Below are 49,783 nucleotides of genomic sequence, written 5' to 3' on the forward strand. Positions count from 1 at the left end.
ATTCTGACCGAGGGCCGTCCGCTGCCCGCACGGCGCCCTGGCGATACTCCTGGGCCGTGTCGACCGCAGCGACCACGGCTTCGCTCCCGCCCTCCGGACTCGATTCCGCCCGGGGCTGCTCCCGACGGGGCGTTCCCGGGCGAGGCCGGTGTCATTCCTGACCTGCCCCGCCCGCACTGACGGCGGGACCGAGGATGCGGCACCGCCCACCGGAGAAGTGGGCCCCGGCGTGCGACCGGGGCCCACTGCCCGCCTGCGGGGTTCCCCCGCGTTCCACGGCCCGACGCGGGAAGCTGTCGGCGCCGTGGGCCGGAGCAGGTGCTACTTGGGCGGCAGGCTCGACGCGAAGGAGCAGCCCCGGTCGACCCAGTCCGCCAGGACTTCGTCTTCCGACAGGGCAGACGCCTCCACGACGACCCAACCGCGCATCGGGCGCCCGGTGAAGTCGAAGAGCCGCGCCCCGGGGCGCGCAAGGGCGGCTGTGGTGGACTCGGGACCCACTCTGACGATCAGTTCGTCGCCGATCACTCCGACGGCCAGGTTGCCCTGGAAGAGGAACGACAACCCGCCGAACATCCGCTTCTCGGTGACTCCCGGTTCCGTTCCCAGCCTGTCCCGGATCCTCTCCGCCAGTCCTTCGTCGAATGCCACGGGTCCTCCTCACCCTCCCCTGGGTCGCCGCACCTGGTGCTCCAGGCGCCCGCGGCAGGTCTCAGTCCTGCACGTCGCGTGCTCGATGATCTGCTGCACGGATCTCATGGTTCCGGCCTCCCGGCTCGGCCGCGCGGCAGACGACTGCTTCCTCCAGCGTCCGTCGGCGACGGGCAGCGCGCATGTCGCCCTGCGATGCGCCAGTGGCCGGCCGGCCGGTTTCGCCGCCTCCGGCCCAGCACGCCCACGGGGTCGTGCCGACCCGGCCGGGCTTCGACGGCAGCCCCGGGGCCGCAGCCGCGCGGGGACGACGCCGGGGCCTTCGGCCCGCGGCAGGCCCTGGTACCGGGCCGGACCAGGTGCGAGACTGGCCGGGAAGGACGGAGGCTGCCATGGGGTTCTATTCCGAGCAGGTCGTCCCGCGGATCATCAACGTGGTGTGCGGAGTCAAGGAAGCCCAGCATCTGCGGCGCCGGGTCTGCGAGGGCTTGGAGGGCGATGTCCTGGAGATCGGCTTCGGCTCCGGTCTGAACGTCCCCTTCTATCCGGAGGCCGTCACGCGCGTGGAGGCGATCGATCCCTCCGACGTGGGTTGGAAGCTGGCCGGCAAGCGCCTCGCGGCGACCCGCGTCCACGTGGAGCGCGCAGGCCTGGACGGCCAGGCGCTGCCGTTCGCGGACGACAGTTTCGACGCCGCCCTGTCGACCTGGGCCCTGTGCACCATCCCGGACGCCGACGCCGCCCTGCGTGAGGTGCGCCGCGTCCTCAAACCCGGAGGGACGCTCCACTTCCTCGAACACGGCCTGGCCCCCGCGGACGACGAGAGCGTGCGCCGCTGGCAGCACCGCCTCGACCCGCTGGAACAGCGACTCATGGACGGCTGCCACCTCACCCGGCCCGTGGTCGACATGCTGACCGCAGCGGGCTTCGTCATCACCGACCTCGACGTCTTCTACGAGAAGGGCGCACCGAAACCGATGGGTGCCGACTCGCTCGGGATCGCGGTGTCCCCCGGCTGACAGATGCCCGGAACGGGCCGAACTCCCGAGGGAGGGATCCATCCGGTGCCGCCGGACCGGCTCTCGGTCGAACCGACCGGATCCCCTCCGGATCCGTTCGGCCGACGCGATCCGCCCCGGTCCCCCGCACGCGGCTGCCCGGCCCGGCGGGCTGCCGGAGGGCCGCCCCGAGCCGGGACGGAGCCCCAATTCCGCGTCGCCGCTGCGGAAGTAGGCGGCGCCCGAGCTGCGCGCCGAGCGACGCCGACACCGACGCCGACGCCGACGCACAGTGGAGCCGGCCGCGCCCCGCGTCAGGGCCACGTGCGTGCCGGTGAGGACGACCGGCCCGGGCACGGGCCGGGCCCCCTGTCAGCCCTCGGTGCGGGCACGGTGACGCTCGACCAGCGCGGGCCGCGCCGCCTCGGCGACGAGGCGCTCGCCGCACGGGACCGGTGAGAGGAGCACGGGCGGCCGCGCCTGTACCTGCTCACCTGGGCGGACGACGTCCGGCGAACCGCCGTGTCAGCGGTCGGTTCCGGATCCCCGCCCGTGGTCACCTGATGGGGAGCCACCGGGCCGTCGACCTCACAGTGGGGAGCGCTCGGGGCCGCCTCAGCTCTGCGCGACGGGGCGGGCGTCCGAACAGGTGAGAGACCGCCGACACGGAACGCAGGACTGTTGTGCCGGGCCAGGCTGCGCGTCAGGCTCGCCGTTGGCAGGGAGACCGCGACGGCCGACGCGAGGCCTAAAGCCAGTGGCGGGCGCGCGTGCCGGGCCCGCGCGAGAGGAGCGAGGATGTCCACCGACAGGAACCCGACCACGAGGCTCGCCGACGGCGCCGAGATCCCGCTGCTCGGGCTCGGTGTCTGGCAGGTGCCCGACGGGCCCGAATGCGTCAACGCCGTCAGGTGGGCACTCGAGCTCGGATACACGCACATCGACACCGCGCAGGCCTACAGGAACGAGCGGAGCGTCGGCACGGCCCTGAAGGACAGCGGCGTCGACCGGGACAAGGTCTTCGTCACCACCAAGTTCCTGCCGAGCGGTGATGATCCGGTGGCCGCGATCGAGCAGAGCCTGCGCCGACTCGGCCTCGATTTCGTCGACCTGTACATCATCCACTGGCCGCAAGGCGGGCCCACCTGGGCATGGCCCGGCATGGAACGGGCACGGGAACGCGGCTACGCCCGCTCGATCGGCGTGTCGAACTTCAGCGCGGCGGAACTGGAGAGCCTGGCGCAGACCGCGCAGGTGATGCCGGTGGTGAACCAGGTGCACTTCAACCCCACCGCCTACCGCCGGGGCCTTCTTGAAGCCTGCCGGCAACGGGACGTGGCCCTCGAGGCGTACAGTCCGCTCGGCACCGGCAGGCTGCTGTCGGATCCGACCGTCGGCGCTGTCGCCGCGCGGCTCGCCTGCTCGCCCGCCCAGGTCCTGCTGCGCTGGTGCGTTCAGCGGGGCGTCCCGGTGGTCGCCAAGTCGACGCACCGCGACCGGATCGACGCCAACCGGCAGATCTTCGACTTCGAGCTCTCCGACGAGGATCTCGCGCGCCTGGATGCACTCGACCGCACCGGCGGTACGACGGCGGCGAACGAACATCCCTGGTGGTAGGCCGGTGCCAGGGCCTGTCTTGTGGATCAGCGACGCCTTCGTCCGCCGCGTCCTGTCGTCGGGCAGGACCTCCGACCGGTTGTCGGCCGGCGCCTTCATCGTCTGTTCGGCGACGTCCTCGGGGCTGAGCTGGAGGGCGCGGCGCTTCGAGCGGGGCGTCGGATCAGTGGAACATGTCGGGCATGAAGGCGAGTGGGACGTACCGAAGCGGAGCGCCGTACGACGAGCCCGACGCGCACCTGGTCGGCTCCGACAAGGTGATGGCGCGCCTGGTCCATGAGCTCGGCCCGATCAGTCCGCCCGTCGTGGCGGTGCCGGACGACCTGCTCGGGGCTCTGACGGCGGCGGTCGTGCGGCAGCAGGTGTCCGCCGCCGCGGCCGGCGCCATCTTCGACCGGCTGCTGCGCTACTTCGGCGGCCGGATGCCGGCGGCCGGCGAACTGCTGCACGCGGGCGAGGACTTGCGCACGACGGTGGGCCTGTCCCACGCGAAGGAGCGCACGCTGCGCGCGCTCGCGGGCCGCGTCCACGACGGGGTGCTGGACCTGGACCGGCTGCCGCGCCTGCCGGACGAGGAGGTCCTGCAGGCGCTGACGTCGGTGCCCGGGATCGGGCCCTGGACCGCTGGCGTGTTCATGATGTTCCGCCTCCACCGGTCGGACGTCATGCTCTCGGGCGACCTCGGCATCCGCAAGGGCGTCGAAGTCGCCTACCGCCTCGGCCGGCTGCCGTCCGCGAAGGCCGTGGACGAGATCGCGGCAGCTTGGCGTCCCTACCGCTCCCGCAGCTGCCTGTACCTGTGGGCGGTGCCGGTCGCGGCCCCGGAACGGCGGGACCCGCGGCCGGACCGGGAACGCGGCCCCGCGCGCAGCGAGTGAAGGGCGAGGAAGCAACAGTGCCGGTCCGGGACCTGCTCGAGGGGCGCAGGCACAGAACTTGGTTCCGCGCCGAAGGTGGGGGCGCGAGGCACCGGCCGCCGAAGCCCGGACCGGGCTGCAGCCCACGCGGCGCGCGCGGCTCACGCGTACAGGGGATGTCGCGGCCGGGCGCCGCGGGTGAGGATGGCCATGTCCGGGTGACCGATCGGATGGAGCATGATGGCAACGGACCACCAGCCATGAAGATCGCCGTGCTGGACGACTACCTGAGGGTCGCCCGGGGTCTGGCGGACTGGGACTCCCTCGGCGCCCAGGTCGACGTCTTCACCGAGCCGCTCCCGGACGAGGAGGCGGTCGTCACCGCGCTGTCCGGGTACGACGTGGTCGTGGCGATGCGCGAGCGGACCCCGTTCCCGGCATCGGTGCTGAGCCGGCTGCCGAAGTTGGCCCTGCTGGTCACCACCGGCCCGGGCAACGCGGCGATCGACCTCGACGCCGCCCGGCGCCTGGACATCACCGTCACCAGCACGCGGTACTTCCCGCAGCCCACCGTCGAGCTGACCTGGGCGCTGATCCTCGCCGCCGCCCGGCTGATCCCGCAGAGCGCCGAATCGGTCCGCCAGGGCGGCTGGCAGGTGGGGCTGGGCACGAGCCTGAACCGCACGACCCTCGGCATTCTGGGGCTCGGCAGCATCGGCACCCGGGTCGCCAAGGTCGGCCATGCCTTCGGCATGGAGGTCGTCGCCTGGAGCCAGAACCTGCGGCCCGAGGATGCCCAGGCCAAGGGGGTGCGGTACGTGTCGTGTGAGGAGCTGTTCGCCGGATCGGACGTCCTCAGCATCCACCTGCGGCTCAGCGAGCGGACCCGCGGGATCGTCGGCGCCGGCGAGCTGCGCCTGATGAAGGCGTCGTCGATCCTGGTCAACACCTCACGGGGGCCGCTGATCGACGAGGCCGCGCTGCTTCGCGCCCTGAACGAGAACTGGATCGCGGCCGCGGCGCTGGACGTCTTCGACCGCGAACCGCTGCCCGCGGAGCATCCCCTGCGCTCGGCGCCCAACACCGTCCTGACCCCGCACATCGGATATGTGGCCCGGGATCTGTTCGAGGTGTTCTACCGGGACGCGGTCGAGGACATCGCGGCCTGGTCCGCCGGCAGCCCGCTGCGGACTCTGACGCCGCCTGGTCCCCGGACTCAGGGACCAGGCCGCCAGCCGCCTGCCAGCGGCTGACGGGTGTCCAGCCGGCGGCCGCCTGCTAGCCGTCGGCGCGGAAGACGGGCCAGCCCACTTCGGTGACCAGCGCGCTCTCGTCGGTCACGTCGAGGGGGCTGCGCAGGTAGAACTCGCGCAGTGGGCCGTCGACGCCGATCTCGTGGCGCGCGACGTGCGTGCCCAGGTCGCCGTAGGTGAGATCGATGGTCTGCAGGGTCCCGCGGTGGACCGCGACCGCGAGTTCCCCACCGGGCACCACGACGGTGTCGATGCGGCCGACCGGCCGCACGTCGCCGTCGACCGGGACGAACACGAGCGCCTCGCCGCGCTCCTCTTCGAGCAGCGCGTTCGCGAAGAGACCGCCCATCGGGCCGGTGGTGTGCAGCGCGCGGGCCGTGGTGAAGCCGTGCAGCTCGCCCAGCGCGCCCTGCCACCAGCCGGCGAGGTCCTGTCGGTCGACGACCTCGCGGATCCCGATCGCCGCCTGTCGGCGGAGGGTGCGGTATTCGATGGTCGACCCGTGCGCGGGCCGGGCCAGCAGGGCGCGCAGTGATTCGACGGCGCTCTGTGCCTGCGCCAGCCGGTCCTCCAGACGGGCGAGGTGCGCGGCGATCAGCTCGTTGCGGGTGCTCGTATCTGCGGTAGCCAGCACCGCCTTCACCTCCGGCACTGGCATGTCGAGGTTCCGCAGACGCACGATCACCTGCGCGGTGGGCACCTGGTCCGGTGAGTAGTACCGGTAGCCGCTGCCCGGGTCGACAGCAGCCGGTGCGAGCAGACCGACGTCGTGGTAGTGCCGCAGGGTCTTGATGCTCAGATGGGTCGCACGGGAGAACTCGCCGACCGTCATGCCGGTGTGCATGGCACCAGTGTCAACCCTCCCCCTGCCGGAGGGTCCAACCGGGATCCGCGCTTGAGCCTCCGGCGGGGGGAGGGCCCAGGGTCGGCAGTGGGCGCCGCACGGCGCCGATGCCTCACGAGGAGAGTCGCCATGGACACGAACGCCCTGACCGCAGCACTGCCCCGGGCCGTCGCCACCTACGTCGAGGCGGTCAACGCCTTCGACGTCGACGCCGTCATGGCCACCTTCGCCGCCGACGCCGTGGTCAACGACGCCAGCCGCGAATTCGCCGACCCCGGCTCGATCCGTGCCTGGCTGGACCGCGAGATCGTCGGTGACAAGGTCACCATGGACGTGACAGAGCTCTCCCGGCACGGCGACCTGACGATCGTGCGGGCGCGCTACGACGGCGAGTACGACAAGACCAACCTGCCCGACGAACTGGTGCTCACCAACTACCTCACGATCGCCGACGGCAAGATCACCTCGCTCGTCATCGTGCACAACCAACCCTCCCCCTACTGAGAGCGGAACATCGCGCGAGCGGGCACGAAGCAGGCCCGACTCACGATGGGCCGGTCAAGGCGCCGGCCGACCTCAGGGACTGGGCGAACTCACTCGGGACCTGACAGTGTGCCCCCGCGGCCCTGGCCGGGTCTGCTGGTAGGCGTGGCCCACTCGCAGGAGGGTGGGCTCATCGAGGGGCCGGCCGAGCAGTTGGAGGCCGATGGGCATGCCCGCCGCGTCGTGGCCGACCGGAACGGTCAGGGCGGGCACTCCGGTGATGTTGGCGGGGGCGCAGAGGCGCACGTAGGCGTCGGAGACGCTCTCGGTCGTGCCGTCGGGCCAGGTGACCGTCTGCTCGTCGGCCCGGACCGCGGGCATCGGGACGGTGGGGGCGGCGATCACGTCGACCCGCTCCAGCATCCGTGCCCACTCGGCGCGCATGAGCGTGCGGGCGCGTTGAGCGCGCAGGTAGTCACCGGCGCTCATCAACTCGCTTGCCTCCAACAGGATGCGGACGTCCTCCTGGTACCGCTCGGGGACGGTGCGCAGGCTGCCTTCGTGGTAGGAGCCGGCCTCCGGCACCATCAGGCCCCACTGGGTGGCCTGGATGTAGCGGGTCATCGGGATGTCGACCTCGACGAGCTGTGCGCCCAGGGCTTCCAACTGTGCGACGGCGCTCCGGACGGCGGCCTCCACCTGCGGGTGGACGTGGTCGAAGTAGTAGGTGCGCGGCAGGCCGACGCGTAGCCCCGTCAGGTCGGTGGCGGGACCGGGCCGGTAGTCCGCGGCGGGCGCGGACAGGGACGCGGGGTCGCGCGGGTCGTGTCCCGCCAGCGCGGTCAGCACCAGGGCCGCGTCCTCGACGGTGCGGGTGATGGGGCCGACGTGGTCGAGCGACCACGACAGGGAGGTGACGCCGTGGCGCGGGACGAGACCGTAGGTCGGCTTGAGGCCGACGACCCCGTTGAGTGCGGCGGGCACCCGGATGGACCCGCCGGTGTCGGTGCCGAGGGCGAAGGTCGCGGTGCCTGACGCGACGGCGACCGCGGAGCCCCCGCTGGAGCCGCCGGCGACGCGCCCCGGATCCCAGGCGTTGCGGGTCTGCGGGGTGGTCAGGCCGAAGGCGAACTCGTGGGTGTGGGTCTTGCCGAGCAGGATCGCACCGGCTGCGCCCAGGCGCGCGGCGACCGCGCTGTCCGCTGTCGCACGATGGCCGGCGCGGACGCGGGAGCTGGCCGTGGTGGGCATCCCGCTGACGTCGATCAGGTCCTTGAGCGCCATCGGGATGCCGTGCAGCGGTCCCCGGTAACAGCCTTGCGCGACCTCGTGTTCGGCCTCGGCCGCCGCCCGGCGGGCCTGCTCCGCGGCGACCGTGACGTAGGCGCCGAGGTGCGGCTCCGCCTCCTCGACGCGGCCGAGGACGGAGTCGACCAGTTCCACCGGGGACAGTCGCCGGGCACGTATCGCGTCGGCGGCCTCCGCAAGGGACAGTTCATGCGGCTGCATCGTGCTCCTCCTGTCCGGCCCGGTACGCGGCGGCGGGCGGGACGTCCGCGAGGTCCAGCTCGCGCAGGACCGCGACGACGCGGTGGATGTGGTCGGCGACCGCGGCGACCGCGGCGTGGCGCTCGGCCGGCAGCACGAGTCCGGCGCGCGCCGCCCAGCGGGCGGCCTCCGCTGGGGTGAGTTCGACGGCGGACACAGGTGTTCTCCCTGTCGGTGTCGTTCGGATCGGCGCGGCAACCACCGACCAAAGAAAGGCTAAGGATTTGCTTTGGTTGGCGCCGGAGGCCGCGATGGCTCGCAAGCCCTGCGAGAGCGGCGGAACCGAGCCCGTCGCGCGGTCAAGGCTCGGCGGCCGGCCCGTCGCGCGCTCAGGCCGCGGTGGCCGGGATGTCGACGCCGGGCTCGGCGAGGAGCCGGTAGCGGCCGTTCGTCCGGCGGACGGTGCCGGCCGTGGGCCGCGGAAAGTGGGTGCCCATGAGCAGCGCGTCGGTGTCCGCCAGGCCCTCGAGCAGCCGGGCGCGGGTGCGGACGGCCTCGGCGGAGTCGATGTCGACGCAGCTGTGCACGTGGGGGTGGGACAGCTGCACGGGGTGGTGGATGCTGTCGCCGGTGATCAGCGCGCGGCGGTCGCTGCCGCGCAGTTCGACGGCGACCTGTCCCGGGGTGTGGCCCGGCGCGGGGACCAGGAGGACGCCCGGCGCGACCTCGTGCCCGTGCTCGGGCACGTCCACGAGGTCGTACTGCCCTGCGTCGCGGACGGGGTGGACGGAGTCGCGGAACATCTGGGCGCGCGCCTCGTCCAGGTCGGCGGCGGCCCAGTGGTCCCACTCCGTGCGACTGGTGAGGTACCGGGCGCGCGGGAAGGCGGGAACCCAGTCCTCTCCGGCGAGCCGGGTGTTCCAGCCGACGTGGTCGGTGTGCAGGTGCGTGGTGATCACCAGGTCCACGGACTCGGGCGGGAAGCCGGCCGCCGCCAGGCGCTGCGGGAAGTCGGTGTCGAGCCCGTTCCAGGCCGGGTTGGCGCGGGGCTTGGCGTTGCCGATGCCGGTGTCGACGACGATCCGCAGCCCGCCCGCCTCCACCGCGAAGCTGTGGCTCGCCAGGCGGGGGACGTCGGCGTCGGCGAAGTCGGGCCGCAGCCACGGTGCCTCGTCCAGTACCTCCTTGGTGGCGTGCGGCAGCAGCCAGGGTCCCGTCTGCCGCGGCAGTTCGATCTCGTCGACGCGGTGGACGGCGATGTCACCGAGGCTCCATCGGGCGCTTGCGTGGAAAGCGGCCTCGGGTGTCGCAGTGCTCATCGGTGGGTCCTTTCGGATGGGCGGGCCGGCACGGAAGGGCAGCTCTCGCATCTAAAAGCAAATTCTTTGCCTTAGGAGGAGACACTAGGCCCGCGACCACCAAAACGCAAACGCTTAGCTTTTAGGCGAAGGGAGTGGAGCTCCGTCCGAGCGCCGTCGCCACCAGGCGGTCGGTGTAGGCGGCCGTCAGGTCCGAGGGGCGGAACAGGATGCGGTACATCAGCGGGGCCACGACGGCGTCCAGCAGGGACTCCACATCGGGGACGGCCTCCCCGCGCCCGGCCGCGCGCACGCCGATGGCCTTCAACTGCTCGGCGGCGTAGTCGGAGCAGCGAACCGCGTTGCCGTGTTCGGGGTCGCCCAGCAGGGCGTCACGGATGTAGGTGCGGCCCGCCGTCGAGGACATCTCCTCCGCGAACTGCACCGCCCAGGCCTCGAGGTCCGCCCGCAGGCTGCCGTGGTCGGTCGGCGCGCCGTCGGGGCGCAGCCGCTCGACGGCCACGTCGGACAGCAGTTCCCGCAGGTCCCCCCAGCGCCGGTAGACGGTCGACGGCGTCACTCCCGCGCGCGCGGCGATCAGCGGCACGGTGAGCGCGTCCCGCCCCACCTCCGCCTCCAGATCGCGGACGGCCTGGTGCACGGACTGCTGGACGCGGGCGCTGCGCCCGCCGGGGCGTGTGGTCGCTCGGGCACTCATGCGCACAGCTTAATGCGAAGAAAATGCGTCTGGGCCGGACCGTGCGGTGTGGCCGTCCGCCGTTGCCCCGGACGGCCACATCAGGTGGTTCACGTGCTGCTGGACCTCGTCAGGGCCCGGGCCGTGTCAGGGCCCGGACCGACGCGTCAGGGCAGTGTCCAGTTCTGGGCTCCGGTGCCGTTGCAGGTGTAGAGCTGGAGCCCGGTCCCGGGTGAGGTGGAGGATCCGGGGTCGTCGAGGCATTTGCCGGACTCGGGGTTGACCAGCGAGTTGCTCGTGCCCGCTTTCCACTGCTGTGCGCCTGTGCCGTTGCAGGTGTACCACTGGATCACGGTGCCGTTGGCGGTGCCGCTGGACTTGGCGTCGAGGCATCCGCCGACCACCCGCAGGGTGCCGTCCGACTCGACCGTCCACTGCTGGGCGGCGGTGCCGTTGCAACCCCAGATCTGGATCCGGTTGCCGTTGGACGCGGCGCCGTTGTTGTCGTCGGCGCACAGGTTCGACGCCACGCCCGAGACGATCGCCCCGGTCGGCGCGGCAGTCGCGCCGGTGAATCCGATCGCGAAGACGTGCAGGGCGCCGCTGGAGGTGTCGGAGGGCAGGCGGACGTCGGTGACCGTCTTGCCGGAGGCCAGGTCCACGGGCGCGGTGGCGAAGACGTAGGTCTTCGCCGGGTCGGTGGAGGCGCCGGCGTGGTTGCGGTAGGTGGTGGTCACGGCGGTGGTGTTGCCGGCAAGTGGCGTGGCCGAGCCGCCGTTCAGGGTCCAGTCGGAGAGGGAGACAGCCACGGACTGGCTGGTGCCGTCGGTGTAGTCGACGGTGGCGGTGCCGCTGGAGGGGCCGTTGTTGGCGGACCCGAGGAAGGAGATCGCGCCCGAGCCCGAGGCCGGGACGGTCTGGCCGTTGGCGGTGTAGTTGTCGGGCTGCCCGGCCGCGGGGGCGGGCCAGGTGAAGGTGGTTCCGGCGGCGCTGACCGTGGAGCCCGGGTTGACTCCCGCGGAGGACAGGGCGGTGGCGGAGTAGCTGTAGCCGCTTCCGTCGAAGTCGGCCGAGGAGGAGGCGGAGTCCGCCGATACGCCCGTGTTGCCGTAGCCGGGCGAGCCCGGGTAGGAGGGCGGTGCGGCGGATGCGGCGGCGGCCCAGGCGGTGTTCGCGGAGGTGCCCAGGGTGAAGGTCAGCGTGCCGCCGCTGGTGATGCTGCCGGTGGGTGCGGCCGCGCTGTTCCACGCGGAGCCGTTCCAGGTGGCCGACTGGACGTAGGGGGCGTTGTCGGCGGCGCCCTGGCCGTTGAGCGTCAGGGTGTTGCCGCTGGGAAGGGTGACGACGGCCTGGGTGAACAGGGGGCTGCCGAGCGCCAGGTCGGACGTGCCGGGCGTCTCCGGGTACATGCCCAGGGCCGACCACACGTACCAGGAGCTCATCTCGCCGAGGTCGTCGTTGCCGGCCAGGCCCGAGGGGGCGTCGGTCCAGATCTGGTCCTGGACCTGCCGCACGACCTGCTGGGTGAGGTAGGGCCGGCCGATGTAGTCGTACTCCCAGGGGATGTCCAGGCTGGGCTCGTTGCCGAGGTCGGTGTAGCCGTTCGCGCCGGTCAGCGAGGACAGGTCGGTGGTGAGGTAGTTCGCCATCGCCGTGTCGCCGCCCATCGCGGTCGCGAGCCCGTGCAGGTTGAACGGCACCATCGGCGTGTACTGCCAGGCGTCGCCTTCGACGAAGTTGCTGCCGGAGGTCGCGGAGAATCCCCCGGTCCACGAGCCGGACTTGTCGCGTGGCTGGATGAATCCCGTACCGGTGTGGAACAGGTTGCGCCAGTCCTGCGCCCTGTTCGCGAAGGCGGTCTGGTCGGTGGTGTCGCCGAGCGCGCCGGCCAGGGCGGAGACGGCGAAGTCCGCGCTGTCGTACTCGAGCGTGGTGGACGCGGGGCCGTAGAAGTTGCAGCAGCCGTAGCTTCCGTCACTGGGCAGGTAGCCGAGCTGCTCCAGGTAGGTGAGGCCGGGGCGGTTGTTGTTGGCGTTGGTCGCCTCCGCGACCATGTCCGTCAGCGCGGTCGCGCTGTCGAAGGCGGTCGCCCCGAAGGCGTGGTAGTCGGCGAGGATGGCGTCGGCTGGGTCGCCGACCATCACGTACGTCTCGCCGTTGTCCTCGGACCACTTGGGGAACCGGCCGGTCTGGGCGTAGTCGTCGACCATCGACTGGGCGGTGTCCGAGGCGGCCTGCGGGTCGATCAGGGCCTCGAGTTGGGCTTGCGAGCGGTAGACGTCCCAGCCCGAGTAGTTGGCGTAGGCGGCGCTGTGGCCGGAGTCGACGACGTGGGTCTTGGCGTCGAAGCCGTCGTACTGGCCGTTGGTGTCGCTGATGACGTTGGGGTGGAGCAGCGAGTGGTAGAGCGCGGTGTAGAAGACCGTCTGCTGGGCGGCCGTGCCGCCCGCGACGGCGACCCGGCCGAGCAGGGCGTTCCATGCCTGCTGGGCGCTGCTCTCGGTGCCGCTGAAGTTCCATCCGGGGTTCTCGGCCGTGCGGTTGGCGACGGCGTTCGCGGTGGAGACGTAGGAGACGCCGACCTTGGCCTGGACGACCTGGGTACCGGTGGTGTTGAACGTGATGTAGCCGTCGTTGGCGGCCGTCTGCGGGGTGGCGGCGCTGGATCTTCTTGGCGCGGCGCCGTGGAGGGTCGGTCTGTTCCGCTGTTCGGGCTGGCTCTGGCCTGGGCGGGCGCCTGCCGACGGGGGCGGCGTGGCCTTGACCGCCTGCGTGCCGTTGGAGGTGAACGGCTGATCGAAGACCATGTCGAAGTAGACCGTGTAGCTGTTGCCGCCGCCGCAGAAGTTGCCGCTGGTGACCTGCCCGCTCACCTCCTGGTTGTTCACGACCGTGAACTGGGTGTTGGAGTCGCCGTTCTGACTGCCGGCCAGTTTGAAGACCAGATTGGCCTGTGTGGTGGCCGGAAAGGTGAAGCGGGCCATGCCGCTGCGGGTCGTGGCGGTGAGCTCGGTCTTCACGCCGTTGCTCAGCGACACCGAGTAGGAGCCGGGAGAGGCGGACTCGTTGGCGTGGGAGAACGCGTCCGTGGCACTGGTGGAGACGGTGCCGACGGTGGGCAGGACGGGGATGTCGCCGGCCGCGCCGCAGCCGGGGCCCGCGATATGGGTGAGGCTGAACCCGGTGATCGAGGAGTCCTTGTACTCGTAGCCGCCGCCGTCGGGCCGTGACGGAGTGTCAGGACTCCACTGCACCATGCCGAACGGCGTGTCGGCTCCGGGAAAGTCGTCGGCGGAGTTCGATGTGCCGATGAACGGGTTGACGAGCGAGGCCGGCGCGGTGACCAGCGCCGCACGGGAGTGCTGCGCCGGCCGCGCCTGCGCCGACGCGGGGGCGGCGGTCGCCAGCAGCAACCCGGCCGCCAGCAGGGCTAAGGCGCCCCGGTGCCTTCCGCTTGGGTTTCCCATCTCGGAGTCCCTTCTGGTGCGTCAACTCATGACAGGGCCAGGGGTCTGACAACTGACAACGTTGTCATCAACAACGAAACTGTGGACGGAGCGTCACTCCACCCGCACAAACTGTCAAGACAGTCCGCACAACACTGCTCACCGAGCTCGCAGGCGACCTCTTCCAGGGGGCGGCCTGACACAGCTTCTGAGGGCCTGGGAGGTCGCACTGATAACGTTGTCGTGTCGGGTTCGGCCGCTTCCGCAGGTGAACTCCGGCCCGCCTACCGGCACGAGGGACGCCACGCACTGGCCCGGAGCGCACCGACGGCTTCGACATCCGTGGCGAGGGCGGTGCCCGGCTCTCCTGCGCGGCCCCGAGGCCCCAGGACGGCGGGTGACGGGCCGAGGCCGGCGCCTTCCCCGGAGGGCGGCACCGGCCTCGGCTTCTTTCAGCTGATCGCCGCCCACTGGTGCACGCTGCCCTGGTGGACCGCGGCGTAGACGCGGTCGCGCAGCAGGTTGGCGTCCTGGTCGGTGAGGGTGCGGTCCACGTGTCGCAGGACCACCTTGAGGAGGACGTTCTTCTGGTCCGGGCGGGCGCCGAGCCGCTTCAGCGCCTGCGGCGGGAGTTCCGCGCAGGGCGTCTGGGAGAGGATCTCGACCGCCTCCACGCAGTCGGCGTCCGCTCCCAGCGCGTCACGGACCCGGTCGCCGAGGTCTTCGGCCAGGTCGTCGCAGTCGACCGCGACGGAAAGGTCCCGCCGGATCATCGGCATGGCGGACACGGCCCGGTAGGAGGCGAGGTCGGTCATCTGGGCGGCCACGGACGGTTCGGCGGAGCGCAGCATGGGGATGTCCGGGATGCCCTTGAGCAGCATCAGCATCCGGTCGAGCCCCATGCCGAGCGCGAGGCCGCTCCACGAGGCGTCCAGACCGGCCCGCTCCAACACCTGCGGGTGCGCCAGGCCGCATTCCGCGACCTCCACCCACTCGCCGTCGCGATCCACGTCCACCTGACGGCCGGAGAGGGTGTAGGGGTGGACGCGGTCCTCGTGACGGTGCTCCGCGCCGGGGAGGATCCCCGCGACGAGGGAGGTGACCATGTCGTCCAGGTCGTGGGTGGTCATGGGGGTCGGGCGGCGGGTGACGCGCCACAGGTCCACCTGGTGGGGAGTCCCGGTGTGCAGCCGGTCGATGCTGTCGCGGCGGTAGACCACTCCGGGGCAGACCAGGAGCACGTCGTCGGCCGGGTCTGCGGCAAGGGCGCGCAGCGCGGCCGGGATCAGCGCGCTGGAGTGGCTGCGCAACATGGTCCGGTCGTCGACGTAGCGCGTGTAGCGGGTGTCGCGGGTGATGTCGTCGGTGCGGTAGCCGAGGTTGTCGTAGTTGTCCTCGACGGTGACGGTGCGCTCGCCGCGGTACCAGCGGACCTCGCAACCCCAGCGGTTCGCCAGCGCGTCGACGGCACGGCCCAGCACGAGCTGGAGCGCGTGCGGGCCGGCGGCCGGGTCGGTGAGGTCGCGGATGGACAGGTCGTGGATGAGCTGTCCGGCGGAAAGGTGAGCAGGCATGTCGGCCTCCTGGCCAAGAGCAGTGACGGGGTTTCACAACCCCCCAGCCCCTGGGCCTGGCCGCTCTACGGGGTCAGCCGCCTCAGCTCTGAAGACGTGGCGAAGTCCGACCCCTGCGGCGCCCTTCGGGGGCCGGGGGGCCGGTAAATCGGCGAGAGATCGCTACGACGGCCACAGCAGGACTATAGCCGGGCCGAGGCTCCGGCCTCACCTGAGGCCGCCGCACGGCAGCGCACCCCAAGTTCCCGTCGCGGGCCTTAGGGTGGCGGCATGGACGAGTACGCGGTCCCGATCCTCCCGAGCCGGGACCTGGACGAGACGCTGGAGTTCTACGGCCGTCTGGGCTTCGAGTCCCGTGGCCGCTGGGACGGGCCGGACGGCTACCTGATCGTCGTCCGCGGCACGGTGGAACTCCACTTCCGCCACGACCCCGGGGTGGACCCCTTGGCGACCGCGGGCAGCTGCTACCTCCAGGTCCGGGACGCGGACGCGCTGCATCAGGCCTGGGCAGGCATCGGCGTCCCCACCGAGCCGGCCACCGGCAGCAGGCTGATGCCGGTGACCGACACCGACTACCGCATGCGGGAGTTCGCCCTGGTCGACCGCAGCGGCAACCTGCTGCGGATCGGCAGCCCGCAGGGTTCCTAGCCCCTTGCGTCGGTCAGGGACCACCCCAGACACTCCTCCGTGCCGGCGCGTCCAGGCATCCGTCCCCGCATCGAGGCCTACGGCCGTCCCGGCGGCTGCGCCCCGCGCCGGCTGTTCAGGCCCGCGCGAACGCCGCGCGGGGGTAGCCGAGTTCGCGGAGGCACAGGCTGCCGGCGGTCCCGTGGGCCTTGCCCCGGGCTGTCCCACAACGCCGTCGACGCGGGATCAGCCTGCGTTCAGCGGCTCTGCGGCTCGGCGTCGCCGGGCCTGAAGCGGGCCCGCGAAGGACTTGCGCAGGGACGAGGGGGCGACAGCGGGGAGCAGCGACGCCAGCAGCTTTCCCTTCAGGGTGCTCGGTGTCCGGGTCAACTGGACGTCGACGCGGGTGCCGTCAGCCTGCGGGGTCATCCGGAACACCCAACCACCCCCAGGCCCGAACAGCTTGGAGTCGAGGGTGGTGATGACGACCTCGTCTCCCCCGGGTTCCCAGTCGTAGCGCGCCCGCTCCCACGCCGCGCTCGTTCCCTCGGTGACCTCGGCCCAGTTCTCCCCCAGGCCGTGGACCTCGAAGTGCTCCCTGTCGATGCTGGGCCAGGCCTTCGCCCGGGTCGGGCTGAAGTCGGTGAGCGCCTCCAGCACGCCGGAGGGGCTCAGCGAGGAGACGAGATGGAACTTGACGACGGTCACAGATGGCTCCATGGATGTGGGCGGGGGCACCGCTCGTCGGCGCGTAACCACTCTGGCAGGTTACTCATCACGGTGCAAGGCTGGCTGACGGGACCGGATCCGCCACCACACGCGGGTGCCACCCGTGGGCATGCTTGCCTCGCACGGCCGCTGACGCCGCGAACCCAGGAGGAGATCATGTCCGCATCCACCCCTGCGCCCGCCGGCGCGGCGCCGAGCCACCGCGCCATCGAGAACCTGATCGCCCGTTACGCCGAGCTCGTGGACGACGGCGATTTCACCGCGCTGGGCAACCTCCTCGGCGATGCCACCTTCACCGGCAGCGGCGAACCCGTGAGGGGCGGCGAGGCGATCACGAAGATGTTCCAGCACACGGTCATCGTCTACGCCGACGGCACCCCGCGAACGCAGCATGTCGTCACCAACGTCGCCGTGGAGGTCGACGAGCACAACGGCCGGGCGCTCGCCCGTTCCTACGTCACCGTGCTGCAGTCGTTGCCCGACCTGCCGTTGCAGCCCATTGCGGGCGGCCGCTACCACGACCGTTTCGAGCGGCGTGCCGGCCGGTGGCGCTTCGTGGAACGCAGAGTCGTGATCAACCTCGTCGGCGACGTCAGCCGCCACCTCCGCCGACGGTAGCCACCCCTGGATCCGCCGACCCTCCCCGCTCTGGGTGTTCTGTTCCCACGACACGTCCCCCGCGCACATGTCCCCTGACATGTGCGCGGGGGCAACCGTCATCTGACGGATGCTGATCGCCTCAGGCTGGCCAGTCAGGCCGGTTACTCATGGCCGCCCCCGAGCAGCAGGTGCGGCCAAGTCCTGCGGCCCCCCGGCTTCCAACCATGCACTCTGATCCCGCAGATGCACCCGGCAGGCGCACCAGGTGCACCAGGCGCCCTTGACGCGCCAGGGCAGGAGCGCCAGGATGAGTAACCGGTTAAACCGGTGATGGCGTGACGGCGTGACGCCTCATCGGATCCCTATGCACGAGGAGACACGCAATGACAGTCAGCTACACCGGCGTGGTCACGGTGACGGGAGAGGGCCGCAACGGCGGACAGGTCGCCGCCAGCGACGGCCACCTGACGACCGCCCTCGCCATCCCGGAGGAGCTGGGCGGCGCAGGCGGCGCCACCAACCCGGAGCAACTGTTCGCCGCCGGCTGGGGCGCCTGCTTCCTCGGGGCCGTCCGTCGCGCCGCGGCCGAGCGCAACGTCCGGCTGACCAGTACCGCCATCACCGTCGAGGCGACCCTGACCCACGGCGACGACGGCGAGTTCGGACTCAGCGCCGTCCTCAACCTCGAACTCGGCGGGGTCGACCAGGAGACCGCGGTCGTGCTCGGCAACGCCGCGCACCAGATCTGCCCCTACTCCAAGGCCACCCGCGGCAACATCCCGGTCACCGTCAACGCCTCCGCCGTGACCGGCTAACGCGGCTGCTGCGTCTCCGCCCGTCTCCGCCCGGGCCGCCCATCAAGCTCCCACGGCTCCGGGGCGGGCCGACCCCGCCCGCGAGCCGCGCTCACGCCTCGGCGGAGCTGTGGTGACGCGCCCGGTAACTGGCGGCCTTGACCCGGTTGCCGCAGGTCTTCATGGCGCACCACTCGCGCCGGTGTCCCCGTGAGCGGTCGAGGTACGCCTGAGTGCACTCCGGACGGGCGCACTCACGCAGCAAAGCCGCGTCGTCGCCGCCGAGGATCTCGACGGTCTCCCGAGCGAGCGCGGCGAGCCCCTGGGCCACGGTGCCGGTCCTGGTCGTACCGTCGGCGTGCAGACGCAGCGTCACCGGCAGGCCCGCGGCGTGCCTGTTGACTTCGGCGATGGCCCGTTCCGGCATCGGTCGCCCGTCGAGGCGCGCGGCGACCAGGGAGTAGATCGATTCCCGCAGCTCCGTGGCGACGGCGAGGTCGGTCGCATCGGCGCCGGGCGCGGCGTCGAAGATCCCCGCCTCAACGAACCAGGCATCGAGTTGTGCGGGAACGGCCAGCTTCTCGATCGGCGCGGCGTTGCGCCGCGCCCGCAGGGTGCCGACGAAGTCGAGGGGCAGGGTTCCGCACGGAAAGGCATGGATCACGTCACCATTTTGACCAGTGACAGACCAATGCGCAATGCCAGGGCCCGTCACCCCCTTCGGCGACGGTCGTCACTCCCCCGTCGGCCGACGAGTCACACATCACCTGGAAAGGCATCACATGATCGACAGGCGTCGCTTCAACAAGGCGCTGGGGCTCGTCGCAGGAGCAACTGCCGTCTCGCTCGCGGGCATGGAGGGCGTCGCCGGCGCCGCGCCCGTGCCGCGCCGCTCCGGCCAGGCCCCGGTCGTGCCCGCCATCGCTCCGGGCACCCACACGTCCTTCCCCTCCCTCAAGCAGATCGACGCGGGTCTGCTGAACGTCGGGTACGCGGAGCTGGGGCCCGCGCACGGACCGGTGGTCCTGTGCCTGCACGGCTGGCCGTACGACATCCACAGCTACGTCGACGTCGCCCCGCTCCTGGCCGGTCTCGGCTACCGCGTCGTCGTCCCCTACCTGCGCGGCCACGGCACCACGCGCTTCCTCTCGCCCCGGACCTTCCGCAACGGGCAGCAGTCCGCCGTCGCGCTGGACATCATCGCCCTGATGGACGCCCTCAGGATCGACCAGGCCGTGGTGGCCGGCTTCGACTGGGGGTCGCGGACCGCCGACATCCTCGCGGCTCTCTGGCCCGAGCGGGTCAAGGCCCTGGTCTCGGTCAGCGGCTACCTCGTGACGGACCGCAAGGCGCAGCTGGAACCGATCGCGCCGGCCGGCGAGCACACCTGGTGGTACCAGTACTACTTCGCCACGGAGCGCGGGGAGAAGGCCATGGAGGACAAGGGCCTGCGCCATGACCTGACCCGCCTCGTGTGGCAACTGGTCTCCCCCACCTGGGACTTCGACGACGCCACGTTCGAACGCACCGAAGCCGCCTTCGACAACCCCGACTACGCCGCCGTGGTGATCCACAACTACCGCTGGCGGCTCAGCGTCGCCGAGGGCGAGCGCCGCTACGACCGGTACGAGGACCTGCTGGTCAAGGCCCCGACCATCGGCGTCCCCACCATCACTCTGGATGCCGCGCTGGACCCGTTCACCCCTGCGGGCGACGGCGCCTCCTACCGCTCCAAGTTCACCGGGGCGTACCAGCACCGGACGCTCCCCGGCATCGGCCACAACGTGCCCCAGGAGGCGCCCACCGCCTTCGCCCAGGCCGTGGTGGACGTGGACCACTTCTGACCGCGCCCGCGGACGGTGACCGTGCCCCGTACGAGTTCCGGCTCCGAGCCGGCCGCGTACGGGGCCGGCGTGTGATGCCGGGCCCAGAACAGGACGTGGCCGCTGTCGCCCTCGGGCACGAACTCCTCGTGGACCACGTCGAAGCCGACCCGCACAAGCCATGCGCGGTTCGTGGCGGCGTCGGCGTGACTCCACCACATCGCGGCCCCGCCACCGAGCCAGTTCTCGTCGGTGCCGGTCCAGGCCCGGTGCCCGGTGGTGCTCAAGAACCAGCCTCCCGGCCGCAGCCAGGAGGCGATCAGCTCCAGCAGGGCCGGCTGTTCCTCCACCGGAACATGAATCAGGACGTACAGACAGACGACGGCGTCGAAGCTGCCTGGAGGAAGCTCCAACGTCGTGGCGTCGGCCCGGATGAAGTCGGCGCCCGGCACCAGCTCCCGGGCCCGGCGGATCTGGACCTCACTGATGTCGACGCCCGTCACGCGCTGCCCCGCCGCGACCAGGGCACGGGCCACCGGGACCCCGGTGCCGCACCCGATGTCCAGGACGGCGCCTGCCTCAGGTACCCGACCGAGCAACTCCCACATCCACGGTCCGTACTTGGTCTCGCTGCCGAACGCCCGCTCATAGTGCTCCGACAGCACGTCGTACCCGCGCCGGACCACGTCCTTTGGATCTCCACCGTCCACGCGCGCACGTTACGACGCAGTCTCTGGGGAGCGCGACCGCTTTGGACGCCGTGGCAGAAACGGGCAACGTCGGTCAGTAGAGCGGACTGTGTGCCGGCCGGCCGGATGACGACTGCTGCACCGACGCTATGAGTGCCAGGCCGAGCGCTTCCTCGACGTCGTCGCCATCTCAGCAGCCGTCATCTGCCATCGCCCCGGCCAGGCCGCGCCCGCCGGTCTTCGTCAGGGCCAGGAGCGCTGGGCGGCCTTGCTGCCTGGCCACTCATACCGGGGATATGAACCACGCGATGGACCGATGAGATTCCCAGGCAAACGGCAGTGGAGTGGTGGGCAGGCGCGGACCCGTCACTGTCACCGCCGTCCGTCATGCTCTGCCCATGAACGAGAACACCTTCTGGCAGCTCATCGAGGACTGCACACCGTCTACGCCAGATCCGGACGCCGATCAACTGGCCACGACGGTTCCTCGCAGTGGCTCGTCGGCCTTCCAGCCTCCACGCTCCGCTCGCGGTACGCCGTACAGGCCGCGACGGACCTGGAGGAGAACCGCCGCCGCCCGCAGGAACTCCCCCGGGAGACGGGTTAGTGCAGCAGGAGGAGGCACTCCAAGGAGGATCGGTCGGTGACGTACACCGTCGTGGAACGAGTCGGGCCGCTCACACGTTTGACTGGAGGACACAGTTCCTAGGACGGGGAGGACCCTGTGGAGCCTCGCGAAGACCATCTCGACCCCGCGGTCGAGGCCGGACGGGCCCGCTTCCGCAAGCTGCCCGAGCGCGTTGCGGCGGAGGACATGTTCATCTCGGTGCCGGCGTCGACACCGGACCCGGGTTGGGACGAGTTCAGCCACGACGAATGGCTGGCCCGGAACACCTGGTGCGGAAGCCTGATCTGACGCCACAGCCGGTTTCCGGTACCGCCGGCCGCTGGTACGCGCGCACCGCCCGGAGCTGCCGCCCTGCGCGATGCGCGATGCGCTGGCGGAGCTTCCGGGCGGGCGGGCCGCTGGGCTACTGCGGCTGGGGCAGCTCGTCCAGGAACCCCTGCGCCTTGAGGAACGCCACCGTGCGGGTGGGGTCCCCGTAGGCCGTCCAGTACTGGGTCCCAAGGCCCGGCTGGCCGAACCAGGGCCGGATCGGGCCGGACTGCACGGTGAACTGCTTGGCGACGCGGTACAGGTGGTAGTTGACCACGGGGCCGGTCGCGCTGTACTCGTCGAGGTTCGTCGGCGGCAGCGCCCGCTCGGCGTAGGGCGTGCCCTCCGGGGCGAGGAAGGAGCCCCGGCCGCTTCCGAAGAGGTCGACCAGCTGGCCCGTGCGCAGGCTGACGGCGTGCTCGAGGGGGCGGCCCGCCTTCAGCACGAAGCCGTTGTTGTCCGGGTACCACCAGCCCGACTGGTTGGTCGCCTGGCTCGTCTGCCAGTAGCAGCCCAGGATCCAGTAGCGCGAGGTCGAGTCCTGGGCGCGGTATCCCCGCAGCATCCTGCCGATCACCCCGGTCCGGGGCAGGAACGCCGGGCCGAGCCGCCAGTCGCCGTGGTAGTAGTCCTCCAGGGCGGGCGGGGCCGTGGTCGTGGCCGCGGTCCGGTGGGCGGCCGGGCAGCTGTCCGCGCCCTGACCGCTCGGGGCCGGGTCGGCGTGCGCGACGACCGGTGTGGCGGTGGCCAGCAGGAGCGCGGCCAGCACGCTCCCCAGCAGGCGACGTGTCGAACGCATCCGGGTTCCTTCCGCTGTCGGGACCGCGTGGCCCTGACGCGGGCCGGCGGCGGGAGGACGGCACCGGCCTGCGCCGAGAACGGGCCGCCGGTCGCACATCGTGCAGATCACTCATGCTCAGCATGTGCGGATGTGACGGCCCCACAGACGCCTTCGCAGCGGACTCGCCGACGAGAATCCCCCGGCCGGCCGATCACCGCGCTCCTCGCCGCCCCCAACGCCTCACCGCGACGGCCGTCCGGCCCATGCGGCTTCGCGGGCGCGGACCCGCAGGAGGCGTGTCGCCCGGGAGCCCCGGTGGAGACGCGCGGGCTGCCGGGGACCCGCCGAGGCCCCCCCGAGCGCGACCGCCCTGGCAGGCCGGGCTCTCAGGGGGTCACGATGGCGAAGCCGGGGTCGGGGGCGCCGAGGCAGGCAAGCAGCTCCGCGAGCTTGCCCGCGTCGCCCGAGATCCGCGCCCGCCCCGAGAGCTCGGCAGCGGACAGCGCGCCGAGCAGCAGGGCCCTGAGGTCGGCCTCGGAGAGGGTGATCTCGACGTCCGCCGACCCGGCGTTCCTCCTGTCCCCGAACGCGTGGCTGAGGACGCCGTTGCGCAGCCGCTGGGTGATCCGCTGACCGCTGTCGAGGATCCAGCCGATCGAGATGTCCTTGTCCCAGCTGCGCGGACCGTCGACGCGGATCGCGGCGGAGTCCAGGATCTGGTCGAGGGTCAGCGCGGCCAGCAGGTCGGGTGAGGCGGCCTCGGTGGGGCTCCCGATGCCGCCGTGGCGCAGCTCGTACGCGCCGGTGAGGTAGAAGTTGCGCCAGGTCCCGTTCTCGCTGCCGTAGCCCAACTGCTCCAGGGCGTCGGCCTGAAGCGCGCGGGCCTCGGCGTTGTCCGGTTCGGCGAAGACCACGTGGTTGACGACCTGCACGACCCAGCGGTAGTCCCCCTCCTGCAGCGAGGCGCGGGCCTGCCGCAGGACCTGGTCCGCGCCGCCCATGAAGGCCACGTACCTCTTCGCTGCCTCGACGGGCGGGTGCTCCCACAGGTGCGCGGGGTTGCCGTCGAACCAGCCGAGGTAGCGCTGGTAGACGGCTTTGGCGTTGTGGCTGGCCGAGCCGTAGTAGCCGTGGGTGTGCCAGGCGCGTTCCAGCGCGGGCGGCAGCTGCATCTGCTCGGCGATCTCCGGGCCGGTCAGGCCCTGGTTCAGCATCCGCAGCGTCTGGTCGTGCAGGTAGGCGTAGAGGTCGTGCTGCTCGGTCAGGTACCGGACGATGCGCTCGCGGCCCCAGGTCGGCCAGTGGTGCGAGGCGAAGGCGACGTCGGTGGTGTCGAGGAACAGGTCGACGGCCTCGGCAAGGTAGCGGGCCCACACGCGCGGGTCGCGGACCTGGGCGCCGCGCAGGGTGAGCAGGTTGTGCAGGTTGTGGGTGGCGTTCTCGGCCAGGCAGAGGGCGGCGTGGTCGGGTAGGTGGATGTTCAGCTCGGCCGGGGCCTCGGTGCCGGGGGTCATCTGGAAGACCAGGCGGATGCCGTCCACGGTCTCCGTCTGCCCGGTCCGGGTGACGGTGAGCGTGGGCGGGATCAGGGTGACGGCGCCGGTGGACGTGGTCTGGCCGAGGCCCGCGCCGACCTGCCCGCGCGGGCCCTTGGGCAGCGCCGCGCCGTACATGTACGCGGCCCGGCGTCCCATCGCGGTGCCGGCGTACACGTTCTCGCTCACCGCGTGTTCCAGGAAGCCCTCCGGAGCGATGACCGGGACGCCGACGGCGACCTCCTCGTCGGTGACGACGCCGCGGACTCCGCCGAAGTGGTCGACGTGGCTGTGGGTGTAGAGCACGCCGGTGACCGGCCGGTCGCCGCGGTGGGTCCGGTAGAGGGCGAGCGCCGCGGACGCGGTCTCGGCGGAGATCAGCGGATCGATCACCAGGACGCCGCGGTCGCCCTCGACGACCGTCATGTTGGACAGGTCGAAGCCACGGATCTGGTAGACGCCTTCGGTGACCTGGTACAGACCGTGGCGGGACGTCAGCCGGCTCTGCCGCCACAGGCTCGGGTTCACAGTGTCCGGACAGTCCTGGTCCAGGAAGCCGTAGGCGTCCGCGTCCCATACGACATCGCCGGCCGCGTTCCTGATCCGGCCGTCCTCGGCGGCGCCGAGGAAGCCGCGGTCGGCGTCCTGGAAGTCCTGCCGGTCCTCGAACGGGTACCGTGCCCGCACCGCCTCGTTGCCGGCGACGATGCCCGGCCGGGCTGCCTTGGCCATGTCGTCCTGCGCCATGTTCGGCCGCTCCCTTCCCCTGCTCCCCTGCCGAGACGGACTCCGCCGCCCGGGGCCACTCTGGTGAGCCGCCGTCGCCTCGGCCACCCGGGTGATCCGTCCGAAGGACTGCCGACCCTCTTCCGGTGCAAGGGGGGTGATCAGATCGAGGGTGGCGGTACCGAGGGGGCTGTGACGAGGTGGGGCGGTGGGGGCGCGGTTCGGCCCCCCGACCGGCACCTGTCCCCACCTTCGTCCTCGACCTCGGTGCGCAGGAGACGCGAGCGACCGTCTCGACGATAGACGCCCTCGCGCCCCGCGACGTGGTTCACGTTCACGCGCTCGCAGGGAGGGTCGGCAGGCCGGGGTCGTAGCGCAGCAGGTGGTGGCGGCAGAGCCAGACCACGTCGCCCGTGGGCGTGATCCTGCGCGTGAGACCGCCGAAGCGCCGGTCCGGGTCCCGCTCCAGGAGGATGTGACGGTAGGTGCGGAACCCGCGCCGCGGCCCCTCGTTGGGGTCGTCGTAGGGGACCGCCCAGTCGACGGCGCTGTCCTCGCGCCCGTGGAGCAGCTCCCGGGTCGACGCGAGCAGTTCCTGGGCCGCCTTCAGGTCCACCTCCGAGACGGCGTCGGCGGTGAGGCGTCCCAGCACCGGGAGGCCGACCTCCAGGATCGGGAGGATCACCTTCAGGTAGGGCAGCGTCTCCTTCACCAGCGCCCTGGGCGCGTGCAGGTCGTAGGTGGCCTCCGGCCACGGGTGCGGCGTGCCGGTCTCCTCGCACCACAGCGTCAGCAGGTAGCGGGCGGTCAGCGGGTTGAAGGAACGTCGGGGCGCCAGTGAGTACAGGGTGGGGCAATCCTTCATCTCGTTGGTCAGGAGGCGCCGCACAGCCAGCAGCTTGAGCCCGAGTTCGGAGCGGAGGCGGCCGAGCTCCGTGTGCAGCTCGTGCTGCGCCGCCATGATCTGGGTGGTGTCGTCCCGTGTCCGACTGACCAGGGACTCCACGCGCTCCAGCATCTGGTGCATCTCGGGTGTGCTCGACGGCTGCGGATCGAATCCGGTGAGCAGGCTGATGATGTCGTGCGTCTCGGCGCAGGTGTGGCAGTCGATGGTTCCCCGGCCCCGCCGCTTGAAGGTCTCCAGGCTGTCGAGGGAGAAGCGACCCTCGCACGGCGTGGTCGTCGCCGATCGCGTGGGGCACGGGATGTGGAACTGTCGGGTCAGCCCGGGCCACCGGGTGTCGATGAGGTGCGCCACCGAGTCGCGCAGCAGGGCGAAGAGCATGTAAGGGGAGGGGCCGCGCACGGTCAGCCGCAGCTCGGTGTCGCTGGTCAGCTCGAAGAGAGCCGAGGATCCGTACTCGTCGCTGCGCAAGAAGACGCCGCGGCGCCAGTGGCTCCCCGTCCAGTAGCGGTGGTTTCGGACCGTCAGCCAGGCCATGAGGCCGACCGGCGGCTCGGAGAAGGTGCAGATCAGGGTTGCCTCGTGCTCGCTGGCGGGCGGTCGCTGGCCGACGCGCCAGGGCAGTTCGGGGCGACGGAAGGGCACCAGCTGGGCGACCAGGGCGCGGTCTCCCTCCTCCAGCCGGTAGGAGAAGTCGAAGACCTCCATGAGCCGCAGGAAGTAGGGGTAGAGGAGTTCGGAGTACGCCTGGCGCTCCTGCGCCCCGCCCCAGATCTGGCCCAGCCGGTTGTAGGAGAGCACACCGTCGGCCTCGCGGGTGGGGGCGTCCTCAAGGACGTACCCGACGGCACGCGTCAGCCACTCGGGTTGCAGCACGACGATGTCGCCGAGACCGGACTCACCACCGAAGTGGATGACGCGTCCGAGGTCGTGGAGCAGGGCGGCCAGGGTGATCGCCGCGGCGTCGCCGAGTTGCGAGTCGGCGCAGAGGTCGAGGTACTCCTTCCAGCTGATGAAGGGCCGGGTTGCTGCGAGGTCCTGCAGCCTGGTCCGCACGACCTGCCAGTCGCGGGCCACCAGCTCACCCATCTGCGGAAGCCGGGCGGCCTCCTGGGCGAGCGCGGCACGCAACTCCTCGATTCCGGTGCCGGTCCGGCTGTCGACGGCGAACTGACCCGCGATGATCCCCGGGTACTTCTGCTGCAGATGAGGCAGGTCCAGTTCGGGACTGCGCTGGTCGGCGTCGCAGTGCGTGGACACGATCAGGATCCTCACCTGGTCGCGCATGCGGAGCCTGACCCGGCGGATCCAATCCTCGACGGCGTTCTCCTCGCGGCCCTCACGTGGGCGCCACACGAGGATGTACAGGGAGCGAGAGCTGTAGAAGAACTGATGCCCGATCCGGTAGACCTCCTGGCCACCGAAGTCCCCCAGGTTCAGCCGCAGCGAGTCGTTCGGCGTCGGCGGCTGCGGGCCGGGCTGCGGCAGGTCCAGGCTGCTGACCTCGATCCCGTGCGTCGTGGGGCGCCCTTCCAGGAACTCGCCACCCTGGAGCGCGGTGATCAGGCACGACTTGCCGACGTTGCCTTCGCCGATGAGTATGACCTTGGCCTCGTACTGCGGTTCCCCGTCGGCCGCGATGCTGCGCAGGTATGTGAACAGCTCGGGGATGCCGCGCTCGGCGAGGACCTGGACGGTGTCGGGCAGCCGGGGACAGTGCAGTTCCAGGTCCAGCGAATCGGACAGCAGGCCGATCGACGGCGGCAGCACCTGCAACCGCTGGCTGCTGATGGCCAGCCGGCGCAGCGACGACAGCTTCCCGATCTCGTCCGGCAGCCGGATCAGCCCGGGGCTCTCGATGACCAGCTCCTGCAGCCCGCTGAAGGAGCGCAGTCCCGGCTCGAGGGACTCGATGCCGACGGCCTGCAGGTGCAGCGCCCGCACCCCGACCGACGCCCTCGCCGCAGGCAGTTCCTTAAGGTCCGCCCCGCGCAGCACCAGGGTGCCGACCGACTGGGGCAGGTTCTCGAGCGAAGCGAGCGGCCGCGCCTTCGAACGCACGTCGATCTCGAGCCGCTCCAGGCCGGTCAGGGCCGAGAGCCAGCGCGGCAGCCGCTCGAAGGGGTAGTCCGCCAGGCGCAGCTCGCGCACCGTCTCATGCCGTCGATGGTTGGTGATTCCCACGAGCTCCCTGGGTATCGGCCCGTCGGCACTCGACCAGGAGGCCAGCGTCACCCGCCGTCCGGCCGCCTGCTGGCTCACCGCGGCGCTCGGCCCGATCATTCCTGACGTCACGTCTGCCCCCGTAATCCCGCTTCTTCGACCAGCGCGAAGGACCGCGGGCCAGCCTACTGTGGATCAAGCCGACAGCGAAGTCGAACACCCCAGTACTCCAAGCGAGTTGGGAACGTGATAGCTTCCGGCGCTGGCGGTGACGGAGCGCGGGACGCGTGGCGGGACACCGCCGCCAGCCCCCGCCGCGGAGCCGATCGGGGCGCACCTGGGAGCCCGGCGTCTCCGGGCACAGGGGTCGAACGCGCAGGGCAATGTCGATGAGGGCGGCGGGTGCGGGGCGGCGTGGCCCTCGGGTCAGGGCGTGAGCAGGGCCTTGATGGCGCGGCGCTCGTCCATGGCCCGGTAGCCCTCGGCGACCTGGTCCAGCGGAAGGGTGAGGTCGAAGACCTTGCCCGGCGTGATCCTTCCGGTCAGGACCATGTCGATCAGCTCGGGCAGGTAGCGGCGCACGGGGGCGTTGCCGCCGCGCAGGCCGACCTGGGAGTAGAAGATCTCCAGGCCGTCGATCGTGACCCCGTGCGGGATGCCGACGAAGCCGACGGTGCCGCCGGGGCGAGCGGAGTCCAGCGCCTGCTGCATGGCCTGGGCGGTGCCGACGCACTCCAGCACGCTGTCGGCGCCGATCCCGCCGGTCAGGTCCTTGATCCGGGCGACGCCCTCCTCGCCGCGTTCGGTGACGATGTCCGTGGCTCCGAACTCCGTCGCGAGCTTCTGGCGCGGCGCGTGACGGCTCATCACGATGATCCGCTCCGCGCCCATCTCCTTGGCGGCGATCACCCCGCACAGCCCGACCGCGCCGTCGCCGACCACGACGGCGGTGGCACCGGGCTTGACCTCGGCGGCCAGGGCGGCCCACCAGCCGGTACCCATCACGTCCGAGACCGCCAGCAGGCCGGGGACGTCCTGCTCGTCGGGGTGGTCCTCGGTGGCGACCAGGGTGCCGTGGGCGTTGGGGATGCGCACGTAGTCGGCCTGGCAGGTGCTCATGAACTCGCGGTTCAGGCAGGACGACTGGTAGCCGTTGCGGCAGTTGGCGCAGGTGTTGTCCGAGGTCGCGAACGAACCGACGACGAACTGGCCCGGCCTGACGTTCGTGACCTCGGAGCCGACCTCCTCGACCACGCCGACGTACTCGTGCCCCATCGGGCGCGGGTCGCCGATCGGCTCCACACCGCGGTACGCCCACAGGTCGGAGCCGCACACGCAGGCGGCCACGGTGCGGATGATCGCGTCGGTGGGCTGAAGGATCCGCGGGTCCTCCCGGGTTTCGAGCCGGACGTCGCCGGGGGCGTGGATCACTGCTCCGCGCATGAGGGCTTCCTTTGCGTTGCGTAGCGTTGCGCTGCGGGGCCCACGGTGCCGGCCGGCCGGCGAGCGCCGCGTCCTGGGGCGGGCTCCCCACGGATCCATTCACGAGCCGCGGGCAGCGTCGTGTCGTCCAGGTAACCCGCTCCCTGCGCGCGCTGCGAGGCACCACGAAGGGCTGTGCGCGCAGTACACCCCTACAGACGCATGCCGTCCGCAATGGAGGGGAAGCCGCGGTCGAAGGCGTGGGGCGACCGTCGTCCAATGGATCCCGCCCGGGACGGGTACGCGGGGCGCTCCGGCCCGCGTCCGGCGGCTTCGGTGAGCACCGCTCAGAACCAGTGTGGACGCCGACGGCTCTGCGCGGCCGCGCGATCAGCCCTCGAACACGGCGAACGTGGAACCGTGAACGCTGCGGTCGGGCGGCTGCTCCGCGTCGGCCCAGAACGGGTGGTCAGGGTGGGGCACGCGGCCGTTCTCATCGTCCTCGTCGTTCTCGAACGCCTTCCACTCCTCGGTGCCTGAGGTCACCACGAACTGGTTGCCCTCAGGATCCGCCATGGTGACTTCTCCGAACCCGAAGCCCCGATGGCGCTTGCCGACGACGGTCGCCCCCAACGCGGTCAGACGTTCTACCTCCCCGAGCAGCGTCCCCCGTGGAGGGCAGAACGCGAGCCCGGTGGCCTGCGGTACGGCGTCCCGGTCCTCGAACAGGAGAACGCCGGGTGTTTCCGGCCCCTCCCCCAGCGCCACCAGTGCTCCGTCCCCCGCACCGACCGCGGGCCGCCCGACCGCCTCGGACCAGAACCTCGCCGACGCGCGCACGTCCCGGACACGAACGGTCGCGTACAAGAATGACAGGGGCATGCATGCACACTACGCCCGCCCCGCCACCCGATCAGGCACGGCTACGCGCCCATGAGGCCCCACGCCGCCGACTCGACCACCTCTGAGTGGTTGTTGATCTGGACCCGGTGCCCTCGAGGATCGCGGCGTTGCGGTACACCCTTTGAGCTGCCAAGAGGCCGTGCTTTCATGCGCGGCCGCCGGTGCACTCACCCGATCGGGACTCCCGTTCGACCGACACTCCTCAAGATCGGAACGACCGGCAGCATGGCCGCCGGGTCAGTTCACGCCGTGACCGAGGACGGTGGCGAGCCCCGAGAAGTCGTAGGCGGTGACGCCCTGATGGTCGACGGCGAGCGCGAGGCGGCGCTGGTTCGCCTCATCCAGGGCAGGGAGGTCGCGCAGGTCGAACCAGCCCACCTCGGTTGACTCGTCGTCGTTGACCCGGGCTTCGCCGCCGACCGCGCGGCAGCGGAAGGTGAGTTCCAGGTACTGGGTCTCGTCACCGTTGGCATAGACGACAGGCCCGGACACCGTCACGGATGTCAACGCCTCCGGCTGGACAATGACCCCGGTCTCCTCGAAGCACTCGCGGACCACGGCGTCGGCCGGCTGCTCGCCCGGGTCGATGATGCCGCCGATCAGGCTCCACAGGCCGTTGTCCGCCCGGCGTCCCAACAACACCCGGCCACCGTCAGCGTCCAGAACCACGGCGATCGCGCAGCTGAGCCAGAGGGGACGTGTGCCGACGAGCGCACGCAACTCGGAGACGAACTGGGGAGTAGCCATGGCGGAATCCTAGACCGCGGACCTCAGCGGCCTTCTGGCCAGCTCCGCCGCTGCTCCCACGCGCGGCTCTCGCATCTGCGGTTCTTACCGGGAGGGGCGGGTAGCCTGTGCCGTTCGATCAAGGACCGAAGGGGGAGTGCTCGTGTTGGACACCGGGCTGTTTCTGGGGTGGATCAGGGGGCTGGCGAAGGCCCGACGGGACACCGGGCCGGTCGAGCACCCGTGGGGCCTGCGGGTGGAGACCCCGCGTTCGCGGGAGAAGGCGCGGCACGTGCTGCTCGACCCGCGTGAGGACGTGGTGCGGGCCGCCGCCGAGGCGGCACAGCAGGTGCCGTACACCTGGATCAAGGCGTTCGTGGACCCGCAGCTCGCGCTGGAGTGGGCCGGGCCGGGCTGGCAGCTCGGCGGGCCGGAGATGATGATGACCGCTCCGCTGCGCCCGGCCGAGGTGCGGGTGGCGGACGGGTACGAGGTGAGCACCGAGGTGGTGAACGAAGTCATCCACGTGCGGGTGCGAACCGGTTCGGGGGAGCTGGCGGCCGACGGGTACACCGCCGTGGTGGGCACGGTCGCCGTGGTCGACCGGGTGGCCACCGACGAGGCGCACCAGCGTCGGGGGCTGGGCTCGGTGGTGATGCGCACGCTCGGCAACGCCGCGCTGGAGCAGGGCGCGGAGTTCGCCGTGCTCGGGGCGACGGTCGAGGGCCAGGCACTGTACGAGTCGCTGGGCTGGACAGCGCACGCCGACCTGACCGGGCTGGTCTACAGGGGCTGACTTGTCGTTTGTCCTCGGCGGGCTTGGTGTTCCTTGATCGTCTCGGCGCGTTTGACTGTGTAGAGACGGGACTCCTGCCCTCCGGCTCCGACCCCGTCATCACTGCCTGTGCGCACGAGCACGTGTGACGACGTGTGGCCGCGCCTTGGGACGGAAGCGCGGCCAGGGCCTTGAATCCGGCCGGAGCTGATGCCCCGCCTCGGATGGTCCGCTCGCAACGGATTGGGGAACACGCGGGCAGCGAGCGGCGCGCTCGTGGAGAGCGCGCCGTCGTGAGCGGGCCTGGCGGCGGGCGCCGATCGGTGAGTCCGTGGAAGCGGCCCCGGTGCGCGCCCACGGATCAGGTACGCGGCTGACGCCGCCAAGAGTGCCACCACGAGGAGGAGGACGAGCCGGTAGTCCACCGTCGACACCAGTGCGGAGCCGAGGCCGATGGCGATGGTCTGCGGGACCGCGATCATCGTGCGGAGCGCCGCGTCCGCTCGGCCGATCAGGGCAGCCGGGGTTCGTTGCTGGAGCGCTGTCGAGACGCCCGCCGTGATCCACGGCAGCCCCGCACCGATCAGCACGGTCCCGGCCAGCGTGACGAAGGCAGGGGATGCGGCCGACAGCAGGAACCCGGCGGCCGCGCAGACGATGCCGGCCGCCGTCAGACGCTGCGCGTCCAGGCGGCGGAGCAGGACGGCGCTGCAAGCGCCCGCGACCAGGGCGCCGCCGCCCTGGAGGGAGACGACGACGCCCAGGAACGAGTCGGGGCGGTGCAGTCCGCGCCGGACCACCTCGAACGCGGTGGACTCGGACAGGCCGAAGGCCGTCAGTGTCAGCGTGCCCGCAAGGGCGAGCGGTCGCAGGGCTGCGGTCCGGCGAATGTGCAACGCGCCCGCCGCAGCGCCGGCGAGCCATGGCCGAGGTCCTGGCGTCAGCGGGGCGGGTGCTGCTCGTAGGACCGGCAGTGTGGCTGCCAACGCCACCATGAACGAGGCTGCGTCGCCGATCACCACGGGGTCGGGGCCGACGCGGGCGAGGAGTCCGGCGCCCAGCAGCGGTGTGACGAGTCGGCCGCCCCATCTCCCGGTCTGAAGGGCGATGTTCGCCTCGCCCAGCAGTCCCGCCGGTACCACCGCTTGGAGCAGCGACGTCTGTGTCGACGCCAGGGTCCCGGTCGTCAGTCCGGAGCCGAACATCACCACGTACATCAGCCACAACTGCCCGGCGCCGTGCACGAACACCAGCAGGAGGACGAGCCCGGCGGCGGCAGCGTTCGCTGCCGCCAGGAGTGCACGTCGCGGGAGGCGGTCGGCCAGGGCTCCGCCGACCGGGCTGCCGACGGATCCCAGGCCGAGCATGAAGAACGACAGGCCCGCGGCCGAGGAGCTCCCCGTGAGCATCCGCGCCCAGATCGCTACGGTCAGCCACAGGACCGAGTCGCTGAGCATCGACACCGTCTGCCCCAGGAGGAACAGGCGTATGCCGCGGTGTGCCATCAGGACTCGCATTGACGATGTCTCCGCACTCCGGGGCACGATCGGACGTCGAGGGTGCGCGTCGTCGCGCATGGTGGCGGATGCCCCGCGACCTCCAGTCCGACCGAGCCACGGCCTTGGGGGCGCGGTCCTTGCTACGCCCCGAACTTGTGGACGAGCCGGCCCGATTGCCAGCGGTTGCCGCAGGACTCCCAACGTCTGTTCCTGTTCAGGTACTTGCCGTCGCCGCCGCAGACGCACCTGCGCGGGTGCCTGGCGCGGGCCTCGGCGCGAGCGCGGATGATGAGCACGGCCACGGTGGCCAGGGCTGCGGCCCCGAGCCAACCGGCGGAGCTGTCCGGCAGGTTCCCGTCGGCGGTGTTCGATGCGGCGGGCCGCTGCGGCCCGCCGAACGGTTTGTCGTCTGCGTAGTCACCCATCGCTTTCCCTCATCCCTGGGCCTTGTGTCGCTCGTGCTGGGTGTCGATATCGATCGGGCGCGTCAACTGCCGGACTGCTGGGCGCTCCACTCCGCCCACAGCTCCCTGTCCCGCTGTTCCTGCTCGCGACGCCGCTGCTCGTACGCCTCGTTGCGGCGCAGGTCCGCCTTGCGGTAGACATCGCCGGCCTCTCCCCGTCGGCGGTCGTATTCGCTGTAGTAGTCGCTGTCGCCCACACCAGCCTCCTAGCTGCGCGTGATCGTGATCGCCCCCCGCGAGCGGGGTCGTTGCTCGAAGGATGCCTTCGCTTCGGGACCGGATCGACGCGCGCGCCTACGGCAATCCGGGGACGCGACTACGGCAATGCCCCGGGCCGGATACGCAGGCCGTGTTCGCGCGCAGCGGATCACGAGGCGGGGTCGGCCCCAGGGTCGACGTGATCGGCACCGCTGCCGGTCTCACGGGTGGTGCGTTCGATGCGCTCGGCGAGGGCCAGCAGTGGCGCCAGGTCGGCACGCGAGTGGATCTTGAGCTTGGCGTAGGCACGGCGGAGGTTCGAGTCCACCGTGCGCGGCACGATGAACAGCTGTTTGGCGATGACCTTGGCGGGCCGCCCGTCAACGGCCAGCACGGCGACGTCCTTCTCCCGGCGGGTGAGGCGTTCGACCGGCAGGCTCAGCAGACCCCGGGGCTCCACGCCGGTCGAGTCGAGCATCTGGACGAGGCGCTCCACGGCCGTGCCTGCGTCGGCGCTGCCGTGGGCGAGGCGGATGTGCACGGCCTCGACGGCGGCGTCGACCGCGAAGACGTTCAGGCCCAGGTCGAGATAGCGCTCCGCCACGACCAGCAGCGCCCCGGAGTCGGCCCGGCTCTGGGCGTCGGCGTGGTCGGCCGCGATGCGGCCCAGCGGACTGTCGGAAGCGGCGGCAAGACCTTTCAGCCGTTCGGCGTCTTCCACGCTCGCTGCGCGCAGGCACGTGAGGGCATGGAGGGCGAGCATCTCGTAGCCGTGCAGCTGCTCGGCGGCGAATCGACGGGCCAGGGAACGCGCGTCGGCTGCCGCGCTGTCCAGCCCTGCGGCCATGTCCGTCTGCAGGGCCGCGAGTTCGAGGGCCGGGCGGTGGATGGCCATGGTCGGGCGGTAGCGTTCGCGCGCGTCGGAGAGTGCGCTGCGGGCACGGTCGAGGTCGCCACCGAGTGCTGCGGCGGCGGCCACTTCGGCCAGCGCGGGCACGAGGAAGATCTTGCCGCCCGCCTCCGCCAGCGCGAACGCGCGCTCGGCCGCCTCCCGCGCGTCCGCGACGCCGCCGCGCAGCCGCGCGGCGATGGACTGGCCCAGAAGCCACTGCACGTCCACCATCGGGAAGAACCACATCAGCTCCGAGCCTGCCTCAGGCACCAGTTCGTCGACCTGTCCCGTGGTCAGGGTGACCATCCAGCGCGCGAACCCGCTCGTCGCCCGCAGCGTGGGCCACACCTCCCGTAAGGACGACGAGTCCCGGTCGAGTGCCCGCAGCCGCGGGGACAGTCCCGGGCGGCCGCGCATGGCGTCCAGCCCGAGGAGCATCGCCTCCGAGTGCAGCCGTGCCGGCCCCGACGACTCCCCGGCCAGCGACTCCAAAGCCGCCGCCCCGTCTGCGATCTCGCCCCTCGCCGCCTGGAAGCAGGCCGCGAGGGAGCGCAGGATGTCCCCCGTCGGCGACCCGAGCGAGCCCGCTGCCTCCACGAGCCGCTCGACGACGCCGACGTCGTCCAGCAGGTTGAACTCGATCAGCGCCCGCGCGGTCTGCCAGCGGACCTGTTCCTCATCGGATCCGACGAGCGCCCGCGCGTCGTCCAGCACGCGAAGGGCGTCCTGCGGGCGGCCCGCGAACCCGAGGGTGTTCGCCAGGACCTCCGCGCCGGCGAAGCCGCCCGCGCTGGTCACCGCGGCCTGCGCGAGTCGCAGTGCCAGACGCAGGTCGCCCGCGCCGTAGACGAGCCCGGCGGCCGTCACCAGGACGTCCACCGGTACCGGCGTCGCGTGATCGACGTGCCAGCCGGCCAGCCGGATGTGGTCGCCCGCGCTGAGGTCGCGAGCGCAGATCGCCACCGCGAGGTCTCGACGGCCCAGGTCGGCCGACATCGCGTCCATGCGCTGCCGCAGGAATTCGCCGTGCAGCGGCTGGGCGAAGCGAAGCTCGCCGCCCGGCCCGTCGAGCCGGCACTCGACGATCCCCGTCGCCAGGGCGGCCTCGACCGCGGACGGACTGGAGGCGAACACCACGTCAGCACGTCGGACCGGCTCCGCCAGCGCGACGAGGTCAAGGACCCGCCGAGCCTCCGGCCCGAGCGGGTCGAGGCGTCGCAGCAGCAGCTCCGTCGAGCTCGTCGTGATGCTCCGGCCTTCCGGCCTCCACCGCCGGACCCCGTCGACGCCGTCGACACCGACGAACGCCGCTCCGCCCGCCTGCGACTCGAACAGCTCGCGGACCGCGAGCGGCACGCCCTGCGTCAGCCGGAAGAACCGCTGCGACGACTCCGGATCGACGGCCCCACCGAGCAGCGACTCCAACAGCTCCCGCACGTCACCGGCGTGCAGCGGCGCCAGGGGCACGTCCGCCACCAGGTCGTCGCGCAGGAGCGATGCGATCGCCGGCGGCAGCGGCAGCGGCTCCTCCGGGCATGCGGTAGCGGCCAGAGACGCCCTGTCGCCCCGCACAGCCAGGCTCACGAACGCGGCGCCCAGCGGATCGAGGTGATGGATGTCGTCCACGGCGAGGATCGTGCGACGCCCGTCGGCATCCCGCGCCAGCAGGTCGAACGCGCGACCGAGCAGACGCTGCGGGTCACAGCCCGTCAGCTCCCCCGGGGGAAGCAGATGGGCGAAGGCCCCGAGATGGATGCCCGACGTCGCGTGGGCCCCGAAGGCCCGGACCACGACCGTGCGCTCCGGGTCAAGGCGCTCCGTGAGCGCGCGCAGGGTCCGCGTCTTGCCGATGCCGTGCGCGCCGCTGAACAGGACACCTTGCCGGTGCGTCCCGTCCAGCGCCTCCCGTGCGAAGTCGAGCTCATCGGTGCGGCCAACGAAGGGCCAGAGACCCGCCATGAGGAGAGAGGTTAGGCAGCATCGCGCTGCGCAACAAGACGCCCCGGAACAACCTGTCCTGGTCCGGTGCTGACGGGTTCCCGGCCGGACGGCGTCCCCAGGCCGAGGTCCTCCTTCCTCCAGGGCGCCGGCACTCAATGCGGCAGCTCCGACGGCGGGTTGACGGTGATGGTGGTCACGGAGGCGTTGGCGTCCGTGACGCGTGGCAAGGGATGGCCGTGTCGCGGGTCCGCGCGGTGATGGAGTCCGCGGTGGTGGAGTCGCCGGCGAGGTGGTGTTGGAGTCTTGCGTGGCGGAACTGGTAGACGGCGCCGACCTGGCGCAGCACCCCCCGGCGGTAGGCGTCCTCGAGGAAGGCCAGGGTCGCCCAGGGAAGCCGTCCGGTGAGCGGGAGCAACAGGCGGGTGAAGAGGATCCACTGTCCCCAGGCGGTGAAGACCAGGGCGTAGCAGAGCGTGGTGGTGAGCCCGAACTCGGCTCCGAACACGAGCACCTGGCCGAGCGTGTAGGGCGGACCCGGCCGAAGGAGGTGTTGCAGGAGCCGCATGAGGACCGCGACCGTCAGGGTGACGAGCGGCGCGACGAGCAGCGCCTGGCGCAGGACCGTGGTGCGGTTGACGGCCAGAAGCCCGATCGCGGTCGCGGCGGCACCGGGATCGAGCGGCGCTTCGAGGGCTGCCATCAGCCCGAGGGCGAACCCGATGGCCAGGGCGAACGTGACCCCGTCGAACAGGGAGCCGACCAGTAGGGCATCGGTCAACGTCAGCGGTGTGCCGTGCCCTTGTCGTGGCGTCACCCCCAGCGTCCTCGCGCTGGGGCCGTAGGCCACCCCCACGACGAAGCCGATCAGCAGTCCGGTCAGGGACGCGGTACGGACTCGTCGGCCGGACGCGTCACCCGTGCGTCGGCGACGCCCCGGGAACCGCAGCCTCACCCGGGAGGGTTCGAACGCCACTCTGCCACCGGCGACGGCGATCCCGTAGGCGAGGCCGAAAGCCAGGCCGATGATCGGGCCCGCGGTGAGCCCACTCAGCGGCCCGGCACCCGGAGTGATCCACCGGCCGAGGCCGGATGCGGTCATGGCCGCGCTCACAAGCGCGGTCGACCCGATCGTGACCACGGTGCAGGCGAGGACGACGGCGAGGATGCGTAAGGACAGGCCCACCGTCCCGGCCAGCTGCCACCAGGCCAGGTCCTGGCGACCGCGCTGCCCCGGCCGGTGGTCGCGACCCGGCCGGTCAAGGTGTCCTGGCGGGTCGAGGTGTCCCGACCGGTCGAGGTGTCCGGCCAGGTGGCGCAGGTAGCGGCGAACAGCGGTCGGATGCCACGTGCGGCGCGGCTGCTGCGCGGGGCCGGGGGCCCCGCCCGGCGGGCGCGGGCGGTAGACGGTGGGGACGAAGCCTGCCAGCAGGTGCTCTTCGAGGGCGCGCGGAGTCGGGAAGCGGTCGGTGTCCAGGAGGACGGCCGGGTCCTGGTCCGGCGTCTCGCTGTACAGGGTCCGGGCGAGCAACACCATCAGAGGGGTGCTCAGCGCGGTGGCGAGGTTGGCGCCGGGGAGGCTGTCCGGCCGCTCGCGCAGTGCGTCCAGCACCGGGTCCCAGACGGACGCGGCCGACTCGGTCGGTTCACCGTGAAGGGACGGCCGAGCGGTGCGCGGCAGGTAGTGGACCAGATCGTCCGCGGTCAGACCGCACAGCTCGATGCCGGCGGCCCCGCGCAGCAGCTCGCTCCGGCAGGCGTCGGCGAACTGCTCGGTCCGGCTGGTCAGCAGGAGAGGCAGTGCCACCTCGTTGAGCGCCTGCAGAGCGGCCCGCCGCAGTCCCTGGGCGAGTTCGTCGAAGCCGTCGAGGACCGGAAGGATCGCTCCGGCGTCGACCAGAGCGGCCGCCCGGCTCACCCGGCGTCCCGGGACCCGGACGGCGAGGCTGGGGTGGTCGCGCAGCAGGCGCTCGACGAGCCAGTCGCGCAGGCCGGTCGCGGTCGGGTCCCAGCCTCCGATGGTGAACAGCACCGGTACCGGGTCGTCGGCGCGACGGGAGGCCAGGTGGTCGAGGACGAAGCGCATCGCCAGGACCGACTTGCCGCTGCCGGCCTCGCCGAGCACGACCAGCCGTCCCGACGGAACACTCCGGTACAGGGACACGATCTGCGCCAAGGTGCCGTCCAACGGCACGGGCGCGGTGACCGCGCCCGCGGGGGCGGCGCGGATGTTCTCCCAGCGGTCCAGCACGCCGTCGGGCGCGGAGCGCCACCGTACGGGCAGCGGGAACGGATCATGGATCAGGCGCTGCTCCTGCTCGCGCGTCCAGCGGCTGTGCACGTCCTGCGCGAGTGAGTCGGCGACAGGGGTCAAGGCACTGGGGATCGGGATCGTCGAGCCGACGCTGCGGCCACCCGCGGTGACGGGTCCCGCGCGCTGCTCTCCAGGATCGAGGTCGAGTCGGGGTGCGGCAGGGGCCGCCGCAGCCTCGTCCGGGCTCCTGGCGTCGCGGTGGGCGGCCGCCAGTTCCTGCCAGACCTCGTCGCGGTCGCGTCCCAGCTCGTCGGCCAGGGCGTGGGCGGCTTGCTTCACCGTTCCCATCCGGACGTCCGGGGCCCGACCTGTCTCCAGTCTCTGGACGGTCCGCACCCCCAGTCCGGCCCGCTCGGCCAACTGCTCCTGCGTCAGGCCCGTCCGCGAGCGCAGTCCTCGCAGCAGGGCGCCGAACCGGCTGCCCACCTCGACGGACTCAGTGGTCGTCACTACTCCCTCTCCCCCAAAAGTCAGTCCATGTCGATCATTTCGGGCCGTCGCAGCCCGTCCGGAGGCCGCCCGGAGCCCGCCTGTGAGCCGCCCGCCTTATCCGGCGGGCTCCTGGCGTGGTCGGCGACCAGCCCGAGCCACCAGCGTGGTCATCAGCGCCGGGCACGACCCGTCGCCATCCGGACCGCAACGCACGGCTGCCACAGCAGTCCTGCGGGTCACTCACGAAAGGGACACCACCGTGTCGTTCAAGACCAAGACCACGGGCGTCATCGCCGCCGCCGCGCTCGCCGGCTCGGCCCTGGTGGCGCTGGCCGGAACCGCCAGCGCCTCCCCCAGCGCCCCCTGGATCGGCTACGGGCAGAGCAACACCTACAACGGCGTCAGGTGCGTCCAGCAGGAGCTGAACTACTGGATCGGCCGTAACACGGCCACCAAGCCGGCCCCCTACGGGTACCTCTCGGTGGACGGTTCCTTCGGCCCCAAGACCGACGCCACCGTTCGCTGGTTCCAGGGCCAGCTCAACGACTCCCAGGACGGCATCGTCGGCCCGCAGACCGGATCGCAGCTCCTGCTCAACGGCGACGGCAACAGCGTCTGCTACGCAAACATCCCCAGCACCTTCTAGTCGGAGGCCCCACCGCCGGGACCGGGTGACGGGACGCGCCGTCACCCGGCCTCACCGGCCCGCGGCCTCCGCCGCCGCTTCCGCATCGGCTTCGGCAGCTACGGCCTCGGAAGGGGTCTCGGTGAGGAAGCCGATCACGTTGTCCACGACGGCGGGCTCGGTGAGGATCCGGCGGTGACCGAGGCCCGTGGTGGTGAGCAGCCGCAGCCGCTCGCCGTACGCGGCCTGGAGGCGATGGGCCTGGTCGAGTGGGACGGTGTCGTCGTCCTCGTCGTGGACCGCCAGGATCGGCACGGCGATGTCGTCGGGCCGGCGGGTGGCGTCGAACTCCTGCCAGGGTGACTCCGTGCTCGGGAACAGCTCGCGCTCGATCCTGCGGGTCAGGTCGGCCTTGAGGCCGTCGTCCAGGCCGAGGATCGTGCAGAACCCGTCCACCAGGTAGCGGAACTGCGCCACACCGGCGACGCTGACGAGCCTGTCCGCCTTGACCGTGCCGCGCAGGGCGAGGAAGGCGGCCGGGACGCCGAAGGAGTGGGCGATGATCGCGTCGAACGGGCCGTAGGCGTCGTGCAGTTGGCCGATCAGCTCGCGGTACTCGAGGATCGTGGTGGCTCGGCCTTCGGAGTCTCCGTGACCGGGCGCGTCGAAACCTATGGGGCTCAGCCCGAGGGCGAGCAGCGGCGGGATGAGGGCCGCGAAGCGCGAGGTCCGGGACCGCCAGCCGTGCAGGAGCAGGACCGGACGGGCGCCGTGTCCCCAGCGGTAGACCACCACGCTCTTGCCGTTGACGGTGAGGTGCTCGGTACGGGCGCGCTCGTGCACCTCGCGTTCCTCGGCGCGGACGCGGCCCCGGCGCAGGGGATACCGGAACAGCGCGAACGCGGCGCGACCGGCGAGGGGTGGTGCGACAAGGAAACCGGAATTGAGGACAGTTCGGACGACAGCGATGGTCCGGGCCATGGTCTCTCCACGGGCTGGCGGTAGATGACGAAGCCTTGCTCGCCGGAGATGTTAGCACGATCGTTCGTACATATTGTGGGACGGTCGGCAGGCATCGGACCACCTCGCGCCTTCCGCCGTGTCGAGAACCCACCGGACGCGTTGGACAAGGCATGAGCACCATGAGCACGAGGACATTCCAGTCGAACGCGACGAGCCACTGCGACGTGTACCCGGGCGGGGACGCGGTCGCTCGGGCATGCGGAACCCACCAGCGACAGCCGGTCGGCGTGAAGCTCGCCGGGACGCGCGCGTGATCCGCCCGGGCCGCCGGGCCGCCGCAGTCCTCCTGGGTGCCGCGACCATGCTCACCCTGAACGCATGCGCCGAGCATCGCCCCAGGACGAGCGACCAGCCGCCACCCGTGGCGACCGGCCCGAGCACTTCCGCCCCGGGAGGAGCCGCCTTCCACGCCCCCGCCGGGCCCGCCCAGCCGCAAACCGGTCCCTCAACGGGCCCCGCTTCGCCTCCCCCTGCCTCAGCGGCTCCGTCGACCGCGTCCTCGGGCGCACCTGCTGCCGGTCACTCCGCACAGAGCCCGGCACCACCCACGGCACCGCACGGACGCACCCCGCACCACGCCCGACACTCGTCGGGGGGCCTCTACCCCGGCGGCGTCGGCTGGCCACCGGGCAGGCACGGCGGATCCCCATGCGACGCCCTCGCCCGTGAGGGAGGACTGCCCGGCGACCTCTACACCCAGTGCCGCCGGCTCTACGGCTGAAGCCCCGGCGCGGGACGATGTGTGACGGCTCGTCATGTCTCACCCGTTGGCTCGGCGTTGGGGACGATCTCAGGAGACGTCGTGCGGCCAACCCTGTGCGTCGAAGACGGCCACGGGGTCGAGGTAGTCGCGCCAGTGCGCGACCTTGCCGCCTCTGACCGTCACCACGGAGACGAAGTGGTTGTCGTAGGGCCGCCCCGTGCGGACCGACGTGCCGTGGACCGCGTACTCCAGGACGACGACCGAGGTCTCGGGGTCGTGGTGCGCGCGGAGGTCGTCCGCGCTGTGCAGGGAGACGTAGTCGCCGTAGTCGCTGTACAGCTCGACGATGCCCTGGCGGCCCTCGACGCGGCGCGGGTACCCCGGAACGGTGATGACGAACTCGAAGACCACGTCCTCGGCCAGCAGGTCGTAGAAGTCCTCCCCCTCGACCAGGCCGTCCAGCCCCTGCTTGATGATGCGGAAGAACGGGCTGTTCGCCCCGACGAGGGGGGTGTCGTCGCTGACGGTCCTGGTCATTTCGGCTCCGGGGTGATCGTGGTCCAGGCGTGGGCGTCGCGCTCGGCGAACGCGCGGAAGGTCGTGGCCGGTCGGCCGGTGACCTTCTCGATGTCGGGGGTGGGCGTGGCGCCGTGGCCGGTGATGACGGAGCCGGTGAGCCAGCGCAGCATCACCGCGTACTCGGCCGGGACGCCCGCGGCGAGCGCGCCGCTGATCCAGGTCTCCTGGTCGATGTCGCGGTAGGCGACGGCCTGGCCGCTCACGGAGGCGAGGGTGTCGGCGGCCTCGTCGAAGGTGAGGGCCTGCGGGCCGGTGAGCGAGTACACCGCGCCGGCGTGGCCGGCCGGGTCCAGCAGGGTCTCGGCCGCGACGGCGGCGATGTCGGCAGCGTCGACGAACGCCTCCCTGCCGCCGCCGCTCGGGACGGTGAACACCCCGTCGACCAGCGGAATGTGCCCGTCGACGAAGTTCTGCATCACCCACGCGGCGCGCAGGACCGTGTGCGTGAGGCCGTGCCGTGAGGCGAGGTCGGCCTCGACCGCCGCGATGTCGACCCCGGCAGGCGCCTGTTCGGCGTGGTGAACGCTCAGGTAGCTGACGTGCCGCACGCCCTCTGACTCCGCCAGGTCCAGGAAGGCGGCGACCTGGGCGGCGTAGCGCACGCGCAGGGTGGGCGTCACCAGGTAGAGGCGGTCGACGCCGGCGAGGGCGCCCCGGTGGGTGGCGGGGTCGTCCCAGTCGAACCGGACGGCGGCTCCGCTGCGCGCCGCGGTACGCGGGGTGACGCCGCGCCGGGCGAGTCGGTCGGCCAGCAGCGAGCCGGTCCGGCCGGTGCCGCCGAGGACGAGTGCGAGGGGAGGGGACTCGTTGTTCATGACTCCATGGTCAGGCCCAGTGGCGAGACGATCCATGCGCGGCTCGCTCGATGTTTTACGCGAGGCTCTCACACCTTGACCTTGGTGCGTGTGCTGCCCACGCTGGTGCCATGGACCTGCTCTCCGACCATCTCCTGCGGGCGCGCGCCACCGGCGCGGTGTTCGCGCGGACGGTCGCCGAGCCGCCGTGGGGGCTGCGGCTGGGCGGCGCGATACAGCTGTCGGTGCACACGGTCGTGCGCGGCCGGGGCTACCTGTGGCTGGACTCCCCCGGCAGCACGGTGGAGCTCATCCCGGGATCCGTCACCCTGGTCCGGGGCGGGCCGAACCACTACATCGGACACGAGCCGGGCGCCGAGTGCCTGGAGCCGGAGGAGTTCCGGGCGCGCCACGCCCGCACCGGGCTCGCCGAGAACCCGCACGCCACCGTGTTCCTGTGCGGCGCCTACCGGTTCTCCGGCGACGTCGGCAGCGCCCTGCTGGACGCGCTGCCCCAGGTGATGACCCTCTCGTCGGCCGACGACGACCCGCTGCGCGAGGTCATCACCCTGCTGTCGCGCGAACTGGTCCGTACCGAACCCGCGCAGCAGATCGTGCTGGACCGCCTCCTGGACCTGCTGCTCGTGCTGGCCGTCCGCGCCGACTTCCGCCGCAGCGCGACCGCGCCGCGCTGGTACCGGGCCGCGGCCGACCCGCGGCTGGGCCCGGCGCTGCAGGCCATGCACGAGAACGCCGCCCACCCGTGGACGGTCCCCGAACTCGCCGGGATCAGCGGCCTGTCCCGGGCCGCGTTCGCGCGGGTGTTCCGGGAGGCACTGGGCCAAGCCCCGATGCAGTACCTGACCGAGTGGCGGATGACGCTCGCCCGCGACCACCTGCGCGCCGGCGACCTGACCCTGCCTCAGATCTCCGACGCCGTGGGCTACAGCTCGCCCTTCGCCTTCGCGGCGGCGTTCCGCCGCCACCACGCGGAACCGCCCGGAACCTGGCGGCAGCGGGAACGGGCGGCGGCTGCGGCGGAGGCACGGCTGCTGACCACGCACCCCGGCTCGTGAGCGGGCCCCGGCCACGGCCCTTGGTCGTCGTGCTCGTTCCGCTTCAGCCTCACGGTGCGTCCACCTCGGTCCGGTGCAGTGCGTTGGCCAGTTGGACGCGTGACTGGACGCCGAGCTTGCCGAAGACCACCCGCAGGTGGGTGCCGACGGTGTTGACCGACACGCCGAGTTCGCCGGCGGCGGAGCGGTTGGAGTGCCCGTCGGCGATCAGCCGCGCGACCCGGCGTTCGGCGCCGGTCAGGGCGTCCCAGCCGCGGTCGGGTCGGGGGCCGGGCGCGGGGCGGTCCGGGCGGCGCGCGCCGGCGCCGGTCAGCACCCGCTGGACGTCGTCGCGGTAGACCCGGGCGTCCATGCGGTGGTAGTCGTCCCACGCCCGGTCCAGTTGCGCCAGGGCGGCTTCGCGCTGCCCGTGGGCGAGCAGGGCGCGTCCGTAGCGGTCGGCGCCGTAGGCGCGCAGCAGGGGCCTGGGGCTGCGGGCGAGCACCCGGGCGCTTTCGGCGAGCATCGCGAGGTCGCCCTTCTCCCGGCCGCGCAGGCTCAAGGCCACGCCTTCGAAGCTGGCCACGCCCGGGTTGCGGGAGGCGGCCAGTTCGGCGACCTGGACGACGACGGAGGAGAACGTCGCGTCCGCCGCGGCGGCGCCGATCTCGAAGAACAGCCCCATCCAGCACGGCCACAGCGGCCAGTAGCTGCACGTGCTGACGGCGCCGGAGGCCACCGGCCCCAGCACCCCGAGCGCAGTGGCGACGTCGCCTCGGGCGGCAGCGAGCCAGCCGCGCATCACGGTGAGCCCGGGGCGGCGCACGTCGTCGTCGGCGTCGGTGAGCCGGTCGGCCTCGACCAGGAGGGTCGCGGCGCCGGGCGTGTCCCCGCGCAGCAGCGCGAGGGAGATCTGCACGATGACCGCGTCGAGGGCGTAGACGCCGCCTCCGAGCTGCTGGCCGAGGTCGAGCAGGGTCCGCGCGGCGGAACCGGCGTCGTCGCTGCGGCCCAGGTTGAAGTCCTGCCACATCTGGGCGTAGTGGAGCGCCGGGAGGTTCGGCCCGGTGGTGGCGGCGCAGTCGGACCGCACCTCGTCGAGCAGCAGCTGCGCATGGTCGTAGCGGTCCAGGAACTGGAGGGCGGTGACCTCCTCGGCCAGTTGCTGCGGTCCGGCCAGGGAGCGCAGCTCCCGGAAGCTGCGCAGCGCGTCCTGGTGGCGGCCCTCGTTGCGGGCGGCCTCGCCGACGGCGTGCAGGGCGAGGGCGAGGGCGTCCCGGTCCCCGCTCGCGCGGGCCAGGTCGAGCGCGGCGGCGGCCTCGCACGCCGCGCGTCCGCCGGTGAGCAGCCGGGTGTCGGCCAGGGCGCGGGCGGCGGTCAGGCGCGCGCCCACCGCCGGGGTCAGCGCTCCGGCGTCGAGCCTCGGCCCGATGCGGGCGAGCAGTTCGCCGAGTCTGCCGCCCAGCCACAGCGCGCGGGCCGCCTCGCTCTCGACCGCGCCGGCCAGGTCGGGGTCGTCGACGTGCGCGAGGATCGCGTCCGCGACCGCGACCGCCTCCCCGGCCCGCTGGGTGCGGCACAGCACGGAAAGGCAGCGGCGGCTGAGCTCCAGCCACGTCGCCTGCTGCGGCCGCATCGTGCGGAAGGCGAGCGCGGCGAGGTCGCCCGCATCCCCGGGACTGGCGGTGGCCAACTCCTCTGCTGCGGCGATCAGGATCCGCGCGCTCAGGACGTCGCCGGCGGTCGCGGCGGCGCGTGCGTGCGGCGCGGCCAGCAGCGCCTGCCCGGCGTCCAGATGGTGTGCGGCGAACCGGCGGTGCAGGGCGCGCAGGGTCGCCTCGGGGACGGCCGCGCACACCGCCTCGCGCACGAGGTCGTGACGCGGCGCCAGGAGTCGGCCGGTGAGGGTGATCAGGGCGGAATCCAGTGCCGCCGCGAGCCCGCCGTCGCTCGCGGCGCGGTCGGAGGCGCGGCGGTCGCCGGCGGGCCCGTGGGTAGCGGAACGGTCGGCCGACAGGCCGTCGCCGGCGAACGTGTCGGACCCTGGGCCTTCGCTCGCGGAGGGGCCGCAGGCGCGGCCGTCGCCGGCGAACGTGTCGGACCCGGGGCCGTCGCCCGCGGAGCATTCGGAGGCGCGCCCGTCGGATGCCGAGCGGTCGGAGGCGAAGCCGTCTTTCGCGCGACCGCCCGGCTCCTGCACGAAGCGCAGCGCCTCGTGCACGGTCAGCGGCCGGCCGCCGACCGCCACCACTTCGACCAGGGCCCGCGCCTGGTCGGGCAGCGCGGCCAGGCGGCCCGCGATGGCGGCGCCGAACTCCTCGGGGACGGTGTCCGGTTCGCCGCGGGCGGCCGCGCGGGTCAGGTTGTCCAGGACGTCGACGGCGAGCAGCGCGTTGCCCGCCGACGCGTCCAGGAACCGCCGGGTGCGCTCGTCGGGCGGGCGTCCCAGGCGGTCCCTGGCGATGGCCGCGAGGTCGGCCGCGCCGAGCGGGGCGAGGCGGATGTGCTCCAGGCGGGTCTGGACAGCTCCGAGGACGTCCGCGCTGTCGTCGCGCGTGGCCAGCAGCCAGACCACGGGGAGGCCGAGCAGGCGCGAGAGCAGGCCTCGCACGACGAAGGCACTGACCCGGTCGACCCACTGCACGTCGTCGAGAGCGATGAGGATCGGGCCCTCCGACGCGGCGCGCTCCAGGGCCGAGGCGACGGCCTCGACCAGGAGCAGCGGCTCGTGGCGGGCGGCGACGATGTTCCGGTACTCCTCGGCGGTGATCAGCGGATCGCGGCCCGAGCGCAGCGGGGTGATCAGCGGCGCACCCGGACTGACCTGTTCGATCGGGTCGCAGGTGCCGAGGGCGGGCCGGACCTGGAGCCGTCCGGCCTGTCGGCACACCTCCGTCAGGAGCGCGGTCTTGCCGATGCCGGCGGCTCCGCTGACGAGCACCACGCCGCCCGAGCCGTGCCGACCGGCGGCGCGGACCACGGACAGGGCCCGCTCCATCGACTCGCTGCGGCCGCGCAAGGTTCGGGGCTGCATCCGCACCACTCCTCGACTTCTCGACTCGGCTTCTCGACCCCTGTGACGAGGCGTCAAAGCACCTGGCAGGCATGCGATGAGGCCTTGATGGACGCGGTCAGCCCGGGTGACCGCGCAGCCCGTGGACGAGCGCAAGCGCGTCCACCTCGGGCAGCGTCCAGGGAAGGAAGATCACCCGGTAGATGATCGGGGCGACGACCTTGTCGATGACGTCGTCGCCGCTGAAGGCCGCGCCGGGCCTGGCGGCGAAGGCGGCCGCCTCGGCGCGGCGGTCGCGCAGGCAGTCGGACTCCCCCTCCCCTGCTGCGGCGGCCCCGCCGCGCAGCAGGGCGGCGTTGACGGTCAGGCCGTAGTGGTCGAGGAGTTCCTGTGCCCACGCGGTCAGGTCGGCGTGCACGTCCCCGGTGTCGGGAAGGGGGCGGTCCGGGTCGAGCCGGTAGGTCGCCAGATCGTTGATCATCGTCCTGGCATCTCCCCACCTCCGGTAGATGCTGGAGTGGTTCACCCCCGCGCGCTCGGCGACCATCGGGACGGTGACCGCCTCGCTGCCCTGTTCGGCGATCAGCTCCTCCACCGCCTTGCGGATCGAGGTCAGCACCACCGCGCTGCGCCCGCCCGTGCGGCGCCGGGGAGACGGATCTACACCCATGCAATCAGGCTAACGCACATCGTTTGGCAATAAACGGCGCCGCGCCCTCAGACGAGGGAGACGACCAGCAGGGCGAAGGCGGCGATGATGACGGCGACGCGGACGTAGTGGAAGCGGACCCAGCGGTCGATCTGCTGCCTCCAGTCCTCGGGGCGGTTCTCGGGGGTCCAGGTCTTGTTCCGGTTGTTGATCGGGACGAGCAGCAGGACCGACATGATCACGCTGACGATCAGCAGCACGCCGGAGGCGACGACGAGGCCGGCGCCGTGGTGGTGCCGTCCGGCGATGGCCCAGACCGCGACGAGGGCGAGCGAGCCGATGTACCAGAACGGCATCACGGCGCCGAGCATCCGCCCCCCGTGGGCGTGGCCGAGCTGGCCGCTGTCCCCGGGAAGGGCCTTGAGGATCGGGTTCAGGACGAAGAGAACGGCGAACTCCACCCCCACCATCAGGCCGAAAGCCACCGTGGTGAAGACCTCGAGTGCATTGAGCATGACGACCCCTCCAGGGATCTAGCGCTGCTAGCTGATGAGGCAACGCTAGTACTACTGCCGCTCGAATGTCTAGCGATGCTAGGATCGAGTCATGTCGGTACAGGAACGCAAGCAGCGCGAGCGTGCGGAGCGCGAACGCCTCATCGTGGCCACCGCCCGCGAACTCGCCGAGCAGCAGGGCTGGGACGCGGTCACCACCCGCCGGCTCGCCGAGAGCATCGAGTACAGCCAGCCCGTCCTCTACAGCCACTTCCGCGGCAAACGCGAGATCATCGGCGCCGTCGCCCTCGAAGGCGCCACCGAGATGGCCGCGGCGATGCGGGCGGCGACCTCCGCCGCAGACGGCCCGCGCGCCCGGGTCACCGCCCTGGCCCGCGCCTACCTCGACTTCGCCGCACAGAACCCGGCGGTCTACGATGCCCTGTTCCAGCTCGACGGCGGCCTGGCCTTCGCGAACGAGGACACCCCGGAACCTCTGAAGGACGCGTTCGCCGCCCTGCTGGAAAGCCTCGCCGAGGTCGCCGGGGACGACGTCCACCCGGGCCTGTTCACCGAGCTGTTCTGGGCCGCCCTGCACGGCCTGGCCACCCTGACCCGCGCGCGCCGGCTCCCGCCGGAGGACACCGAGCGCAGAGTGGAACTGCTCGTGGACCGTCTCGCCGTCGTCTGAGCACCCCCCGACAGCGCCCCCAGCCGGGGTCCCGCACCACGGCTGCCGCGTACGGACCCGATCTGTCAGTTCATCAGGTTCACCCAGTCGGTCAGGCGCGTGAAGTCGTCTGCCGTCAGGCCGGACTTCGGATCGACGGGGTGGAGAAGCGCGGGACCGTCGTGGTGGGCCTGCACCCAGGCACGGTCCGCGTCCGTGATCTGGTCGTCGACCCACGCGAACGGACGGCCGTGCGCCCAGGCGACGATCTCCGGAGTCTTCCAGAACACGCCGTCCTCTGGCTCCGGCCGAGGATCGGGCCAACGGATGAACGGCAGCGTCGGCAGTCCCAGCAGGGGCGCGAGGAAGGTGTTGGCCTCCTCCTCCCAGGTCGTCGCCCACACCAGGTCGAAGGGCAGCTCAGCGAGCGCGGGCCCGTGAGCCGGATTGAGCCAGACGCGTAGTGGCGTCACCGCCTTGTGGGGAAGGCCCCATTCGTTGAGCCGACGCCGTTCCGCAGCCCGCCACCGCGGCGTCATCAGCCGGTGCGTCGCATAGCCCTCCGGACGCCTGTGCGGCTTCGCCGCGTACGGATTCAGGGGACCGTCCACGTCCACCAGCAGCGTCGGTCGCACCAGCCCACCCCCACGGATCGTCCCCGCACGCTACCGGCCGTCCGCCAGGAGACCCAGCGCATTTCTGCGGCGTGACAGAACGCTCCGGCAGGTGGGACGATCTCGCCGCAACTGCGTCCAAGGCGAGGTCAGCCCGCGTGTTCGAAGTCCGCGTAGGGGCTGTCGCGCAGCGGGAGTGGCTGCGGCCACCACGGCGGCCGGCCGTGCGAACAACGCGCGCTCAGGTAATCCCCGTGCGGTGGTGCGACGTTGTACGCCAGGTCGCCTGCGAGCACGCCCGACAGGATGAGCAGCCCGGCCAGGATGGCGGTCGACTCCCGGACAAGGCGGCGACGGGAGCGGAACAGAAGGCGTCTGGCCAGGGCGGAACCCACTGGAAACGCAGAGCAGTACTCTGCGATGAGCGGGAGGTCGAAGAGGGCGTAGAACCGGGGGCTGTCCGCGACATCGCTCGCCTGCGGCCCGT

The 49,783-nt window shown here is 71.9% G+C and carries 43 protein-coding genes and 1 pseudogene; 14 read left to right on the top strand and 30 right to left on the bottom strand.

All coding sequences use genetic code 11. The annotated features are described in order from the left end of the window. Positions 1-321 precede the first annotated feature (321 nt). Positions 322-651: a TfoX/Sxy family protein gene (locus TR50_RS32845; protein WP_042430891.1), complete on the bottom strand. Its 330-nt coding sequence runs from the start codon at positions 649-651 to the stop codon at positions 322-324. Between the two features lie 392 nt (positions 652-1,043). Between TR50_RS32845 and TR50_RS32850 the strand changes: the two genes are divergently transcribed. The 4 genes from TR50_RS32850 (at position 1,044) to TR50_RS32865 (ending at position 5,376) form a co-directional block, all read left to right on the top strand. Further along, positions 1,044-1,670 (top strand): class I SAM-dependent methyltransferase, encoded by a 627-nt coding sequence (locus TR50_RS32850; RefSeq protein WP_042430894.1) that lies wholly within the window; start codon positions 1,044-1,046, stop codon positions 1,668-1,670. Between the two features lie 777 nt (positions 1,671-2,447). After that, positions 2,448-3,266 (top strand): aldo/keto reductase, encoded by an 819-nt coding sequence (locus tag TR50_RS32855; RefSeq protein WP_042430898.1) that lies wholly within the window; start codon positions 2,448-2,450, stop codon positions 3,264-3,266. A gap of 182 nt (positions 3,267-3,448) precedes the next feature. Beyond that, positions 3,449-4,144: a DNA-3-methyladenine glycosylase family protein gene (locus TR50_RS32860; RefSeq protein ID WP_052441629.1), complete on the top strand. Its 696-nt coding sequence runs from the start codon at positions 3,449-3,451 to the stop codon at positions 4,142-4,144. A 239-nt stretch (positions 4,145-4,383) separates the two neighbouring features. Then, positions 4,384-5,376, top strand: coding sequence for a D-2-hydroxyacid dehydrogenase family protein (locus tag TR50_RS32865; RefSeq protein ID WP_042430901.1), 993 nt, complete (start codon positions 4,384-4,386; stop codon positions 5,374-5,376). 25 nt (positions 5,377-5,401) lie between these two features. On the opposite strand, the gene TR50_RS32870 is transcribed toward TR50_RS32865, so the two are convergent. Then, the gene (locus TR50_RS32870; protein ID WP_042430904.1) at positions 5,402-6,220 is read right to left on the bottom strand and encodes a MerR family transcriptional regulator; all 819 of its coding nucleotides are present in this window, start codon (positions 6,218-6,220) and stop codon (positions 5,402-5,404) included. A gap of 129 nt (positions 6,221-6,349) precedes the next feature. On the opposite strand from TR50_RS32870, the gene TR50_RS32875 reads away from it, so the two are divergent. After that, positions 6,350-6,724: a nuclear transport factor 2 family protein gene (locus TR50_RS32875; RefSeq protein WP_042430905.1), complete on the top strand. Its 375-nt coding sequence runs from the start codon at positions 6,350-6,352 to the stop codon at positions 6,722-6,724. A 72-nt stretch (positions 6,725-6,796) separates the two neighbouring features. Here the strand turns inward: TR50_RS32875 and TR50_RS32880 are convergent, their stop codons facing one another. The 6 genes from TR50_RS32880 to srmL all read right to left on the bottom strand — a co-directional run bounded on the left by TR50_RS32880 (position 6,797) and on the right by srmL (position 15,206). Further along, positions 6,797-8,212 (bottom strand): amidase, encoded by a 1,416-nt coding sequence (locus tag TR50_RS32880; protein ID WP_042430906.1) that lies wholly within the window; start codon positions 8,210-8,212, stop codon positions 6,797-6,799. Continuing rightward, positions 8,199-8,408 carry a hypothetical protein gene (locus TR50_RS32885; protein ID WP_042430909.1) on the bottom strand — a complete coding sequence of 70 codons (210 nt, stop codon included), beginning with the start codon at positions 8,406-8,408 and terminating at the stop codon, positions 8,199-8,201. Before TR50_RS32885 ends, TR50_RS32880 begins: the two co-directional genes overlap by 14 nt. Positions 8,409-8,580: 172 nt before the next feature. Continuing rightward, positions 8,581-9,510 (bottom strand): MBL fold metallo-hydrolase, encoded by a 930-nt coding sequence (locus tag TR50_RS32890; protein WP_042430912.1) that lies wholly within the window; start codon positions 9,508-9,510, stop codon positions 8,581-8,583. A gap of 121 nt (positions 9,511-9,631) precedes the next feature. Continuing rightward, positions 9,632-10,207, bottom strand: a complete 576-nt coding sequence (locus TR50_RS32895; RefSeq protein ID WP_042430916.1) for a TetR/AcrR family transcriptional regulator — start codon at positions 10,205-10,207, stop codon at positions 9,632-9,634. A 146-nt stretch (positions 10,208-10,353) separates the two neighbouring features. Beyond that, positions 10,354-13,653, bottom strand: a complete 3,300-nt coding sequence (locus TR50_RS32900; protein ID WP_084701373.1) for a lectin — start codon at positions 13,651-13,653, stop codon at positions 10,354-10,356. A 431-nt stretch (positions 13,654-14,084) separates the two neighbouring features. Beyond that, positions 14,085-15,206 carry a PheS-related mystery ligase SrmL gene (gene srmL / locus TR50_RS32905; protein ID WP_042430918.1) on the bottom strand — a complete coding sequence of 374 codons (1,122 nt, stop codon included), beginning with the start codon at positions 15,204-15,206 and terminating at the stop codon, positions 14,085-14,087. A gap of 270 nt (positions 15,207-15,476) precedes the next feature. On the opposite strand from srmL, the gene TR50_RS32910 reads away from it, so the two are divergent. Beyond that, on the top strand, positions 15,477-15,854 hold the full coding sequence (locus TR50_RS32910) for a bleomycin resistance protein (RefSeq protein WP_042430920.1): 378 nt from the start codon (positions 15,477-15,479) through the stop codon (positions 15,852-15,854). Between the two features lie 225 nt (positions 15,855-16,079). On the opposite strand, the gene TR50_RS32915 is transcribed toward TR50_RS32910, so the two are convergent. Next, the gene (locus TR50_RS32915; protein WP_042430923.1) at positions 16,080-16,541 is read right to left on the bottom strand and encodes a hypothetical protein; all 462 of its coding nucleotides are present in this window, start codon (positions 16,539-16,541) and stop codon (positions 16,080-16,082) included. A gap of 177 nt (positions 16,542-16,718) precedes the next feature. Here TR50_RS32915 and TR50_RS32920 point away from each other — a divergent pair, with 177 nt between their 5' ends. Together TR50_RS32920 and TR50_RS32925 are read left to right on the top strand one after the other, a co-directional pair. Next, positions 16,719-17,180 (top strand): nuclear transport factor 2 family protein, encoded by a 462-nt coding sequence (locus TR50_RS32920; protein ID WP_042430927.1) that lies wholly within the window; start codon positions 16,719-16,721, stop codon positions 17,178-17,180. Between the two features lie 365 nt (positions 17,181-17,545). Continuing rightward, a complete protein-coding gene (locus TR50_RS32925; protein ID WP_042430929.1) occupies positions 17,546-17,977 on the top strand; it encodes an Ohr family peroxiredoxin in 432 nt (143 codons plus the stop codon). A gap of 91 nt (positions 17,978-18,068) precedes the next feature. Here the strand turns inward: TR50_RS32925 and TR50_RS32930 are convergent, their stop codons facing one another. Further along, positions 18,069-18,620, bottom strand: coding sequence for a CGNR zinc finger domain-containing protein (locus TR50_RS32930; protein WP_042430933.1), 552 nt, complete (start codon positions 18,618-18,620; stop codon positions 18,069-18,071). Positions 18,621-18,738: 118 nt separating this feature from the next. On the opposite strand from TR50_RS32930, the gene TR50_RS32935 reads away from it, so the two are divergent. Beyond that, positions 18,739-19,800: an alpha/beta fold hydrolase gene (locus TR50_RS32935; RefSeq protein WP_042430935.1), complete on the top strand. Its 1,062-nt coding sequence runs from the start codon at positions 18,739-18,741 to the stop codon at positions 19,798-19,800. Positions 19,801-19,940: 140 nt separating this feature from the next. Here the strand turns inward: TR50_RS32935 and TR50_RS49330 are convergent. Then, positions 19,941-20,387 (bottom strand): annotated as a pseudogene (locus TR50_RS49330) (class I SAM-dependent methyltransferase); the annotation flags it as partial. A gap of 805 nt (positions 20,388-21,192) precedes the next feature. Between TR50_RS49330 and TR50_RS32940 the strand changes: the two are divergent. Continuing rightward, positions 21,193-21,384, top strand: a complete 192-nt coding sequence (locus tag TR50_RS32940; RefSeq protein ID WP_042430939.1) for a hypothetical protein — start codon at positions 21,193-21,195, stop codon at positions 21,382-21,384. A gap of 115 nt (positions 21,385-21,499) precedes the next feature. Here TR50_RS32940 and TR50_RS32945 read toward each other — a convergent pair whose 3' ends face one another. From TR50_RS32945 to TR50_RS32970, 6 genes are all read right to left on the bottom strand, one after another. Next, a complete protein-coding gene (locus tag TR50_RS32945; RefSeq protein WP_063775190.1) occupies positions 21,500-22,204 on the bottom strand; it encodes a TNT domain-containing protein in 705 nt (234 codons plus the stop codon). 368 nt (positions 22,205-22,572) lie between these two features. Then, positions 22,573-24,468 carry an alkyl/aryl-sulfatase gene (locus TR50_RS32950; protein WP_042430943.1) on the bottom strand — a complete coding sequence of 632 codons (1,896 nt, stop codon included), beginning with the start codon at positions 24,466-24,468 and terminating at the stop codon, positions 22,573-22,575. A gap of 313 nt (positions 24,469-24,781) precedes the next feature. Then, complete coding sequence (locus tag TR50_RS32955) at positions 24,782-27,646, bottom strand: COR domain-containing protein (RefSeq protein ID WP_152648774.1); 2,865 nt, start codon at positions 27,644-27,646, stop codon at positions 24,782-24,784. 294 nt (positions 27,647-27,940) lie between these two features. Further along, positions 27,941-28,957 carry a zinc-dependent alcohol dehydrogenase family protein gene (locus TR50_RS32960; protein WP_042430953.1) on the bottom strand — a complete coding sequence of 339 codons (1,017 nt, stop codon included), beginning with the start codon at positions 28,955-28,957 and terminating at the stop codon, positions 27,941-27,943. Between the two features lie 369 nt (positions 28,958-29,326). Further along, positions 29,327-29,818, bottom strand: a complete 492-nt coding sequence (locus TR50_RS47220) for a VOC family protein (protein ID WP_052441630.1) — start codon at positions 29,816-29,818, stop codon at positions 29,327-29,329. A gap of 258 nt (positions 29,819-30,076) precedes the next feature. Beyond that, complete coding sequence (locus tag TR50_RS32970) at positions 30,077-30,586, bottom strand: NUDIX hydrolase (RefSeq protein WP_042430955.1); 510 nt, start codon at positions 30,584-30,586, stop codon at positions 30,077-30,079. Positions 30,587-30,728: 142 nt separating this feature from the next. Here TR50_RS32970 and TR50_RS32975 point away from each other — a divergent pair, with 142 nt between their 5' ends. After that, entirely contained in the window at positions 30,729-31,361 is a 633-nt protein-coding gene (locus tag TR50_RS32975) for a GNAT family N-acetyltransferase (RefSeq protein WP_201776909.1), read from the top strand. On the opposite strand, the gene TR50_RS43160 is transcribed toward TR50_RS32975, so the two are convergent. From TR50_RS43160 to TR50_RS32995, 5 genes are all read right to left on the bottom strand, one after another. Continuing rightward, positions 31,349-32,857, bottom strand: coding sequence for an MFS transporter (locus tag TR50_RS43160; RefSeq protein WP_052441632.1), 1,509 nt, complete (start codon positions 32,855-32,857; stop codon positions 31,349-31,351). The genes TR50_RS32975 and TR50_RS43160 overlap by 13 nt on opposite strands. 122 nt (positions 32,858-32,979) lie before the next feature. After that, positions 32,980-33,264: a hypothetical protein gene (locus tag TR50_RS32985; protein WP_042430958.1), complete on the bottom strand. Its 285-nt coding sequence runs from the start codon at positions 33,262-33,264 to the stop codon at positions 32,980-32,982. 62 nt (positions 33,265-33,326) lie between these two features. Further along, positions 33,327-33,500 (bottom strand): hypothetical protein, encoded by a 174-nt coding sequence (locus TR50_RS47225; RefSeq protein WP_160311228.1) that lies wholly within the window; start codon positions 33,498-33,500, stop codon positions 33,327-33,329. Positions 33,501-33,670: 170 nt separating this feature from the next. Continuing rightward, complete coding sequence (locus TR50_RS32990) at positions 33,671-36,352, bottom strand: helix-turn-helix transcriptional regulator (protein WP_042430961.1); 2,682 nt, start codon at positions 36,350-36,352, stop codon at positions 33,671-33,673. Between the two features lie 175 nt (positions 36,353-36,527). After that, a complete protein-coding gene (locus tag TR50_RS32995) occupies positions 36,528-39,095 on the bottom strand; it encodes a helix-turn-helix domain-containing protein (RefSeq protein ID WP_052441633.1) in 2,568 nt (855 codons plus the stop codon). A 241-nt stretch (positions 39,096-39,336) separates the two neighbouring features. Here TR50_RS32995 and TR50_RS47230 point away from each other — a divergent pair, with 241 nt between their 5' ends. Then, positions 39,337-39,723: a peptidoglycan-binding domain-containing protein gene (locus TR50_RS47230; RefSeq protein ID WP_052441634.1), complete on the top strand. Its 387-nt coding sequence runs from the start codon at positions 39,337-39,339 to the stop codon at positions 39,721-39,723. A gap of 51 nt (positions 39,724-39,774) precedes the next feature. Here TR50_RS47230 and TR50_RS33005 read toward each other — a convergent pair whose 3' ends face one another. The 3 genes from TR50_RS33005 to TR50_RS33015 all read right to left on the bottom strand — a co-directional run bounded on the left by TR50_RS33005 (position 39,775) and on the right by TR50_RS33015 (position 42,822). After that, positions 39,775-40,683 carry an alpha/beta hydrolase gene (locus tag TR50_RS33005; RefSeq protein ID WP_042430964.1) on the bottom strand — a complete coding sequence of 303 codons (909 nt, stop codon included), beginning with the start codon at positions 40,681-40,683 and terminating at the stop codon, positions 39,775-39,777. A gap of 832 nt (positions 40,684-41,515) precedes the next feature. Continuing rightward, on the bottom strand, positions 41,516-41,965 hold the full coding sequence (locus TR50_RS33010) for a nuclear transport factor 2 family protein (RefSeq protein ID WP_042430967.1): 450 nt from the start codon (positions 41,963-41,965) through the stop codon (positions 41,516-41,518). Beyond that, positions 41,962-42,822 carry an NmrA family NAD(P)-binding protein gene (locus TR50_RS33015; protein WP_042430970.1) on the bottom strand — a complete coding sequence of 287 codons (861 nt, stop codon included), beginning with the start codon at positions 42,820-42,822 and terminating at the stop codon, positions 41,962-41,964. The genes TR50_RS33010 and TR50_RS33015 overlap by 4 nt, the downstream gene beginning before the upstream one ends. A 110-nt stretch (positions 42,823-42,932) precedes the next feature. Here TR50_RS33015 and TR50_RS33020 point away from each other — a divergent pair, with 110 nt between their 5' ends. After that, entirely contained in the window at positions 42,933-43,877 is a 945-nt protein-coding gene (locus TR50_RS33020; RefSeq protein WP_042430974.1) for an AraC family transcriptional regulator, read from the top strand. A gap of 49 nt (positions 43,878-43,926) precedes the next feature. Here the strand turns inward: TR50_RS33020 and TR50_RS33025 are convergent, their stop codons facing one another. The 3 genes from TR50_RS33025 to TR50_RS33035 form a co-directional block, all read right to left on the bottom strand. Further along, positions 43,927-46,890: a helix-turn-helix transcriptional regulator gene (locus tag TR50_RS33025; RefSeq protein WP_042430984.1), complete on the bottom strand. Its 2,964-nt coding sequence runs from the start codon at positions 46,888-46,890 to the stop codon at positions 43,927-43,929. Between the two features lie 97 nt (positions 46,891-46,987). Continuing rightward, the gene (locus TR50_RS33030; RefSeq protein ID WP_042430986.1) at positions 46,988-47,539 is read right to left on the bottom strand and encodes a TetR/AcrR family transcriptional regulator; all 552 of its coding nucleotides are present in this window, start codon (positions 47,537-47,539) and stop codon (positions 46,988-46,990) included. Positions 47,540-47,586: 47 nt separating this feature from the next. Beyond that, positions 47,587-48,033 carry an anthrone oxygenase family protein gene (locus TR50_RS33035; RefSeq protein WP_042430989.1) on the bottom strand — a complete coding sequence of 149 codons (447 nt, stop codon included), beginning with the start codon at positions 48,031-48,033 and terminating at the stop codon, positions 47,587-47,589. Positions 48,034-48,124: 91 nt separating this feature from the next. On the opposite strand from TR50_RS33035, the gene TR50_RS33040 reads away from it, so the two are divergent. Continuing rightward, on the top strand, positions 48,125-48,703 hold the full coding sequence (locus TR50_RS33040; RefSeq protein ID WP_042430991.1) for a TetR/AcrR family transcriptional regulator: 579 nt from the start codon (positions 48,125-48,127) through the stop codon (positions 48,701-48,703). Between the two features lie 65 nt (positions 48,704-48,768). Here TR50_RS33040 and TR50_RS33045 read toward each other — a convergent pair whose 3' ends face one another. Together TR50_RS33045 and TR50_RS49335 are read right to left on the bottom strand one after the other, a co-directional pair. Continuing rightward, a complete protein-coding gene (locus TR50_RS33045) occupies positions 48,769-49,320 on the bottom strand; it encodes a hypothetical protein (RefSeq protein WP_042430993.1) in 552 nt (183 codons plus the stop codon). Between the two features lie 125 nt (positions 49,321-49,445). Continuing rightward, positions 49,446-49,783: hypothetical protein (locus TR50_RS49335; RefSeq protein WP_042430996.1), on the bottom strand; the 338-nt coding region annotated here is incomplete at its 5' end.

Origin of the sequence: Streptacidiphilus anmyonensis (genome assembly GCF_000787855.1) — a bacterium.
GTDB classification, from domain to species: Bacteria; Actinomycetota; Actinomycetes; order Streptomycetales; family Streptomycetaceae; genus Streptacidiphilus; species Streptacidiphilus anmyonensis.

Bases quoted from the DNA above. Each gene is read 5' to 3' on its own strand.
- TR50_RS47220 (WP_052441630.1), bottom strand. From the start codon at position 29,818: ATGCCCCTGTCATTCTTGTACGCGACCGTTCGTGTCCGGGACGTGCGC.
- srmL (WP_042430918.1), bottom strand. From the start codon at position 15,206: ATGCCTGCTCACCTTTCCGCCGGACAGCTCATCCACGACCTGTCCATC.
- TR50_RS33030 (WP_042430986.1), bottom strand. From the start codon at position 47,539: ATGGGTGTAGATCCGTCTCCCCGGCGCCGCACGGGCGGGCGCAGCGCG.
- TR50_RS32925 (WP_042430929.1), top strand. From the start codon at position 17,546: ATGACAGTCAGCTACACCGGCGTGGTCACGGTGACGGGAGAGGGCCGC.
- TR50_RS33015 (WP_042430970.1), bottom strand. From the start codon at position 42,822: ATGAACAACGAGTCCCCTCCCCTCGCACTCGTCCTCGGCGGCACCGGC.
- TR50_RS32970 (WP_042430955.1), bottom strand. From the start codon at position 30,586: ATGGCTACTCCCCAGTTCGTCTCCGAGTTGCGTGCGCTCGTCGGCACA.
- TR50_RS32935 (WP_042430935.1), top strand. From the start codon at position 18,739: ATGATCGACAGGCGTCGCTTCAACAAGGCGCTGGGGCTCGTCGCAGGA.
- TR50_RS33010 (WP_042430967.1), bottom strand. From the start codon at position 41,965: ATGACCAGGACCGTCAGCGACGACACCCCCCTCGTCGGGGCGAACAGC.
- TR50_RS32880 (WP_042430906.1), bottom strand. From the start codon at position 8,212: ATGCAGCCGCATGAACTGTCCCTTGCGGAGGCCGCCGACGCGATACGT.
- TR50_RS32945 (WP_063775190.1), bottom strand. From the start codon at position 22,204: ATGCGTTCGACACGTCGCCTGCTGGGGAGCGTGCTGGCCGCGCTCCTG.
- TR50_RS32860 (WP_052441629.1), top strand. From the start codon at position 3,449: ATGAAGGCGAGTGGGACGTACCGAAGCGGAGCGCCGTACGACGAGCCC.
- TR50_RS32960 (WP_042430953.1), bottom strand. From the start codon at position 28,957: ATGCGCGGAGCAGTGATCCACGCCCCCGGCGACGTCCGGCTCGAAACC.
- TR50_RS32890 (WP_042430912.1), bottom strand. From the start codon at position 9,510: ATGAGCACTGCGACACCCGAGGCCGCTTTCCACGCAAGCGCCCGATGG.
- TR50_RS32850 (WP_042430894.1), top strand. From the start codon at position 1,044: ATGGGGTTCTATTCCGAGCAGGTCGTCCCGCGGATCATCAACGTGGTG.
- TR50_RS32855 (WP_042430898.1), top strand. From the start codon at position 2,448: ATGTCCACCGACAGGAACCCGACCACGAGGCTCGCCGACGGCGCCGAG.
- TR50_RS32895 (WP_042430916.1), bottom strand. From the start codon at position 10,207: ATGAGTGCCCGAGCGACCACACGCCCCGGCGGGCGCAGCGCCCGCGTC.
- TR50_RS33005 (WP_042430964.1), bottom strand. From the start codon at position 40,683: ATGGCCCGGACCATCGCTGTCGTCCGAACTGTCCTCAATTCCGGTTTC.
- TR50_RS32985 (WP_042430958.1), bottom strand. From the start codon at position 33,264: ATGGGTGACTACGCAGACGACAAACCGTTCGGCGGGCCGCAGCGGCCC.
- TR50_RS32990 (WP_042430961.1), bottom strand. From the start codon at position 36,352: ATGGCGGGTCTCTGGCCCTTCGTTGGCCGCACCGATGAGCTCGACTTC.
- TR50_RS32900 (WP_084701373.1), bottom strand. From the start codon at position 13,653: ATGGGAAACCCAAGCGGAAGGCACCGGGGCGCCTTAGCCCTGCTGGCG.
- TR50_RS43160 (WP_052441632.1), bottom strand. From the start codon at position 32,857: ATGCGAGTCCTGATGGCACACCGCGGCATACGCCTGTTCCTCCTGGGG.
- TR50_RS32950 (WP_042430943.1), bottom strand. From the start codon at position 24,468: ATGGCGCAGGACGACATGGCCAAGGCAGCCCGGCCGGGCATCGTCGCC.
- TR50_RS33040 (WP_042430991.1), top strand. From the start codon at position 48,125: ATGTCGGTACAGGAACGCAAGCAGCGCGAGCGTGCGGAGCGCGAACGC.
- TR50_RS33035 (WP_042430989.1), bottom strand. From the start codon at position 48,033: ATGCTCAATGCACTCGAGGTCTTCACCACGGTGGCTTTCGGCCTGATG.
- TR50_RS32865 (WP_042430901.1), top strand. From the start codon at position 4,384: ATGAAGATCGCCGTGCTGGACGACTACCTGAGGGTCGCCCGGGGTCTG.
- TR50_RS32870 (WP_042430904.1), bottom strand. From the start codon at position 6,220: ATGCACACCGGCATGACGGTCGGCGAGTTCTCCCGTGCGACCCATCTG.
- TR50_RS32920 (WP_042430927.1), top strand. From the start codon at position 16,719: ATGTCCGCATCCACCCCTGCGCCCGCCGGCGCGGCGCCGAGCCACCGC.
- TR50_RS33020 (WP_042430974.1), top strand. From the start codon at position 42,933: ATGGACCTGCTCTCCGACCATCTCCTGCGGGCGCGCGCCACCGGCGCG.
- TR50_RS33025 (WP_042430984.1), bottom strand. From the start codon at position 46,890: ATGCAGCCCCGAACCTTGCGCGGCCGCAGCGAGTCGATGGAGCGGGCC.
- TR50_RS32875 (WP_042430905.1), top strand. From the start codon at position 6,350: ATGGACACGAACGCCCTGACCGCAGCACTGCCCCGGGCCGTCGCCACC.
- TR50_RS32910 (WP_042430920.1), top strand. From the start codon at position 15,477: ATGGACGAGTACGCGGTCCCGATCCTCCCGAGCCGGGACCTGGACGAG.